Raw genomic sequence first — 57,671 nt, 5'->3', positions numbered from 1 at the left:
GACTGCAACATGTGTTCGCCCATCGAAATATCTTCACCATAAGCAACATGACCATTGTCTTCGAATTGCTGTTTAATAAACTGAATAATATCCATACTTTCTACCTCCACGTTTGGATAACCACATTCTAGGGAAGATATATTGCAGTTTTATGTGGTTAATATGTCGGTAAGATGAATCAGTGTCATTAAAATTAAACAATCGGATGTTAGGTTAATGCTGTATTCAGCTACTATAGAGCACTAACATGATAGTTATAGTTACAACAAATAACATTGAAACTACAGTCCCAGACTACCTTAATCCTGCCATAGCCGCCGATCTTGCTTTAGTCGATCTCCCCATTATTAAAGCCACGCCCGAAGCGCTAAAAGGTTATGGTTTTTTTGTTGATGACCCAGAGACATTTGATATCGAAATCACCCGCTGGCCAGCGCAAGGTTGGCGCAAAGTAGATGAAGATACCGGTGATGAGGGTGGTGTCACTGAAGGGACGTTTATTAGTACTTGGAAAGGTGATTATCTGTTTGGCCGTAATAACGCCGTTGATGGCCATTATATTATCGGTTATAACCAACGCCCTGAAATAGCGGTTGATACCCACACTAACAAACCAAATCAGCTGATTTTATGGCATGCTAATTATCACCCTGATGGCGGCCAGATGTTTTACCCTAAGTCAAACCAGCCATTTTTATTACCGCTGGCGTTACCGGGTGATGATGTGCAACCGGAAAACTTTGTGTGTTTTTATTTTAGCGGTGAGCAAGGTGCTTACATCCATGCAGATGTTTGGCATGAAGGCGTATTCGCTATTGCAGGAGAACAAGAATTTGTTGATAAAGAAGGCGCGGTACATGCACGCGTATCGGTTGATTTTGGTCAGGAATTTAATTGTTTATTACGGGTTGATTTAACCAAGTTACCGCTATAATCCAACTAAGTTATTACTATAACCCAACTAAGCTACCGCTGCGTTTAATGCTATCTTCAACGCTCCGGTACTTAGCATAGTGACTTGGCATCGCTACTGATATAACTACTTGATATAGTTACTTGGTATTTAGATCGCGTAAAGCGCATCTATTTCGCCATTTTTAATGCGCATATTTACACGTAGTAATGCTTTTTGGGTGATCGCCAACACATCTTTCAGGTTTGTATAACACGCTTGCTCATCTTCTCCATAGGCAAAGAAGTTTAACGTGACTTGGTAACCCATTCCGCCAGTATCCGGTTTATCACCTAATGCTAAATAACAGGTCGGTGATTTTGATAGGCCAATAGCACCGGCTTTAAAGCTTGGTTTCATCGACGAGGCCATTGACTGGATATTATTCATTAACCAATCAATACTTTTATCCTGACAATTTTCAGGAATTTCTCGGAATAAGATCATTAATCGCCCGCTGCATTTTTTCGCATACAGGTATTGCTGGTCGCTATTATCTTCAACAGCATTAAATACACAGTCATTACTTTCTAATAACGAGTTTGCACCATTCACCCATTCGATTAAACGATAAAACTGTTCAACAAATTCCCACTGTTGAAATGGTAACAAATCTTCTAGCGCACTGCGGATCAACTCTGGCTGTTGTTTAAAATCCATGTATATACTCGACTCATCGGATACCATGTTCGTCCATGGATGCGATCTTAACGCTGAGTTATCAATTTTTTGGGAAATAAACGTATCCACGGTATCTACCTTTGCTGGCTAAAGTTAACTATAAGGGCGGGATTTTAGCAGTTATACTGCAACATTAAAGGTTTTATCCGCTAACACTTTACCATCGAGTGATACTGTCATACGCCAGGCACCGCATTTATCCGCAATCGGCTCCCACACTGTATCGCCCAAATAAAAACTCCAGTCGCTATTCGTCACATGCACATCGCCAGTAAACGGCGCGCGTTTATTACCATCGGCGTCCAATATACCGGGATGAGCAATACAGAATTGCAATTTAGCACCACGGGCTTTTTTGATATTAACGATAAAACCAAACTCAATATCAATCTCAGCTGGAATATCTGTAGTGAACTTTTGAATACTCGGTAAGTCTTTTGATTTGCTCTGCCACTGGGAGTGAATACCGTAGGTTTGCATTTTAGTGACGGGTTTATACTTAGCCATAAGTTAGCCTTAAGATTGTCTGAAATTAGCGTTATCGTTCGATCACGACAGATCTCTTACATAATAACGCTGACTAAGCATTGTGGGAAGGTGTGTTCCCCTCACCACTCTGGCATATTAATCACGATTTTCTAAGCAACTTAAGAATATGGCGGTATTAAATGGCTTTTGCATAAAGTAAATATCTGGGTGACATTCACTGTGCAATATTTCATTTTTATCATTAGCCGATAAAATAAAATACTGCGTTTTGGCATCACCTTGAATTGATTTCATTTTGGTAATCAAGTCGATACCATTAATTTCATCTAACTGATAATCAACGATCACCAAATCTGGATTAGTATCAGTGAAATTAATCAATGCATCTTCAGAGTTATCCGCACAAACGGTATTAAACTGTTCGTCCTCTAACATGGCATTACATACTTCGAGGTTAAAGCTATTATCATCGACAATTAAAATGCGTTTATCAGCATAGTTACGCGGGTTTAACGGTTCCGATAACACATATGTCCCACATCGAAGCGGAAAATGTAGCATGATTTTAGTGCCTTCGTTTTCCACGCTGTGCAGTCTCAATTTACCACCAATCTGAGCCAGTAATTGATTACAGGTATAAAGTCCTAAGCCAATACCCGATACTTTTTTCAATTGTGATTCAGAATCAAAAACAAAAGGGTCGGTCAGTAATTCTTTGGTTGATTGCGACATGCCACGACCGGTATCCTGGATTAATACCCGTAAATACAATTCTCTATTTGACGACGTAGGATCATTAAATACACGGCGTAAACAAATATCAACATGACAACTCACCGCTTGGCCAGTGCTGTATTTCAAGGCGTTATTAATCATATTAGTGATAACTTGAAATAATTTAGAGCTATCAACACTGATTGTTTTAGGTAATTTATCACTGACATGAAAGTCCAGAGTTTTACCTTCAGGAAGACTCAATTTATTATAATAATCTTTAATATTATTAAAGTATTTCGGCGTATTAATTGGTGCGTTATTTAGCACTAAACCATCCGTCGCTGACTTACTGTAATTTAAGGTGTTCTCAGCCACTGAATACAACAAATTAGCCGACCACAGCATTTTATCAATCACCACACTGTGTTCATCACTAATTTTTGGCATATCCCTCAACATCTGACTATAACCAAGTAACGCATTAATCGGCGTTCTTATTTCATGATTAATGCTTGATACCATCGCGACATTAAGTTTATTCTCTCGCTCAATCCGATTAAACAAATGCTTATTCACCAGTCTAAAATACAGCAATACAAAAACCAATGCACAAGCAACCAAGATCGACAACACAATGAAGAAAAACTCCATCAGCCTTGATTCCGACACCTGTGATTTAATCGTAAGTATGTAATAGAAATTATAATTCGGAATACTAATATCCAGATCACTTTCATAACGAAACAGATCAAACAACATATTAGTCGACTTAAGCACACAATTTTTACTCTCTGCTGAGAGTTGTGATGAGGAGTACTTTAGGCAAGATCCCTTTAATTTATCGAGGCTGAACAGCACGTTTTTAATTGGTACCGCATAAAATAAATACGGCATATTGGGTTCATCAATCGCAAAGCCAATTAATTGATAGTGAGGTAATGTTCCCTTCACCATTCCATCTTTGTCGATATTAACTTCTAAGCCATTTAAATGTTCAGTCACGCTATCATCAGAAATATAGCCTAGGGTCAATTCAGGCGTTAAGGTGAAAAATATTGCTTCTCTCTTACCTAATAACTCTCGAGTGAAAATTCTAAACTCAGACTCTTTCACACCTTGTGATGCTTTAAAAAAAGACTTTGTCGCATTCATGATAAGCCTGTGCTGCAAATAGTTCTCTTCATTCAGCGCCATCAGCGTCGCGACATTTTTATCATGATTAGATTTAAATTTACTTAAACTATAACTACTAAATACAGCTACTATCGCCATAGTAACCAGCAGGCAAGCACAGACATAACTGCGCAGATTAAATTTAGAACTCATGTTCTATCGCTACAACTTGTTCGTAGATATTATCGACAGCACAATATAACTGTTCAGCAGTCTTGAACCCATCAATCTGGGTATCAAGATCAAGCACCAAATAACGGCAAACACCTTTAAATTGATGCTTCAGTGAGTTAATTTTATCTATACTTTCAGTTACTTTGCTTTGTGCGCGAATATTAGCTAATTCACGAATTAATGCTTGGTATAAAGCTAAGCGTCGCTGTTCACTATAGCGATTAAAAAACGTTTTTAAGTCAGTACCTAAGTTCATAAAATCAGTATTCATAAAGTCAGTATTAGCTATCATTAACATTAACTTCCTGGTGCTCGTAACGATTAACCCACGCTTGTAAATAACGTCCTTCCATTGGCGGACTATATAAATAGCCTTGCGCAGTATCACAACCTAGATCAGCTAAAATCTTAAGCACACTTTGCGTTTCAATGCCTTCGGCTACAACATTGACCAACATTTTTTTGGCTAGTGCGATCGTCGATTCGACAATAAGACGATGCTGTTCATTGGTATCTATATCGCACACAAAAGAGCGATCTATTTTAATTTCCTTAAAAGGAATGATATCTAAACGTTCATAGGTCGAATAACTTTTACCAAAGTCATCCAGTGATATACCGATATCATTAATAATCAGTCGAGCAATAGAATTTAATACACAGCCTTGATTAATAATTGCTTGTGACTCTGTCAGCTCTAAGATCAGCTTTATCTGCGTATGTGCTTGCTTGTGACGAATGATATAATCAATCAAATCTTCACTCATCAAGTCTTCAGCTGTCACGTTAATCGATAATGTATAATCCAGCAAATTGGTTTCATTTACCCAAAGCTTAAATGCTTTAGTGATAATGATTTTGGTAAACTCAACGTTTAACCCTGCGTTATAAATCAAAGGCAAAAATGTATCAGGGTAAATATAGCCATTTTCATCATACATTCTCGCTAATACTTCAAAACCATTGATTTTCTTACTCTTCATATCAACTTGAGGTTGAAAGCAAAGTAGTACTTGTTCATCTGCAAGCAACTGATTTATATCATATTCTGTAACATCGTCGGGCGTGGCCACGACTGGGATATTGCCACTCGCTTGTTGTAACCTTAGCGTTTCAGATAAGATCGCATCTACATTAATGGGTTTTTCAAACACCCCTACCACATTCAATTTCAAGCGACAGGCAATACTACTCACCAGCTCAAGAGTACGTTTATCAGATGAGCTAATAACAGCTAATGGTATGTGGGAATAAAGGCTGTGCGCCGACAAAAAGTTAATCACTTCCATGCCATCGCTATTATCCATTTTCAAATCTAAAATGAGTAAATCGATATTACCTTCCATCGCAACGATGACTTCGATACCTTCATTTGCATCACTCGCTTCAAAGCTCTGGAACGCCGAATTTAAAGTACTCTCTAAAGCATTCTCGATAAGATCTGATTTTATCGCTTCGCGAACAAACTCTTGGTCATCCACAATCAAAATATTCATCATTACTCCGCTATATCTCGATAGTTTTAGGTTGCATGCATTGTGTTGTTATAACAGAAAGCATCAGCATATTTCGATTAGCCATTACTTCTGACCTACTCATAATAAATGAATAGTTTTGTATCATTTTAGCTTGATGTTCAATCGGTTTAACTTTAAACATCGGGATCTTCATTTGCATTAATTTTTGTTTCAGTTTGCTATCACAAGTACTAAAGCTCAAATACTCAATCGTATCATCCATCGCTAACTGATTGAGATAGATGGACATCATATGATTATCAATTTGTGCTGAAACGCCAAATGAGGAAAACACCACCAGCACATTGACTCTATCTTGTTTTACAACATTTAATAAATCCAGAATACCTATCGTGTTATTCATAAACTCAAACAATGCTTTGCTATTCACTTTACAAAACAAGCAATGGCCAACCAATTGGCTTGCATTACAAAAAGCCGAAATTAAAGTCAGTTGCTTTAGCACTTCCGCAGATGAGGTTTGTTGATGAGTGGGAAGCAAGCGCGGGTTACCTTCGTACATTAAACAAAGTTTCAGGAATCGCTCAAAATTGACATGTTCAGTGTCAATACATTCAGTATGGTATTGTTCGTCTTGGTAATAAGGGTGCGTGGTTTTGTCATTTTTATCGCCGACAGAAAATTGAATTGAATGCATACACTCTGCAACAAAATCAGTATCTGAGCGGTAAATATTAAACAGGCTGTCACCAAAAATCTCTGCGATCTCAGCCTGTTTTGTTAATGAAGGGGTATTAATCCCACGCTCCCAGCGACTAATTGAGATCGTATCTAAACTATCAAAAGAATGGCTTTTATCATTTAATAAAGCCCTTAAACCTTCCTGTGAAAGATCATGCTCTGACCGTATTTTTCTTAGAAAACTAGAGAATACTTTCATTATTACTGCTTTTGGGTAAGCGTATTTTTTATATCCCATCTTCACTTCCATCTAGACCTAATACCGTCATAACAAACCTAATAATCGTCACAGTGCAATTACATTATAAGTCCAATGTGAAAACCACCAAACAATATATTCTGAAATATATGTTTATACATGCACTAATTCCACAGTAATAATTTTAATCTTAAATAAAAAAATGCCTATATCAGAAATCTATTTAGTAACAAGGCTCTAGGCACATTTTTACAAATAGAAATAATTATTACTCTAGTGGTAGAAATGACAGGTCGTTATCATATTTGTTCAATAATGAAGCATTAAAAAACGTAGCTGTAGCATATTTAACATTTATTCAACATGGAGTTTATTATATGAAAAAAATAGTTTTAGCATCATTCGGGGCCTTAACAGTAGCGGCACTGGCACCGACTTTAGCTATCGCGCACGGCTATGTCGCTGGCGAGTTCCCTTCGCGCGTTAATTTATGTCATCGAGATAACGGATTTAAAAATGATTGTGTGAATGCGTCATATGATAGACAAAGTTTAGAAGCGCCAAAAGGATTTCCTACAACAGGCCCTGTTGATAGCAAGATCGCATCTGCTCAAAAAGGCGGTGCATTTGATGTACTTGATCTGCAGTCATCAAACAGATGGTATAAAAACAAGATCCAAGCGGGAGTGAATGACTTCCACTGGTTTAGTACCGCTAACCATCTAACCACTGATTACGTTTATTACATAACAAAACCGGACTGGAACCAAAACGCACCATTAACCCGTGAGTCGTTTGATTTAGCCAATCCTTTCTGTGTTATTGATATGGGCGGGACACCGCCTCCGGCGAATTTAGGTAATGCGCATAGCTGTAATGTACCTGAACGCAGCGGCTATCAAGTTATCCTGTCAGTTTGGAGCGTTGATGATACCGCCAATGCTTTTTACAATGTTATCGACGTGGAATTTGAAGATGGTGTAACCCCACCACCTGTAAATGATGCATGGCAACAAAGTACCACCATTGTAGCAAAAGAAGATTTAGCCGCTGGTGATAAAGTAAAAGCCCGCTTCTTTAATTCATCCGCGGGTTCGTTTACCGCTGAAACGAGCATTAACATTAACTCGGTTGCTCATGGTCAACGTAATACTTGGTCTTACGATCTAGCGATGGCAATTAATGCTGAACAAACAGATGCAAAATCTGGCGTGAAAAGTAGCGATGATGTATTCACCCCAATTTATGGCAATAATGCTGTCTATCTAAAAGCGGATTCTAATCTTAGCTCTGTTGAAATTGATATTATTAAAGCTGACATACCTGTTGATGACAGCATTAGCGTTTTAGGCTTAGAAAATGAATATGTAATCAACAACAATGCTGTAGAGGTTACTTTTAATATTGAAGCTGTGGGTAACTTAAATGTCACCAATACCATTTTTGATGCCGCTAATAAAGCGATAGCATCGGTATCAGCCAATGTTAACGATACGGTGAAAAGCTTTACAATATCACTTGATGATGTAACAGCTGGCAACTTCAAATTGGTTTCAGTGGCTAACTCTAATGATGACAGCAACCTATCACTACAAGAATCAAATAGCTTTAATATCATTAATGCTGACGTTCCAGGTGATTGCCAAGATGTTCAAGCGATTGATATCAGCAAGCAATACAAACCAAGCAATAAAGTGTCTTATCAAGACAATATCTACCAAGCAGAACGCTGGACTGATACAGGTAGGACTCCTGATCAACCTTACTCTGGCTGGGTACTTGTTGGTCCATGCGCATAATCGTGGCTAATAGCAATTAAAAAAACCATCAAGATAATCTAAGTCAAACAGCGTAAATCATATTTACGCTGTTTTTTTATCTGCACGAATGTAGGAACGCATATGAATCAACTCACTCATCAATTTGATACAACCGCAAAATACCTTCATTGGATCTCAGCGCTGGTGATCTTATGGGCAAGTATCTCGGGGTTATACATCGCCTTTTTCGAACTGGAAAGCAATATTAAAAGTCATATTTTAAGTTTCAATGTATCGATAACAACGGTATTTATGCCACTGTTTTGTTGGCGTATTTACCACAGATTAAAACAAGGTGTACCAGCACCACACCCTGCGATGTCGATATTAGAAGCCAAGCTCGCACACATAGGACATACCTCACTCTATGTATTGGTTTCATTGGTGTTAGTCAGTGGTGTATTAATGATGGGTCATGACGTAACGGTATTTGGATTATTTACTATCCCGCAGCTGCTAGCAGATCAAAGCACGATTCATTTTTTTGAAAGCCTGCATTTGTATACTTGTCGATTATTAGCCCTGTTGATAGTCTGTCATTTAGCGGCATTAATAAAACATGAAATGTCGGGTAGGCGTATTTTGAAAAGAATGATTTAGTGCCAGACGATGATGTGAAGTCGTTCCGTATTAACATTAAGTTACGGAACGCATATCAATAATAGTGCGTTATTGATCAGACTCCGCAATATTGCGCGTCATTTCATCAATACAGCATTCATCTTGTAAAAAACCAATCACAGCTTGTAACTTGTCGTATTCAGCCACGCAATACAAAGTACGTCCTTCACGACGCTGTGAAAGTAAGCCTGCCGATGCCAAACTAGAAATATGGTGCGATAATGTAGAGCCCGGGATTGCTAGCTGTTCTTGTAAGCCACCCACCGCAATACCTTGATAGCCAGCACGAATGACACTTTTAAAAATAGTTAATCGTGTTGGATGACCCAGCTCTTTCAGTGCTTTCGCAATTACATCAATATCCATTTTTATATCTCCAAGTTAGCCGCTAACAACATATATTTCGATATTAGCAGAAATATACTCTAAGTACCAATAGATAACATTATAACCGCAGGCAGGCTCGTCAATCTAATGAATGGTATTGGTATTGGTATTGGTATTGGTATTGGTATTGGTATTGGTATTGATAGTTACTTTTAGAGCGAGCTTCTCGCCAAGTTCTTGCATTAATACATCAAGCCATTCATAACGTTTACGATACATTGCACGTTTACTACGTTTAATATCTTCCGGTAACTTTCTCACTTCAAGCAGATCGAGTTGATACAGGTGCTTGCTGTACTTCGTCGCCCCTAATGATTCCCAGTGGCAATTATAATTAGTTTTTATTTTGTCATCAGCATAACGTTTAGAGCTATAAATATGCCCTTCATTAGTAACTAATAAAAGCAGTTTAACATCCCAAACATTGGCAATAATGGTGAGTATTTTAACCATCAAATCTTTAGGTCTCTGGCCAAAGTGCTGCTTGGTAAAATATTTAATTTGCTCATTAATTTCAGGCGTACTTTTCGGCCCCTGCAGGCTACCGACAGTAATCGTACGTCCCTTAATCGGATCATCAAAAACGCTGAAGGTGATAGAATAAAAAATGTTTCCGTTTGGATCCAATAGCTTCATGCACAAATCACCTTCTTTATGATTTGAAGCAAAATAGCTCAGCGTCACACGGTATTCATCTTCGCCCACAGTAAATCGAGAGACTTCAATTCCCTGCGTTGTGTTGTAAATAGCAAGACCCGTTTGGGTAGGTAAACATTCGCTAATAAAGCGATAATGCCCAATGACTAACTTAGTTCGATTAGCAATACCATTACCAATGTGCAGGTAAGGACGAAACGTTTTTTCCAAAAAACGTGCATCTTGTTGTAATAACAATTGCAGGAAAGGAGCATTAATACCACGTTGAAATTGACGAAAATACGGGTAATGCATCATAGTTCTGAATACAAATTTAGACCGGTATTTTTTTTGTTTTTGCTGCATTTTCAAATTAGAACACTGATTTTCGTTCAAATCTGGATAGGCAAGCCAACTTAACTCTCGGATACTTTTGCTGTGCATTGTTGATACCTTAATTATGGACACTACTCACTCAATATTGCCGTCCCATCACACCAAATACGATTACTCGTCTAACGGAATGAATGACTGCAATACAACGAACTAGTGGTCATATATACACCCGAAATACCTGAGGGAAAACAAAAGAACTGTAAGAGAATGTCAGTAATCTATCGTTCGCAAAGGTATTTACGGTGTAAATTTAAGGTTATATTTTAATTATTTAGCTCAAATCCATTGAATAGCGTTTAAGTAATTCCATAGGCACGATCTCTAATGCTTTAATGTGTGTTCTTTGTAAATATACTCTCGGCGCCATATTATCTTCCAATGCTTGTAACCAGCGCGCCGCACACAAACACCAACGGTCACCCGCGCGTAAACCTGGAAAGCCAGATTCCGGTACAGCGGTTGATAAATCATTGCCTTTAAAGCGCGAGTATTCTAAAAACTCAGCAGACACTTCAATACACACTGTATGCGAACCCGCGTCTTGGCTGCAGGTATTACAGGCTCCGTCGCGATAAAAACCAGTGACAGGATCCTCGCCACATAACGCTAATTGCTCCCCAAATACATTAACTGAATCATACATTTCCATGTGTTATATCTCCACGTTACGTTGCTACAGGTCAAGCTCAAGTTAGTTCACACTAGCACTTATTATTTTCACCGTCTATGCAGCTAATATAATGAGATAATTAGGCTTCTATTCGCAATCACGTATAATGATTTTTAAACGCGTTACCTCACTTAGATACGATCCACAGCATAGGAAAATCATGGAACTCATTTATAACGGCCCTGTCGATGGCCCATTATTTGTATTTGCGCACGGCGCCGGTGCACCAGCTACTTCTGACGTGATGGAAACCATTGCCCAAGGGCTCGCACTGCAAGGTATTCGTGTGGCGCGTTTCAATTTTCCTTATATGCAGCAACGTGTTGATAACGGTACTCGCCGACCACCAGAACGCGCGCCGAAATTAATAGCTCAGTTTCAGCAATTGATTGCCCGTATTGACCAGCCTATGGTGATTGGCGGTAAATCTATGGGTGGGCGTATGGCAAGTTTAGTCGCATCCGACCCAACCACAGATGAATTAACCGTTAATGCCAAAGTGAAAGGCATCGCCTGTTTAGGTTTTCCTTTTCATCCAGCCAATAAACCGGAATCATTACGTACCGAACATTTTCCATTGATCCAGCAACCGGTATTTATTGCCCAAGGCGATCGGGATAAGTTAGGTACAAGAGAAGAAGTGCACAGTTATGGTTTACCGGAGGATATTGAATTCTTGTGGTTAGCAGACGGCGATCATGATTTAAAACCCAGAGTGAAAAGTGGTTTTACTCATCAAGCCCACCTTCAGAAAACCATTGATAGCATGGCGGCGTTTATTAAAAAGGTATTAGCGTAGCACCTGCTATTCGTCCACCTTGCTAATCAGGAATAACAGCGCAGGTATCATATTTGACTCGGTTCATTGATATCTGCGTTTTAAAGTTTTTCATATTCGCCTCACTATATAAATAACGTTGGCAGAAGGTTTCATAGTCAGGCATATTTGCGACTGTCACCAATAATACAAAATCAATTCCGCCTGTTACTTGATAACACTCTCTGACTTCAGGCGATAGACGAATACGTTTAATAAAACCATCATTCAAATCTAAACGGTCTCTTTCCATTTCGACACTCACAATCATGTGTAAACACGCACCCAGCTTATCTTGGTCAAGCAGCACTACTTGGCTGGCAATGACACCTTCACTTTTTAATTTTTTCACCCGCTTAAAACAAGCTGGCGGAGAAAGACCAACCAGTGAGGCTAATTGCAAATTACTCACTGAAGCATCTTGCTGTAACTGGCGTAATATGGCTTTATCAAGTCGATCGAGAAACATAATTAACTAACGCCTAGTAAATAAGAAATTTATATAAACATTTGTACGCCATTATTGAAATTATTTCTAGCGGCTTGAATATAATAGATCGCATCAAACAGCAATTATTTATCTATTACTTATCTAGCAGCTAGGAAGCAAACACATGTTCACAACCTTCAAATCATTATTACTCGATGTATGGCGAGTTTATCTGACACTACTCAAAGTAATGGTGCCCGCCCTTATTATCGTAAAAATATTAGACATGCTCGGCGGCACGCAATGGTTAGCGAAACTACTCGCCCCGTTAATGAGTCTGGTTGGCTTACCGGAAGAAATGGGCTTGGTTTGGGCAACGGCCATGCTCACCAATATCTATACCGGCATGGCAGTATATTTTGATTTAGCAGGTGATACTCCACTCACAGTCGCGCAAGTATCGGTGCTTGGCATCATGATGCTGCTGGCTCATGCCTTACCCGTAGAAGGCGCTGTGGCTAAATTATCTGGTGTATCTTGGCGAGTCACCCTACCTTTGCGTATTGGCGGTGGTTTTATCCTAGGCATGATCGCCAATCAGGTCTATCAATTAGGTAATTGGCAGCAACAGCCTGCGGTGATTGTTTGGCAGCCGACTCCCGCCTCTTCAAGTTTATTTGACTGGACGATGGCACAGCTAAGCATGCTATTTTCTATTTTCTTTATCATTGCCGCCTTAATGATATTAATGCGGTTATTGAAATGGTGTGGTATCGAAAAACTGATGCAAACCTTGTTATCACCGTTTTTAAAGGCCTTAACCATCGGCAAAGAAACCACTAATGTCTGTGTGATAGGTTTAGTGTTGGGCTTAAGTTTTGGTGCGGGCTTGTTAATTGATGAGGCACGTACAGGAAGAATAAGTAAGCGGGATATTTTCTTGGCGGTGTGCTTTTTAGGATTAGCCCACAGCGTGATTGAAGATACCATCTTAATTTTATTACTCGGCGCTGACTTGATGTCTATTTTGTGGGGGCGATTATTATTTGGCTTTATTGTTATCGCTATTTTGGCCCGTTGCATCAAGCAGGAATCAACGTCCTGCTCGAGTACTGAAACCAGTTAAATAAAAACGTAGTCCAGATTTTTATTTAATACAGGTTAACTTATCATTACGCTTAGATAAGTGTTTAAATGACGCCATCATGTTCGCTTTTGTGACGAACTGCTTGGGTGGCGTTATTACCTGTAAGCGATAGTCGGTGGATGTTTTGGCTCCCGTTGTTAGTTCACTATTTGCCGAACGAGTTACCGAATTAGTTACCGAATTAGTTACATCTACAGGCGTGACAATGACGACTTTCAATTCCGGCGCGCGAGCGAGAATACTAGCCGCGGTACCTAAGCCATTTTCGGTATGGAATTTACCGGCAATATGCAGCACTTGTTTATGCCGACTGCCTACGGATAATTTACTCAGATCATCCGTCAGCGGTGTATTTGAATTACCTGCTAGTAATGAATTTGAATGATCAGCTAAATAATTAACAATACTCTCTGCCATGGTTTCATCCCATGTCACTTGCGCAGCAAATTTATCTTCATTCTGGCTTTCATCACCATGATGCATAGATGCCATAAAATAGGTTTTGTACGCGGAGTTTTGGGTATTAATATTCGCCGCTAACCAAGTTCGTTGATCCGCGGGTAATTTGTCAACATAACTAATCCCTTCTTTACCGATACAACGAATGAGATGCTTCGGGGCATTGGCAGCAATTATATCAATATTGTTAGTCTTAGCTAATTCCACTAATGGGCGATAATCACTGCTGTAATTTGGCCACGCATTAGCTTGGGTTATTAATGTGCCTTCACCGATTTCACCTGCTAAGTAAGTATTTACTACAGCTTGTTTGTCACGGGTGAATTGCTCCATTGATAACGTAACATCATCACCTGCCGCAAGCATGGCTTGTAATAACTCGGTTTGAAAACGATGAATACCGGTATGTGTATGCCATTCCCCCACCAGCACCACATCAGCATCTTTAATCTCTTCGACAAAGCGCGATAAGCTAACATCCTGCCCAGAAGCTGACTGCAAGTTATAATCAAAGTAAGTAGTTACTTTCTGTGAAGCATCTACTTTCTCTGCATTTCCCAAGAAAGGGGAAGCAGCACAACCAGATAGTAATCCCGCCAAGGCGATACTCATGCAATGGCGCTGATAACGTCTTGGAAATGTTAAACGTTTTGAAAATGAAAATAATACTTGCGGATAATTAACCATAAAACGCCCTAGTAATGACATGTACATTAAATAAATAACAGCTAATAAATAGAAAAAATAAAGTGCATAACAAACTACACTAAGCAGGTTTTGGCGGCTGCAACAACAGTCTTAACGCGGCTAGGCATGAACTTATTTAAGTGCATGCCAAGATAAAGCGTTTCAGCCACAGGAATGGCAAGATGATGAACCTTCACTTTCTCTGGATGAGGGAAGTCAGCGACCGCATAAGCAGGCAATACCGTGAAACCCAGTCCCAAACTCACAGGCTCTAAAATCAGGCTTATTTGATTCGAGAAACCGGCCTTTTTAAACTGATTATAATGTTTGAATTCTGGATAATTAGCCCCGAATAACAGACTAGAATGGAATGCACCGTCAGGATGGTCGATAAAGCCTAATTTCATGAGTGCTTGCCAACTTGGCACTTCTACGTTGGCCGGTGTGACTAACAATAACGCTTCTTCCGCTATCGGTTTCAAACTCACTTCCGCTAGTGTCGATGAGCTGGTCATAAAACCAATATCCACACTGTGTTCAGCAATGGCTTTTTCTATCGTCGCGTTTGGCGCAAAGCGATAATCAATCACCAATTGCGGGTGCTCAGCTTGTAACGTCAGTAAATAGCGATACAGCTTCAAACCAATACTACCAGGAGACATAACTCTGACCAGGCCTTCAAAAGCAGGGTCTGTCGTCACCCGTTGTTCGAGTTCTGATAGTGAGTTGATTATCTGTTTACCCTCAGTATATAAGCGCTGCCCCGCGTCCGTCAGGGTAAACTGCTTACCTTCACGGATAAGTAGATCTTGGCCTAACTGCTCTTCTAATTTGCGGATATGCTGGCTAATACCCGACTGCGTCATATTCAGGCGTTCAGCACTGCGGGTAAAGTGGCCGATTTCCACCAGCGTACAAAAGCTACGGAGTAACACAGGATTAATCATTAATTTTTATTCTCAAATATGTTTTAGTTGATAAATATATTTAATGATTATAGGTAATGATTAGCTATTTGTATTCTGTTTGCACTTTAAACAGAATACAAATGATAAGAAATGTATACCCACGCAATTTATCTTACGTAGGCATTACAGTTGCGGATAGTTTATCTTCACTTATTTAAATAGCTATTATTTACATTCTCGTGACGCGTTAAACCATCGCAGCTTGCGCTGGAAGATTATTTCGTAATGTACCAGCCAGTTTAGTTGGCTGTGAACCCGGTAGCTTGATTGTCAGCGTAATAATAAGCGAGATAACTAATAGTCCTAACATAAGATAGAAAGTCGCTGCGAATCCGCCGAACACTGACGCAACGATAGAGCCAATAATACTACCGAGACCGAAACCAAGGTAAATTAAGCCGTAGTTTTTGGTCAAGTTGTTTAAGCCAAAGAAATCACTGATCAATGATGGATATACGGTGATCGTGCCACCGAAACTAAAGGCGATACATACCACGGCAAAGTAGAAACTGAACATGCTTTGCTCAGCAAAAAGTAATGCAGATACACCCGCTAAGCAGATAAATAATGCAATCGCGATCACTTTAATACAGCTAACGCGATCTGAAAGCACACCGAGTACTAAACGACCACTCAGATTGGCAACGGCGATAAGCGCAACCGAACTTGCAGCGATGGCCACAGGTAAATTCACATAACTCTCACCGATATCTTTGGCGACACCAATAACATACAAACCACTCATACAAACGGTTAAAAACACCAATGCTAACATCCAAAACTGTGAGCTTTTCACTGCTTCAGCTAAAGTGTAATCACGCACAGGCGTTGCTGCTGCAGTTTGTTGTGGTGCTTGCTTGGGTGCGTCTTTCATCATCAGACCACCAATAATAACCATCACCATGGCAATCAAACCCCAAGTACTAAAGGTATTTTCTAGGCCACTATTAGTGAGGAAATACATATTGATGTATTTAAAGCCAAGACTACCTAAACCATATGCACCAATAGCACACGCAGAGACCAAACCTTTACGTTCCGGAAAGAGTTTCACGCAGTTAGATAATGTCATCAAGTAGCCTGTACCATCAGCAAAACCGACTAACAAGCCCGCGAAGATATACAGTAAAATAAGGTTCGAAGCGTAAGCGGTTAGCGTTAAGCTGGCACCCAGTAATAAACCTGCGCAAATAGTCACTTTACGCACACCGAAACGTTCTTGCAGTTTGCCAGACAATGATGAAGCAATGGCTAGTGATAAACTTAAAATACCAAAAGAAAAAGCCACACGGCTAACTGGCACAGATAACTTATCTGCCAATTGTGAATTAAATAGACTCCACGTATACACCGACCCTAATGCAAATTGGGTGATGATAGTGCCAAGCAACGTTAATAGTCGGTCTCGGTTTGATATTTGAGTCGTCATAAAGTAAATCTCCAACGAATTTAAAAGCATGAAGGCGACGGTATCTGTCACCTTGTTAAGCCACTAAAATACGGGGTCCGCAGGAGATAACAATAGGCGGAAAACAATAAAAAATGAGATGCAATAAGTACGGTATGAAGTGCAATATAGCGGCATGAATTACAATTTCATTAATTCACGAAATGCTTTGATGTTGCTGCGACTCACTGGTATTTCACTGCCAATATCATGCACCTTGAGCTGATAAGTACAGTTCACCCAAGGGATGATCTCTTGAATTTTATCAATGTTGACACAGTAAGAGCGATGACTACGAAAAAAACGCTGTTCAGGTAAGCGATTAATTAATTCACTCATGGTGAAAGGCACAATAAAGGCATCGTCTTTGGTAAACACACTCGTCACTTTCTCATTCGCCATGGCATAATAAATGTCATCAATGGCGGTAACGAAAATGCGGTTATCCTTAATCAGATTTATGGTTTTAGCCCTGACTTCTTCTGGAGGGGTTACTTGGCATTCTTGGGTCGCTTCGAGTTTGGCTAATAGCCCGATAATACGTTTTTCATTCAGTGGTTTTAATAAGTAATCAAAGGCTTCGAGTTCAAAAGCATCCACCGCAAATTCTTTATACGCGGTGGTAAACACTATGTGCGGTTTTTCAGAAAACTGATGAATATTACGCGCCAGCAGCATCCCATCAATTGACGGCACATTAATGTCTAAAAAAGCGATATCGACCTTATGAGTTTGCAGATACTTAAAAGCTTCTAAGCCATCATCAAAGGTCGCGATTATCTCGATATTACTATGGCGTTCGATTAAATACGTCAGCTCTTCCCTTGCTAAATATTCATCTTCTACGATCAGGGCTTTCAACATGCTATTACCTTACCTTACCTTTCATTTCAATTCATTGACGTAAAATACGATTTCAGTGCCTTGCTCAAGACGTTTGATGTGCAAACCCTCACCATATAATAATAAGATCCGCTGATGCACATTCATCAAACCAATATGATGGTTTTCCATCGTGCCGTTATAGAGCTTATCAATGACATTTTGGCTAATGCCTATACCGGTATTTTGAATGGTAATTTTAAAACGTTGCCCATCGCGTTTTACCGAGATATTGACCTTACCAGGTTGGCGAGAAGGCTGAATACCATGCTGAATGGCATTTTCGACCAAGGGTTGAATCAATAAACAAGGAATAGTGGGATGCACATCATCGACATCGAACGCTACTTCAAGCTTGTCACCAAAGCGGGCTTGTTCGATAGCGACATAATCCCTTACTTGTTGTAATTCTTCTTGAATGTCGATCAAGTCATTATTACGCTCAAGATTATAGCGGAGAAAATCGGCTAAATTGGCAATCAATTGACGGGCTTTATCGGGGTTAATACGCACTAACGTGGAAATAGCATTCAAGGTATTGAATAAAAAGTGCGGGTTAATTTTACTTTGTAATGCAGACAGCTCTGCTTTACTGGTCATGGTTTTTAACTGTTCAAGACGTGAAATTTCCATCTGAGTGGAAATCAATTGTGATAAACCGATAGTCATTTCACGTAATGACGGTCTAATGCGGTGTCGCTGGCGATAGAATATTTTTAAGGTACCGCTAACCGCGCCGTTTTCCCACAATGGAATAATTAACAGTGAATGGAAGCCGTGTATATTCAAATTATTACTGATAATTTGCTCGCCAGTATTGACGGCTTGTTGGGTCATTGCACTGATTTGATGGTAAGTATCCAAATAGTTTTTTTGGCCGATACCAACGTAAGCTAATACGTCTTTTACATCGGTAATGGCGACAGCATCAGCGTGGGTTTCTTCGCGAATAATGCTACATACTTTGGTCAATGAATCGCGATGATTATTGCGAAAATAAGGTAAGGTTTTATTGGCGATATCGAGGGCCAATTTTGCTTGTTTGGCGGCGATCAGATCTTTTTCGTCATCTAAATCTTGCACCAATTTTATAATAAGGCCAATGCACACCGCGCCGCCTATCATCGGCATGCTAATGTGTTTAACAATGTTGTATGCGAGTTCCTTATCTTCAGATAGGATCACAATTAAAATCATGGTTAAAATTTCGCAAAACATACCGGCAATAATGCCCCATTTTGCATACGATTTTTTGTGACAGCGAAAATGGATCCAAGTTGCTAATAGTCCGGCAATGGTACTGGAAATTAAACAAGCTACCGATGTTGGCCCGTCCATGTCGATAATATAACGGTGTACACCTGAGATTATGCCCGCAGGAATTGCCACCCAAGGACCAAAAATGATGCCACCAGACAAGACCGCAATAATACGCACATTGATGAGTGACCCTTCGACATTGACACCCGTGTAGTTGCTAAAGAGTGCAAATAGAATGAACAGTACCGAGATGAGGGCGGTTTCAACGGGATGTCGTTGGGTTTTGATAACGATGTGCTGGAATAAATTGGTGCGCGTTAAGAAAAATAATGCCATTAGCATCAATGCTGCACGTTCAAATACCGCCAGCAGCATCATAAATTGTTCAGTGTACACAGAGAAAAGCCTTAATGTCGTCGTGTAGAAGATACTTACGCTTTTATTCTACGCCTGACATCGCTTTAACTCTATTAATTGTTTGATTTAAAACACTATATACTTAATTATATTAAAAATACCAACAGCTCAGTCAAAACCCTTACCTTTATCATCCCTGCGATAAAGCTTTAACTTACAGCTTTTTACTTACAGACCCGAAGTTCAGACATCAACTGGTAAACGAATTTACTTCATCAGCGGTTAAATAACGCCATTGCCCTACTTCTATATCTAGCTGTATTGCGCCAATTTTTTCACGATGTAAACTCACCACACGATTACTCACCGCTGAAAACATGCGCTTCACTTGATGGAACTTACCTTCGGTAATAGTCAGTAACACTTCTTTTGGTGTCACTACCTCTAATATTGCCGGACGCGTTAATTGTTGCTCACCCTGTAACTGCACGCCGAGCGCAAATTTAGCCGCGACATCATCGGTAATTGGACGCGATAAGCCAACCCGATAAACCTTTTGGCAATGTTGATTGGGGGTAATAATATTAAATGACCAACGGCCATCATCTGTCACCAATACCAGTCCGGTAGTATCAGCATCCAAACGCCCTGCAACATGTAATTCTGATGCATTATCAACATCAATATAATTAAACAATGACGGATAAGCTTCATCGATATTAGAGCAAATGGTATCAGCGGGTTTATGCATAAGGATGTAACGCGATGCTCTTGCGGTAAGTATCTCGCCATTTAAGCTGATGAGATTATCTTCATGTACCTGCGTGGCCACATCAACAATAACAACATGATTAACCACTATGTGGCCATCACAGATCATCGCCGTTGCTTGTGCTCGGCTTAGCGCTGTACTTTTGCAGACAAACTTATCTAGACGCATTTATAACTGACCAACTAATTTATAAGACACCACATATAACTGCTCAATGCCCGGGTAAATATCTTGGATCACCTGTTTAAGCACGGCTAATGTCATATTTTCTTGCTCAGCATGAAAATCTGACAATTCGGTAAATAAAATAGGCTCTACAGCGAGGATAGCTAATTGACAAAATTCACGACCCGTCTCCAGTATGGAAACTGTCACTACCGAACCTGGGACATAATACTTTTCAGCTTCATCACGAATGGTAATGGTTTTTTTACCGCTAAGAATATCAGTTTCAAAACGTGCGAAGAATGTCATTGTTGTTGGAGTTGGAGTTAAAGTCGGAACTGTCATGCGGGTTTCATCTATCAAATTAAGAGCTGACTATTATATCAAGATAAAACCCGATTGGAGCAATTTAAATATTTCTTACTGCGTTGTCATTGGTACTGGGAATATCTTGTCATACGCTAAGTTATAACCGTAAGCATAAAACAAATAGAACACCACCATACCGATATCAAGTACAAATGCATCCCACAAACTCAAGTCTAAGAACCAGGCCATAAACGGGATCGTCAGAAACAGTAAACCACCTTCAAAACCAAGGCTGTGGACAATACGGATAAAGGTTGTTTTGGTGACCGAACCCATTTTTTTCAACATATATTTATCAAAACCAAGGTTATAAACATAATTCCAACCCGTTGCGACAACCGAAAATAATACGCCCATGACGCCGACATGACCGAGCTCAAAACCAAGTTGGCTTAACACGCCCATGATTGCCACTAGGCCAATTATTTCAAATAAAATCGCGTGTCTAATACGGTCTAATCTTGTTCTCATTTTATTCTTCTCCACATCATTATGCTGTATGCCGTAATCATCGTAATTACCGTACACATACTGTTAAGCTTTATTATGACGGCCATTCTATCGCAAATTATTATAACTAAAAGTTAGCTTCCATCTGTTTATCGGATGGAATGAAAGTGCAGTTAGATTTGTTGACAGATGCATACACAAGCTTACCTACAAATGCAGTCAGCCTGTTTACAATATCCCTATACAAACAACTGACTATGAGTGCGACGAACACTAAATGATGTAACGTCAGCCACTCGCTCGCTAAATCAATGGGACATTCACAATGAAAAAATATTTGTTGCTTACCCCAATATTATTGCTCACGGCCTGTGCCCGAATGGATCATATCCAGGTCGGTGATATAGACCAGAGCCAAGGAAAGCTAAAGCCGATTTCAGTCAAGGTGTCTGAAAATACCGTCAATGTAGACGCTACTTTAGCGCTTACCGATGCCGTGTTAACCAATGGTTCAGGCAGTGATGAGGTCGAAGCACTGAGAACTATTTGGGCGCTTATGAATATGGGCCCGAGAACAGGTAATCCGGTATTTAATGATGCCTATGCTCAAAATGTACTAAACCAACTTCATGCCCAGTGCCAATCAGGCAAAATAACCGCCATTCGCAGCGTCCGAGAAGCCAACGATTATGCCATTGCTAGTGGTGAAATTGTTCGTATCGATGCTGATTGTATAATCTAAGGAATTAATCATGATCCGTAAATGTTGTTTACTATTTATCGCCCTAACACTCAGTGGCTGTGTTGGTTTAAACACAGTATCAATGACGCAAATACCAAAAGATAAAGGCCAGCTTGTCGAAGCCAATGCGCATGACTGGGTATTCCTCAATTTCACTACTCAAAATGACTTTGCCGACAGAGCTGTAGATAATTTAAAAGAACAGTGTGTTGGCGGTAAAATTAGTGGCGTATTTACCAAGCACCAAACCACCAGTTATTTTCTCGTATTTAAACGCGAAGTCATAGTCAGCGGGTATTGCAGCCTACCTAAGGACAGAATGTGATAAAAAGTGTGATAAAAAATGCATTTAGCAGCTTGGTGTTACTGTCTGCTGTGCTGTTATTAAATGGCTGCACCAGTAGTATCCACATGGTCAATACCGATGGTTTTGATCAAGTAATCCCAGCAGATCTTGATTATAAATACGTTGAAGCAATTACTAAACAGCACGTTATTTTAGGCTTTGCCGCGAATACTAACTATGTTGATGATGCCCGCCAATCACTCATCGCACAATGCGATGGCGAATTGACAGCAGTAAGCACGCAATATTCCACCGACCATAGTTTTTTAAGTTGGTATAACAAAATATTAATGAAGGGCATTTGCATCCAATAAGGCTACAGCCAATCGTATACTCTAAAATATTCCGCGATTGGCCCCCTCCAAAGTGACTTACAAATATTTACAAACACTTACTTAGTAAAACACCATTCTTAGTATAATTTGTTACATATGGATGTATAATCAGTTAATGCGACCATATAATTAATATAAATTCGACATATACTCTGTGTATATTTCTCGATAATGGCATTATCGCAACACGATACACCTCGAATAGAAACATATGCTTAAACTTAAACTTAAAATCATCCGCTATGGGTTGGTTTTACTAGGAACAAAAAATCGATGTCTACTACTAATCTCTCTGAACTCGCCGATCTGATTTACCCGAAAAGCAAAGGCCTAAAGAAAATTAAAAAGAAAGCGAGATTCTATTTTTGGGCAGCGACAAATAGTAAAGCCATCAATGCAATGACGACTTTGTTTGCGAATGATAATTTAAAGCCAATTTTAGCCAACAATCCCGAGATCCTAGAGAAACCATTAAAACCTTTTCTTTGCGTTAATTGGTCTAACTCAGAGCGCATTAAGCATATAACAGAACATTATCAATATATTGATGATACCTTTGGGGCAAATTCGAATGCCGTTATTTCCAGTAAGGGAATAAGCATTTTAGACTTTGAAAGCTTAAGCGGAGAAACATATCGTGTGCAGCTATATCGTGGTGCTAGCCGTGAAGGTGGCCTAGGTATTCGTTTAGTTAATGACAAAGACCAAAGTGTTTATGCTTTAGCCTGTAACATTTCAGGTACCACGACTAAAATAATGCATATTGGTATGCTACAAGGCCCGCGTGATTCAGTCGAAGATCGTCACGCACTGATTAAAGTATTAACCAAATCATTACACGGTTTACGCACTAAATCATTACTCGTTGAAATGGCATTAATGCTAGCGCGGGTTTTAGGCGTGAGTGAAGTAAAAGCGATTTCAAACAAAGGCCATATCTATCAAGCATTACGTTATATCGGCTCGAAACGTAGCTCTGTTACTTTCGATTATGATGGTCTGTGGGACGAGTTTGAAGCGACTAAAATAGACACTTACTTCTATGGTTTACCGGTATTTACACCCCGAAAAGATCCTCTCACACTGAAGAAAACCAAGCGTAAAATGTACACTAAACGCTACCAATGGTTGGATGATAGTGAAATTGCCATGGCAAACAATTTAACGCCATGGTTAATGAATCCACCAGCAATTAATTCAACGCATAGCGCTATAGATGATTCAGTTAATAGTTCCGTGGAAACTGCAATAGAAAGCTCACAAGCCGCTTAACTGTAATCAATAGCTGAATACCCTTAACTCATTAATCGAGTGAACTGGTATTCAGCTTATAAATCCGATCCGCATATAATACGTCACCGATACAATAGGCATCAGCGATCACCTCATGCAGCTTAAAACCACATTTCTTCAATACCTTTTCTGAATTATGATTACCTTCAGTAACAATACCTTGAAATATCGACATCAAATGCACCCGTATTGCCCAAGCGATAACACCCTGCAATGATTCAGTCGCATAACCCTGACTGAAATATTCTGGTAATAACAAGTAACCGACTTCTGCAGAACAACCATCATAATCAAAACCCGTGATGCCTACCGCCTGATTAGCCTCACTATCAATGATGACCAAACACAACCAAGCGCCAGACGTCACAGACCAGGGCGGTAAACGTGAAGCAAATTTAGCGCGAATATCATCAATACTGGGTTGATCAAAACATCTATCGATAACACGCGCTTCAGTATGCAAACGCAAAAATAACGGCCAATCAGACTCGCTGATTTGACGCATGGTTAAACGCGGCGTGGTAATAGATATACTCATGACATTCCTCTTTATTCATTTCTATTTATTAATGCCTATTTATTAATGCCTATTTATTAATGCTTAATTCGCGATTAACTAACAATTAACCATCAATGCCCGCCACTTGCGCCAAGGTAAACTCAACAAAGCGCCTATTCGCCAATGACAGATAACCATCTTTACGCCATGCCAGTGCCAGATCTAAATAGATAGGCGGATCAAACGGGATCCCCATGACATCCGCTTCTTGATCTGTGACTAACTCAAGCAATGCAGTAATAGCAAATTCATTCTTAACGATATTTAGGATCATAGTGATCAAATTGGTTTCAAAAGAATAATTCGCGATCATATTATTGGCTTCACACAAACCATCAATGATTTCACGATGAAAATAACCGGCTTTAAACATCACTAATTCATGGGTAAAAAAATCGGCATAAGTCACCGATTTGGCATCTGCTAAGGCATGGTTCTTACCCACTGCGGCGACCATTTGTGGGCGTACAAAACGTTGGACTTGTAAACTGCTCGGTACATGATCATCGACGATCACCCCCAAATCTAACTCACCCGAGAGTAACTTTTCTTTAATGGTTTGGGTGCCACCTTCCATGATACTTAATTTTAAATTTGGGTACTTAAACTTAAAGGCCATGAGTATCTCAGGAAAAAAATACGAACCCATCATGCCGGGAATACCTATGCTCACTTCGCCTTGCTCTAAACCACGTAAATCATTTAACGCCGTTTCTGCATCACTAATACGAGCAAGAATATCCTTACTGTGAACAAGCAGCACTTCCCCTTCTTTGGTCACGACCACACCTTTGCTGCTGCGGATCAATAACGGCATACCAATCTGCAGCTCAAACTTACGCATGGCAATACTCAGCGCCGATTGGGCGATACCCAGATGCTCGGCCGCTTTGGTATAACTGCCCTGGGCAGCAATCGTGGCGAAATAATGCAGGGTTTTGGAATTAAGCATAACTAAAATAGATGCCTTCTATGATATTTATATATTTTTCATATTAGCATTACTGCACTACTCTATAACCATTGTTAGTAGTGCATGAGCCGAATAAAGGTGATCATGCTATCAACTTCACTATTACCTTAGTTATTACCTTAGCATCAGCTGGATGGATAAATGATTGCACTGCATTCTCAAGATTATAAAAAAGTAACATTAGGCCTTGGACTCGGTTCATTTCTGGTGTTTTGCAATTTATATTATTTTCAGCCACTACTGCCGTATTTCATGGTTAAGTTTAACGCCACTGAGTTGCAAGTTAACTGGTTATTCTCTAGCACCACCTTAGCCGTCGCTTTATCGCTGCTGCCTTGGGCTATCCTATCTGAAGTCATTGGCCGCCGCCCCATCATGCGTTGCAGTTTAGTGCTTATTCCCTGTATTAATTTTCTAATGTTTATCAGTCCAGATTTACATACCTTAATTATATTGCGTGCGTTACTCGGTATCGCGCTGGCGGGATTCATTGCTGTCGCAGTGGCTTACATGGCAGAGGAATTGGCTCCAGCAGCACTGCTGATCGCGGTTGGTGGTTATATTAGTGCCAACACGCTGGGGGGAATTATTGGCCGGATATATGGCGGGGTAATGACTGATGCAATCGGACTACAGTGGACTATTTTAGCCATGTCGATACTCAGTGGCATCGCCCTACTGATCATCTTTCCGTTGATATTAAAACAACGTCATTTTGTCGCCCAACAAGGGCGGCTATCCCATCACGGCAAACAACTGCTTGAGCATATCAAAACCCCTACGCTGTTTTTTGCCATGTTAATTGGCGGGCTGAATTTCTCGGTATTCATTAATATTTTTTCAGTGATGGGGTTTAAATTATCTGCCGCGCCTATCTCCTTACCCGCCAGCTTATTATCCTTGGTGTTCTTGTGTTACCTCAGCGGCACATTATCAGCACGCTTAAGTGGTCGCTGGATGCATAACCATTCCTTATTCAGCGGCTTATTACTCGGCATCGGCATTAGCCTGCTTGGGCTGATGATCCTATCGCTGCAAACGATGCTAACCATCATTATTGGTTTATTGGTATTAAGCGCAGGGGCGTTCTTTATTCATGCACTGGCTTACAGCCATATTGGCCGCAGTGCCACGCAAGGTAAATCAACCGCAACCGCGCTATACCTAGTGATGTATTATTCAGGCGGTAGTGTCGGCGGATTTATTCTTATTTACTGCTGGCAAGTCGGTGGATGGTGGTCAGTATTAGGCGCAACAAGCATCATTCATAGCCTGATGGTGGCGTTGGTCTTTGCACTAAGGTGTGTGTCGCGCCGAGCGCGCAGTGAATCCGATAGTAAGCTAGTTGCTTGCAAGCCATAATATGCATGAGTGATAAGCCGCTACGATCACCATGTAAGTCGTTATGATCATGCAGATCCCCTCGCTACAATCACCTTTGCCTAAAAAGCAAAGGTAGTTTGCTTGTAGGGTTATTGTTGGTTGCTGAAACAAAACATAGAATAGCCCCATCTTGTTAAGCAAGTCCCAATAATTCTATCAAAAGGCAGCAACCATGAAAGCAATGATCATTAAAAAAATCGGTTCAAGCGACGTTTTTCAATTAGTAGAAAAAGCAAAACCAACATTAAAATCAGGTCACATGGTCGTTGAAGTAAAAGCAACCAGCGTAAACCCAATTGATACCATGCTACGCTCTGTAGAACTACCATGGTCTGCAAACTTACCTGAAGTATTACACGGTGATGTGGCAGGTATCGTTGTTGAAGTAAGTGCAGATGTTGCCAATTTCAATGTTGGTGACGAAGTTTACGGCATGGCTGGCGGCATTAATGGCGTTGACGGTGCACTTGCTGAGTTCATGTTAGTTGATGCACGTCTAATGGCTTTAAAACCTAAAACGCTAACAATGAAACAAGCGGCGGCATTACCACTGGTTGCTATCACATCATACGAAGCACTTGTACACAAGATGAATGTACAAGCCGGTGATAACGTGCTTATTCACGGTGCTACAGGTGGCGTTGGTCACATCGCAGTACAACTTGCAAAAGTACTTGGCGCAACAGTGACATCAACGCACTCACCAGCGAATGCTGAACTAGCGAAAACACTGGGTGCAGATAACTTAGTTGATTTCACGACAGCAACAGTAGCTGACTATGTACAAGCGCACACTGGCGGTACTGGTTTTGATAAGATCTTTGATACTGTCGCTGGCGACAACATTCAAAAATCATTTGAAGCAGCAAAATATAATGGTCACGTAGCGACTATTTTACCAATTGAAAACGTATTACAAGTGGCACTTAAAAGCTTGTCATTCCACAGTGTATTAATGTTGATCCCGTTATACCATGGCATTAACCACGAATCACACGGCCGTATCTTAACTGAAATTGCAGCACTGGTTGATGCAGGTAAGATCACACCAATCATTGATGATAGCAACTTCTCTATCTGGGAAGTAGCACAAGCACATGATCACCTAGGTTCAGGTAAAGCGGTAGGTAAAGTGACGTTAACAGCGTAATTATGCGCACTGCTTTGTATCTTGAGATGAGTACCTTGGTATTAATATCCTGAATACTTAAAAGCACCACAGCGACTGTCGATAACAGAAACTGTGGTGCTTTTTTATTTAGCTATTTTTAAACTCTTTCTTTAAACTCTAGAGATTAGTTTTAGCAGCCAGAACTACATCGCCACACGTGCTGCAACAGCCAGTAATACCACGCCCGTTACTTTATCAATCTTGTGTACATTGTTTCTTAGCTTATCTAACATCGTCGATTGTGATAACACCACGGCAATAATGCAATACCACAAGGTATCAATGCTAAATACCGTGCCTACCATGATCAGGTTTTGTAACCAACCCGCGTCTGCTTCGACAAATTGACCGAATAACGCTAAAAAGAAGATCGCTAATTTAGGATTGAGAAAGGCAATCATAAAGCCTTGTACTAGGCTGTCTTTTAAGGTCACGATTACCTGTTGTTGATCCATCTTATCTAACGCTGGTTTTGACGTTAACGCCTTATAAGCCAAGTGTAATAACATCGCTACACCGGCATATTTGATGACATTAAATAACCATGGCGTTTGTTGGATCACAAGCGCTAAACCAACCACAGTTAACGTGGCATACACACCGACACCAACACCGTGCGCAATACTCGCCGCAACACCGTTAACGCGACCACCAGAGATCGTATGCTTTAATACCACCGCCAGACTCGGACCCGGTGTCATCGCCCCCATGACACAAATCAATGCCAAAGACATCCATGCAGTTAATTCCATACTCATTTCCTACCTTGTTTTATATTTTCTTACATTGAATCAATGGCGTTAATCTTAATCGAGATGACTAATGAGTAAAAATTGCATTAACTACTTATTATCATGAAGTAATTTCATACCTAATATCTTGGTACGCTCAAAGTGATTTTTTAAGAAGGGAAAACACAATTCTCTAAACCAAGTATGTTCTGGATCTTGATGGTGTTTAGCGTGCCACAACAAGTAATACTGCTGCGGCGGCAGATCTATCGGCAGTATCATGATCCGCAGATCGTATGCTTGCGCAAAGTCCGCAGCGATATGTAATGGCGTCGTCAGCAAGGTATCTGTTGTTAATAGCAGTTCAATCGCCGCCTGAAAAAACGGTACCGAAGCAAACACCTGACGTTGTTCGCCCAGCGCTGTTAATGTCAGATCTACGGCACTATTTTTATCGCCACCACCACTGATCAACACATGTTTGGCCTTAATATAATCGTTCACCGATAGCGCATTACCCTGACACAGGGGATGCTGAGGGCGGCACACGACTACCAGCTGATCTTCTCCGATATTTTTACCGTGTAAGTTTTCCGGTACATTGTCGGTAATGGTACTCACCAGATCCAACGTCATGTCAGCTAATTCAGTTAAACTATCTTTATGCCAAAGCTGATAGTTAACACTCGCATTAGCCGCATTGACCGCCAGTTCACTGCATATCAACGGCAAGATCGCTTGCGCAACATAATCACTAGAAGCTAGAGTAAATTGGCGCTGACACTGACTCGGGTCCATCACACTCGGTAAATATAAATTATCCAAGGTCTGCATCAATAGCGGCAACTGCGTTTTTAACTCCTCACCCTTACGTGTTAATACAAATTGATTACCTTCGCGGATGACGATCTTGTCATGAAATGCCGCGCGAATTTGCGTTAGAGTTTTACTTATCGCTGACTGCGTGACGTTGAGTTGTCGTGCCGACTCGGTCAAATTACGGGTTTGTAATATTGAAATTAACGCCGGTAATAATTTGTAGTTATTCAAAAGGGCACTCGCCATACAAGATAATCAGTTAACCATCATAACGTAAATTTTCTTTCGCATTATTTTAAAAGTTAACTATCTGACCTTACTCATTTAATAATACGATAGCGATTTAACAAGCCAGTATGGGCTTTATGGTCTTTTTTCATGTGCTAAATTTATATCACAACTTAGGCAAATAGTATGAAGTAGGTGATCTATGAACAGACTCGATATTGCAGATTTAATTATAGATAAAATAACTGAGCAAGCTGAAACGATCAAAGCTATGTATGACGCCTCTGTGAGTAATATTGGTTACTTCTATATTGATAACTTCCTGCCCGTTGATTTAGCCACAAGAATATATGCTGTATTTCCCCACTATAACGACATGATGTTAGTGGGTGGTAAATATAACCTGCGAGAATACAAATACGTCACTGCGCAAATGAATGACCACGACCCCTTATTAGAGGAAACTATTTTTGCATTTCAAGATCACCGTATTCTTGCCCTAATTAAAAACATTTGTGCTATTGATAGCCTCTATGCCGATGAAAACCTATATGCAGGAGGGATCTCATTGATGCACCAAGGTCAATTCTTAAACCCGCATTTAGACAATTCACACGAAAAAGACCGTAAACAATGGCGCGTGCTCAACCTATTATATTATGTAACACCAGATTGGCAGCAGGCTAACGGCGGTAATTTGGAACTCTGGCCCGGCGGCATCGAAAATAAACAACTCACCATAGATAGTTTATTCAATCGACTTATTGTCATGGCGACACATGACGGATCATGGCACTCTGTTAGCCCTATCACTGCCGATAAAAATAGAACCTGCGTATCAAATTATTACTTTTCAGATAATGCGCTCAAACCCACAGATCAATTCCATGTCACTTCATTTCGCGGCAGACCGGATCAAGGCGTCAGAGATGTGGCTTTACAAGCCGACAATGCGTTGCGTCAAGGCGTACGAAAACTGTTTCCGCTTGGAGTCGTAAAAACCAAACAAATTTATAAAAAATAATCACATAACCCTAGCTATGAAGCTTTTTTATAGTCCATAATTAAATAGTTTAATAACTAACCTCATATTTATGTACGAGGCAGAGTTATTAATCGTCATACCGGACACGCTCATACAAGGAAGTATAATGGCTAGTAATACCGACAGTAAAACTGCTCAGAAAATAAATCATAAAGGCAAAAAAATCGGCCTCAGTGGCAGCTGCTATTGGTGCACAGAAGCGATTTTTTTATCGCTACGTGGTGTGACGAAAGTAGAGCAAGGCTGGCTATCTTCGTTTGCTGACGATGATTGGTTTTCCGAAGGAATTATTATCTCTTACATACCCGACGTGATCAGTTTGAAAAATATTATCGCCATTCATTTACATACTCACAGCAGTACTAAAGCCCATTCTATGCGGAATAAATACCGCAGCGCCGTCTATGCGATGGAACCTTATCAAATCACCGAAATAAAACACAACTTAGCTTTATTACAAGATGAGTTTGAGCAACCTCTGATTACCCGTGCGTATACACTTAACCAGTTCAAGCTGTCAGATGAGTCCATGCAAAACTATTATTACAGCGATCCACAACGGCCATTTTGTGAAAACATCATCACCCCGAAATTAAAAAAACTACTCGGTAGTCATGCTAATTTAATCAATAAATCCAAGCTGCCAGCAAAGCTAATGGCGGATATCGATAACGCGCTAATAACAACGTGATAAAGGCGTGATAAACATGTGATGAATCAAACTATTTATCGCGATATGATGAATACAATTTAAAGTTTTAAATAACGTTAATTAAGGAAAATAAACATGAAAAAGACACTGCTTTTATCACTGGCATTATTGTCATTTCAATCATTTGCCACAGAAAAATTTAATCTAACAACAGATTTTTCATCGATCAGTTTTGCCACCATCAAAAAACAATATGTCGTTGAGCCTGCAACCATGAGTGGCTTAACCGGTAGCCTAGATGAACAGGGTAGATTTGCGGTTATCGCGCCAGTAGCAAACATAGATACGGGTGTTTCAGTCCGTAATGAGCGACTTAATTCGTTGTTCTTTAATACGACTGAAAATCCAGTCATTATGGTGAGCGGACAGTTTGATTTAGCCTCGTTAACCCAGCCAATTTCAAAAATGATCGTGCCTGCAGAAGTATCTTTCTATGGCAATAAAAAAACATTTAACTTTCCGGTCATTATAACTAAAACAGCCAATGCTATTATCGTCAGTTCGTATGCACCGGTGATCATCACAGCCAGTGATTTTGCTATTCCAGCAGTGAACCTGACTAAGCTAGCTGCAACCGTTGGTGGTCTTGCGCTTTCAGATGCTGTGCCAGTTAACATCAATCTGGTTTTTAAAAAGTAATCCAAGAACAGATAAGACACTGTCATTTATTTGATATTTCCCGCTTGATTATCGTGTTGACGATTCAGGCGGGTTAGTATCAATTCATCCGCTTTTTTTGATCATTTGACTGGCATAAAATACAACGGGATCTTTAAGTATAGATCTGCCAACTGCGGCGAGATCTAACCAGTCATTTTCAATCGCGGTATCAATATAATCCCCCTCTTCAATACCGCCAACACCGATAATAGGCACGCCTAAATTGGCTTGTTTCATATACTGAGATTCATTAATTAAATACCCTTGCCCACGCCTATTCTTAGGTCGCGTCCAACCGCCAATACCAGATGAAATATTTAATATATCCACGCCAGCAGTAACCATAAGTTGTGCAGCTTGCACCATATCAGTTTGACTCAAGCCACCTGGATAGAGATCTTGCCCAGGGATCCGCACCATCAATTTTAATCTTGGCGCTTGCTGATTGATGTCGGTAATAATATCCGTGATCAAACGCGCTTGATTGCTTAACGAGCCACCGTGTAGATCTGTTCTTTGATTGGTGATCGGAGATAGAAATTGGTTTAGTCCATAACCGTGTGCACAATGTAACTCGACAAAATCAAACCCGGCCTGCTCGGCCCTGAGCGCGGCACGCACAAAATCTTGCTGCCAAGTAACAATGTCGGCCGCCGTCATCGCCCGCGGTAAAGGTAGTTCACGATCATAGGCAGGCACGGTAATGCCGGCAGGTCCCATTAAATCACCACTAATGCCATCACTATCTTTACCACCGCAGTGGGTAAGTTGTAATGCCGCTTTAGCACCCGCTTGATGAATGATATTGACTATTTCAGCAAGTCCCGTAATACAGCTATCATGATGCGCTCCTAATTGATTTGCTTCACTGCGCCCAGCAAGGGAGACAAAACTGTATTCGACCATGACTAAGCTCGCGCCTGATTTAGCCAAATTAGCATAATGGGTCAAGGTATCTAACGTAGCCAAACCTGCTTGGTCGGCAGTTTGCGATGCCATAGGCGGTACAACTAAGCGATTTTTTAATGTAAATGTTTCAGTAATCAGTGGGCTAAAACGTGGCATAGGATCTCCTAATCTATTGGCGGCTATGATACGCTGTTCACAAACACCTTTGGTAAACGATTTGTAGATAATTGTTTCCATATTGGAATCTATATGAGAATCGAAGATCTAAAACTATTTGTACAAATTGCTAGTCACTTGAGCCTGCGAGAAGCAGCGTTACATTTAAATATGCAACCAGGTACTTTATCGAAAGTAGTACGCCGGGTAGAAAGTTATTATCAGCAAGCATTGTTTGTGCGAATTGGTAAAGGCTGGCAGTTGTCGCCTGCGGGTAAAACCCTGTTAGCGCGCAGTAATGAATTATTAAATATCAACCATGATATCGAGTTGGAACTCGGTCAGCCACAGCGTACCCATATGCGTATTAGCGGTGCCGATGGTTTGTTAAATCATTATCTGCCAGCCTTAATTTCTCCGCTGCAACAATATGATCATGAACTCACGTTAGCGACGTTTAAGGATCCTGGGGTTGATAGCTTGCTGCGCTATCAGGTCGATCTCGCGTTGGTGGCAACGAATGGTGAGCCACCTCAAATTCAGGGTATTCAAACCAAGTTATTGGATCAGGTGAAATTTGTATTGGCCTGTAGCCCAAACCACCCCTTGGCTAAGCGAGAGTCAGCGATCCCAATTACCGAGATCCTTGAGTATGGGTTTATTGTGCCATCGAGTAATATTTATGGCGATACCGGCAGTTTATTGAGTAATGATGGCTGGCATGATGAAGCCTTTGCACGGCGAATTGTGGCGCGCGTCGATACCATTTCAGCATTAGCCAGTTTATTGAAAACCCAGCATTGGCTGGCTTATATTCCAGAATATTTACTGGCTGAAAGCCAGCTGAGCATGCTTAAAAGTCACGGCTGTCCTTATACCTGTAACCAGTTTATTTGGTTATGCTGCCAGCAGAAAATACAATATGGTTGGATAAACCGGTTATTTTAACCACTGTCATCGCGTCATGAGACTGCTTGACGCATATACTGTTTAGGTGGCTTACCTAAGGTCTTTTTAAAAAAAGTAATAAACGCACTTACTGACTCATAACCTAAATCTTCCGATACCCGTTGCACCGACTCATTTGATGACAGTTTTTGCAACGCCATTACCAGATGAAGTTGCCCACGCCAACGCCCAAATGTCATGCCGACTTCTTGTTTCACTAATCGAGAAAATGTTCTTTCACTCATGGCGTATAACGCTGCCCATTCCCCCACAGTTTTACGGTCGGCAGGATTAGCTAACAGCTGATTAGCTATCTGATTGAGTCTTGGCTCTGCAGGTATTGGAAAATCGAAGTGTTCTTTAGGCATGCAAATAAGTTCATCAATCAATACTTGCGCCAATCTCACGGTACTTGCATCTGCTGCGTAATGTTGATCTTTACTCGCCAAACTAATAATTAACTCGCGTAATAACGGTGAGATAGACAGGGTACAAATTTTATCTGGTATTCCCACCACTTCAGGATCGACAAATAACATGCATACATCATCACTGATAGAAATATGATTACTGTGCGGTACTTGGCTTGGGATCCAAACGGCACAGTTAGCCGGTACCATCCAGATAGCATCAGCAATTGAACAGCGAACAAAACCGGTGAGGGGCATCACTAACTGACATTTCACATGTTGATGGACTGGCATTTCATAAGCTCTTTCCAGACCCGATGTCCGCAGTGCATTGACACTTTCGGTATACCTGTCCGAATCGAAACCTATTTTATAGTGAGGTAGTTGCATAGTGGCCTAATTGCATAGAGACTTAATTGTATAGTGAGGTAGTTTCATAATGGCTGTTTTTAGCAACAAATTGTCAATATACATAAATTCAGATTGATTGGGAATGGGTAATATAAGACATCGCTTCAGAGGACAGACTCATGCCACAAGATAATAAACCCAATATTGCTCACCCTATATTGCTCATAGTTAGTATTTTACTCATCGCCAGTAACTTGCGCGGACCCATTACCGGTATAGGACCGATCTTAGATTTTATCTCTCACGACCTCAATTTATCGGCCACACAAGCCGGTATGCTCACCACATTACCACTGCTGGCATTTGCTATTTTCTCACCACTGTCCTCGGCATTAGCCCGCAGAATTGGCCTTGAACCATCATTGATGTTGGCACTCGTGGCAATCACCAGTGGTATAGTCCTACGTTCGGCAAGCTCAAGCCTCACCTTGTATTTAGGCACCTGTGTTATCGGCATCGGTATTGCTATCGGTAACGTACTTCTACCGAGTTTATTAAAGCGTGACTTCCCTAATCAAGGCCCGACGTTAACCGCGGTTTATGTGCTTACCATGGGCGTAGGTGCAACACTCAGTGCTAGCACCACAATCCCTATGCTGAACGTTGCTGATAGCCTAAATGTCACTTTTATCCCTAACTGGGCATTTGCACTGGCGGGTACTATTATCTTGCCAATTATCACCATGTTAATTTGGTTACCACAGTTAAGTAACCACACCAAACCAGCCGCTGATACACCGGATATTGATAGCCACAGTTATATGTGGCGCGACAAAGCAGCTTGGCACGTGTCAGGGTTCTTGGCGTTCAACTCATTTATTATGTATGCCTTCATTGCCTGGTTACCTAGCATCTTAGTCAGCTATGGTTATTCAGAGCACGACGCAGGCTACATTCACGGTGTTTTACAATTGGCATCAGCAGCACCAGCGCTGGTACTGATCCCATTAATGGCAAAAGTAAAAGACAAACGCACCCTAGGGTTAGCGATGACTATATTGGCTTTCATTGGCATCACAGGTTTACTGATGATGCATCAACACGCTGTCATTTGGGTGACATTACTCGGCTTCAGTTGTGGTGGTGGTTTTATTCTCGGATTATCTTTTGTCGGCTTACGCACGCATAACTCACACCAAGCCGCGTCATTATCTGGCATGGCGCAATGCATAGGGTATTTATTTGCCGCAACCAGTCCCATTATTTTTGGTTCTCTGCATGAAGCAACAAACAGCTGGGATATGCCATTAATACTCGCTGCTGGCATGAGCCTTATCTGGGTAGGTTTAGCAACTCTGGCAGGGAAATCAATGGTGATCAGTGCGCCTATTAATCAGCCCATCGAGACATGCAGCCCCAGTGCTTAATCAAGACTAGCTAATAATTCGCTCAATTAAGGCTGCAGTGGTTGGTGACGAAAGCAATCGGTAGTGTGATCGTTAACCATGCCGATTGCTTGCATAAACGCATAACAAATCGTTGGTCCGACAAAGTTAAACCCGCGCTTCTTCAAATCTTTACTCATGGCTTCTGAGATTGCAGTTTTAGCGGGGGTTTCAGCCAGTGAGGGTAAATCATTTTGTAGGGTAACGCCGTTAACAAAACGCCAAATATAACTATCGAACGAACCAAATTCGGCTTGGATATTTAAAAAACCTTGGGCATTTTTTATCACTGAACGGATCTTTAAAGTATTACGGACGATACCTGCATTCGCCAGTAAGCGCTTAACATCGTCTTCGCTGTAATTGGCAATAATCGTATAATCAAACTGGTGAAAGGCGTTACGGTAGTTTTCACGCTTTCTTAATATAGTGATCCAGCTGAGCCCCGCTTGCGCACCTTCTAAGATCAGGAATTCAAATAAGCGTTGTTCATCATGAACAGGTACGCCCCACTCTTCATCATGATAAGCAACATATAGCGGATCGTCGCCACACCAAGTACATCTATTATTCATTGCTTATCCTTTGCCTTTGCCTTTGCCTTTATCATTATTAACAACCATCAGTTTTTAGGCTAAACACTTGAGTTTCAATGGTATGCTGATATTCGGCATAACAGGTGTCATTGAGTAAATCTCCTGTTCCATAACCGATACGCGAGTAGATATTGTCTTCATAAACGGTAATTTCAGCATAGGTAGCGGTTCGAGTAGTATTATTTTGAATCACATCGACTGGCACACCTAATTCCAGAAAGGTTTCAATAAAATAAGCCGTTGGTGTTGTCGCTTCACTTCTCGTTTTCGGGTAACCACGAGAAAATTGATAATCACCATAGTCCGTTGCGATAGTGGCATCATCACCCAATATGTTGTCGATTTGAGACTTCATATGCAGTAATCGCACCGTTGACCTTAGGGTTCCGTGAAAGTTTTCCACCGTTTCTTTTTTTGCATCATCTTTTAAATCGATAAAACGTGGCACCGCAGTGGCAGAAAGCACGCCTAAAACAATAATCGTAATAACCAATTCTATGAGGGTAAAACCACTATTTCTTTTAGACCCCGTATTGCTTTTAGACCAAATTTTTATTTTAGACACAGTAAAGTCCATTTTCTCTCTCTGTTAAACATTTTTAATAGTATGCCTTATAAAATGCTTAGTACTATAAGCTTAATTGTAAATTAATTGATCCAAATTTAACTATTTTCCATGTAAATATTAATAGTAGTCTGATTTATTTCAACAAAAATAAAAAAGCGCCACACCGAGTTCGCGGTCACGCTTTAATCACTCTGACTAAAACACAATGAACAAACCATATTGCCAGCGATGTCAGTACTACTGTAAAGGTGATAGAGCTAAAACGGTAGATAATAGCGAAGAACGCATCTTGCTGCCCGGGCTGAAAGGCCGTGGTGAGTGGCACACTTAACGCGCTCATCGCCGAAAACCCAAGTCCACCTTTAACCCCACCTAAGGCCAATAACCAAGCAAAAAAACCAACCGCGATCGCAAATGCCATCAAGAATAACAGACCATTATTAGCCCAACTTGATAAACCTAATTGGATTGCCATACCAGCGACACACCCCAATAATGTGCCACTGATGCGAATTTTTGCTGCCGCCATTGAACCGATAAATGTCATTGGTGTGAGCACAATAAAAATAGACGCTTGCGCCGATACCGAATCACTCAAGTCGCCAAACTGAAAGATTAAAAAAGCCAACATTGAGATAGTCCAGCCCATGGCTGTTTGTCGTAATACGCCGATATGATCGTGCTGCACAGCCACATTAGTTTGCTGTGATTGCTCAAGTTTTGCTTCACGTTCAGGTTCGCTAAACAAGTAATACGCCAACCCGCAGATAGGGTAGATGGCCAAGGCACTTACCCACAATGTCAGCGTAAACTCTTCGCTATCAAAACCAGGATAACTCATAAAGTTCAGCGCAATAGAGCCCACCAGCAAACCGGTAAAACCAAACAGATAACCGCTTGGTTTGGTCATGGCGATGCATTTACTCATAAATAAAATAGCCACGGCGACAGTCATTAACCACGGATAAGGCTGCAAAAATCCGGAAATAAAATTAACTTCCAAACTAACCCAAACAATACCGAGCACCATTTGATTAATCAGGCTGACATTGAAATGATCGGCGCGGGCGATAATAAACGTCGGCAGCAATATCGCAAAAAATCCATACGACCAGCCAAATACCATACTTAACGCTAAGCCAAAAACACAAGCAAACCAAAGTCGCATTGTTTTCATCATGTTCTCCCGCTGTACTCAAACAGCGCTAATAAATGCGAATAAACTAAAACTGCGCTGATAAAGTTAATAAATATAATGCAGTAGACCAGCGAGCTTGATTTGTAGACTTGCTAATGTTTGCCACCACGCACTGTCGGCAGGATAAAGCACCACCGTCGCCCGCGAGCCCACAAACAGTTGCACAGGGAGCGCCTCTTCACTGACTAAGTTAACCCGAATACGCTGAGCATCACGTACCCAACGGTTACTCACTTCTACTGACGTTAACTGGCCACTGGCGGTTTGTTGTGCCGACGCCACACCAAAATCTCGACTGCCGACAGTGAAGTTAAACACTTGCCCCGGCAGCGCATCATAAGTGACATAAGCTGCGGATCTGTTACTAATCAGCGCTGTGGCTTTTTCACGAAAATCTGCCGCCACCCACAATGAATCATTGGAAATAAACGTCAGCATAGGTTGATTAGCCGATGCCATCGCACCCACCTCAAGCTGCAGATTGGTGATCACGCCCTTGTTAGGTGCAAATATTTGCGTGTGGGATAAACTCAGAGCCGCTTCATCGAGGTTATTTTTAGCCGCCATCACCAGCGAACTACCACCGACTTCATCGCCTAACTTGGCTTTGATTGCCAGTGTTTGTTGCTGATAGGCATGCAGTGTCGAACCCGCCGCTTGATACCTTGCATAAGCGCTGTCTTGCATCGACATCGAGACTAGATTCTTTTTTGCCAGCTTGCGTATACGCTTATATTCCGCCGCTGCATTGGTATAATTAGCCTTACTGCTGGCGGTATTAGCAATGGCCGCTTCAACCTGCGCATACAAGGATTTTTCTTGTTCATAAGCTTGCTGTAACGCCACTTTAGCCTTGTTAACCGCGATAGTGTATTTACTATCATTAATGGTAAACAACAGCTGGCCTTTTTCAACGCTTTGGTTATTGCGGATCGCAACGGCGGTGATCGGCCCAGATACTTCCGGTGCTAATTGCACCACATAACCATAAACTCGACTCTCGGTGGTTAACGGGGCGTATCTATCAGCTACGATGATGTAAGCCATAAAAACAACGAACAAGACAATAAGGCGGCGCATCCAACGATGAAAAGTGGACTGAGTATGAGACATTTAAACTTCCAATTACAAATAAAACAGTAAGGATTATAGAAGTTTTCCACTTGATTAAATACAATGATTAATATGGCACTTGCGTCTCATAAATAGGACGACTAATAATAGTGTAATTTATAATAGTGCGATTAATAATAGGACGAGCAATGAAAGCATCGATGGACGATCTGTACTTATTCATATTAACAGTAAGACATGGCGGTATTAGCGCCGCAGCACAAGCCCATGGATTACAGCGTTCCAAGGTCAGCCGACGACTCCAAGAATTAGAAAAAGCACTAGGTTGCCAACTACTTATCCGCACCACACGGCAGATAGAACTGACCGAACATGGTCGCTTGCTGTATAAACATATTAATCAGCCATTAAGCGATGTAAACCAAGCTATTTCATTACTAAAAAATCAACAACAAAGCCTGCAAGGCGTATTACGCATTGCCGTACCTGCGGCGTTTATAGCCTCAGCCATGTTTGCAGCATTATTAGATGACTATGCGCGACAGTTTCCAGATATCAGCTTAGAAGTTATTCATCGTCATCAAAGTGTCGATTTAAAACGTGAAAATATCGATCTGCAACTACTGCCCGATATCGTCGATATCATTAATGAAGATTACATCCAACAAGTGTTTTTCCCGTCTAAAAGAGGCCTGTTTTGTTCACCACATTACCTGACAAAAAATCCGATGCCGCAAGGTCTTAACGATCTATTTGAACATGCTATTTTAACCAGTCACTATGATTCCAGCACATTACCTGAAGGCTTGAATATACGATTAATTTCAGAGGATTTGGGGTTAGTCAGCCGAATGGCACAATCGGGGCATGGTATTGCTTTATTGCCGATAATTTTAGTACAACAACAAATAAAAACCGGTACATTAGTGCATGTTTTACCGGATATTTATCAATCCGAAATTGCCATGACCTTGGTGTATTCATCACGCCAATTCTTACCGCAAAAAACCCGAGTCATGATCAACTTACTGCGCGATAAATTTTTAAATCATCGCTGATATCGATGTTATCAATATAAATGTTAATTGTTCCGTGTAGTCACCACCATCCTTAGCAAAATCGCTATCCTCAACTATGATTTAGTTTAAATCTCAACGCTGGGTATCTTTGATGAACTACATAAAACAATTAATAATGGGCAACTATGGTTCACACGGCAATCCGATTAATTTTGTTCGCTCTAAATTTTACAACAAATATCCCTACATGTTCTTACAGTCTGCATTCCCTAGTGCGGTTGAGGTTGAACTGACCAACGATTGTAATTTTCGCTGCCCACATTGTCCACGAACACATAATATGACACGTCCTGTTGGCTACATGGATCTTAAATTAGTGCTTAGTATTATCAGTGAAATAGCCCAACATCCGCGAAGTATGTTAAGAATCGTAGGTCTAGGTGAGCCTGCAATGCACCCAGATCTGAAAGACATTCTAACCTTTGCCAAAAATAAAAACGTGGTAACCGAATTCACCACTAACGGAACCTTGTTAGAAGTATTAACTCCGGATGAAGTCATCAATTCAGGTATTGATTATTTAGGGGTTTCCATCGATGGATTTGATGCCGCGAGTTATGGTAAACGTCGTGTCGGCGGCGATTATGAAACCGTCAAACGTAACGTACAATTACTCCATGAAGAGAAAGAAAAAAAACACTCTAACACGCCAATCGTTGCGATCCGCAACGTGGCATTTCGCAATGACGATCCAGAAAAATTAAACACTTATAAGCTAAAATGGTTTAAATACGCTGAAGTGGTAAGTTTCAACACCTTCACGCCAAACAGGCCGATTGTTACTGACGGTCCATATAAACGCTGCCACTCTATCAAATTTGAGCTAAAAATAAATTGGAACGGTGATGTGCCACTTTGTAGATTCCAGTGCGCTTTTCGAGAAGAAGAAATTATTCAAAATGCCCATGACTCAACACTAAAAGACATTTGGATGAGCCCGAGGTTACAAGCGGCAAGAACAATTCATAGGAAGAAAGATTTAGACAAATTGAGTTACTGTAAATCATGCCCCAAAGTACAAATTTCGACACCAACCATACGTAAGTTTTGGAAATGACGCAGAATAATAGGGGAATAAAACCAATCCCCCTATCTCACTGTAACGGGTTTACTATTTAACTTGGAATTTATTCAACCAGCTGGCTAAATCAGCCGTTAATCTTACCAAGCTTTGCGAGCTTTCTGCGCCATCCGATACCGTTGTCGATAACTGGCAACTACTCTGTTCAATCATGTTCACCTGCATGGCAATATCTTCACCAACCACTTTTTGCTCTGCTGCTGCGGTGGCAATTTCATGACTCATTGACGAGATAGTTTCTAGCGCGGCAACAATTTGCGCTAAAGCTTCCGATGCATGTTGGGATTCCGTTACCGTACTCGCACTGGTCTCTGCACATATATCCATGGTTGAAATCGCATTACGAGAGCCTATTTGCAGGTTAGTGACCATTTGTTGAATTTCTTTAGTACAATTCTGTGTTCGCCCTGCAAGGTTACGCACTTCATCAGCAACTACCGCAAAACCACGACCTTGTTCACCAGCGCGCGCCGCTTCAATCGCCGCATTTAAGGCCAGCAAGTTGGTTTGCTCGGCAATATCACCAATCACATCTAAGATCTTGGTAATGTTATGCACATCGCCATCTAATGACGATACTGCTGAACTTGCCGTATGCAATTGGTCAGCAAGACCTTGGATATTATTAACCGTCGAATTAATTAAATTATGGGTATCAACACTTTGTTTATCGGCGTCCAGCGTATGTTGCGCCGTGGCTTGGGCAGAATCTGCAACACCATTGGCTGATTCTGCCATTTCTGTCATTGCAGTCGCAATCATCACTGTTGATTGTCGTTGTGTCTCAGTCAATTCACTCATCTGTTTAGCACGTGAATCCACATCGGTTAACTCTGAGCTTAGCGCATTCATCGCCTGGCCAAGATGCTTAACTAAATCACCCAAAGACATACTCATTGTTTGTACTGCACCATAAATACTATCTCTTGGTGCAGACTCGCTAAATGATGTGGTAATTTTACCATCGGCAACAGCCTGTATCGCTGCTAATACATCACTCGGCTCGCCACCAATGATCGCAATGATGCGTTTGATTGCCGTGATGAGCAATCCAAAGATTAAACTCGCCACCACAAAGCATAAACCGAACTGCCATTTAGCACTTGACCAAAAACGCGCATTGACTTCATTTTCGCCAATACCCGTACCCACAATCCAGCCCCAACGTGCAGTTCTTTCGGCAATCGAATGTTTTTCTTCAACTGAACCATCCGGTAAGCGCTGCGTCCAAATATAGTCTGCGATCTGATTAGGCTGGCGATTCACTGCATTCGTTAAGATCTGACCAACGCTTTGGCCTTTACTGTCTCTAAAATCATTAAAGCTAGTGCCATGCAGTTGTGGATCCAATGGTGCAGCAAGGAACATCAGGTTTTCATCTGCAACGTACACATACTCATTGTCTTTATAAATGTTATTTCTCAGTACCTGAATCACAATCTGCTTGGCTTTAGTTTCTTCTAGCTCACCAGACGCCACCATTTTTTCCATATTGCTAATGAAATTATAAGTCGTTTGAAACACTTCTGTTACGCGAGATTTATTATCCACGGTACTTGATGCTTTTAACGTCCAGAGCCCCACTACGGTGATCGCGACAAGCGCAGACAATATAATGCCAGCAAGCAAATAGGATTGTGTTTTTAAGTTCATTAGTAGCACTTCTATCAATAAATGGTGGGTATATGATTATATCGGCAAAACCGAATATAACTTTATGATGTTTCACCATTAAAACATATCGCAGATGAAAATTTTTTGTCGAGATCAACTTTAGCATACCAAAATAACTATTATTAGGTATTAAGTCTACGTAGATCACGGTTATCTCATTCTAGCCAGTGCTATCTAAGTACTATCGGAGTTTATTTTAATGCGATTTTAGTTCGATTTTGGACCAAAATATTTGAATAGTATTAAACACATCGGCAGCGTCCAGTACATCGATATGACCATAATTAAAACCATAGATAGTCTGCGCTTGTTGTTGCGCCAGTGGCGTCAATTGGCTGCTTAGAGCGATAGTGCCATCGCTGCTTGCCCCCATTTCAAAATTATCTTGTCGATAGGTGAACAATAATAAATGTGGTGGCAAACTATCCGAAACAGTTGGCGTAAACAGGTTTTTAATCGAAGGACTATTGGGGGCGATATCTCGCCACGCAGGCATGACTACAGGAGAACGTTCAACCCCACTTTCCGCTGAAGCAACCCCACCAAATGGCGATGCTATCGAGGTGAAAGAACGAATAAGACCACATCGAGCGCCAATATTACAGACATTAAGATAACGCTGAGTTAGTACGCCGCCCATACTGTGGGCAACAATATGCACAGGTTTATAATGATACTGATCCTGTAGCAGCGTCATCATCCCAGCAATCGACTGGGATAATAATGTCAGCGACAACGCCGAAGGGTAATTAACCACCCAAGCTTGGTACTTGTTGGTATCTAGCTGCGCAATCAGTTTCTGAAAATCCTTGCCGCTACCGCCCATGCCATGTACATACAGCACTGGAATTTTGTGTTTATCGTAAGGGGCTAAGAAAAATATGCCAACATAATCTTCTTGTATAAACTGCATAGGTTGCCACATGCCCATGGCTTTGGCGGCATCACTAAAGGCTGGATCATCCCAAGTCGTAATATTACCAACCAATTCCGGTTTTAATTTCAATTCAAGTAGTGGTAATACCGCCAGATCAGCAAGCTGCGCCAAACCCACAGTCGTCATATAGGCATCACTGATGGTGATGTGATTATTGATCACATTGTTTTTATCATACAGGTAACTTGGTTCGTTAATTTGGTAGGTAAAATCTAAATTTTCATCTTCAAACACAAATATATAATTAGTCAGCTTGAAAAAAGAAGGCAGCTTAATTTCAGAGCCCCTATCAATGGCATTAACCGTCAGGATACTGTCTGCGTCAAGTTCGCTCAGTTGTATGACGATATAACGTTTATCCTGGGTTGCCGGGGTATCTATGCTGACGGTAATTTCTTCATACAATTCATCAGCGAGTTTTAAATCTGATTTCAACGCCAATAATTGTCCACAGCCTAAAAGCATGAATGACAACCAACCGATCACAATTAAACGACTCATACTTTAACGCACTCCATATAATCACCCTGATCATAAAGAATAATAGTACTTATTTAGCATTGTCGATGTCATTATCTAAGGCTGTATTCCGATATTTAAACTTTGAAATACTTTAATTGGCCGTAAAGAACCTCTGAGGTCACAGCCAGTGATTGGCTCTCTTCTGCCAGCATTTGCGATGCTTGTTTCACTTCATTCGCAGCAAGATGAATGATACTCACATTTTGGGTCATTTCATTTGCGACCAAACCTTGTTGCTCTGATGCAGCGGCAATCTGCGCAACCATATCATTAGAGCGGATCAGCTCAGAAACCATAGTTGTAAGCTGCTGCTGGGTTGCAACTGAAACATCCACGCTCTCTTCCACCTTCAAATTACTACAGGCCATGGCTTTAACCGTTCGTTCAGTACGTTCAATCAGCGCATCAATGGTTTTCTGAACTGCACTTGTTGATTGCTTAGTTCGGTTGGCTAAATTTCTAACTTCATCAGCCACCACTGCAAAACCGCGACCTTGCTCACCTGCACGAGCGGCTTCAATGGCGGCATTTAGCGCCAGTAAATTGGTTTGTTCGGAAACCTCACTAATCACGTTCACAACGGCACTAATTTCATAGACACCCGCTTGTAACTCACGCACCAATTGATCCGCCGACGCAATGTCTTTTGAAACATCAGAGATAGTCGATGCAGTTTTCTGCATCGCGGTGCCGCTTTGCGTGGCATGATCGGTCACTAGCGAGGTGCTACAAGCGGTATTTTCCGCATTGCTGGCCACATCTTCAATCGTAGCGCTCATCTCGGTCATCGCCGAAGAAAGTAGCTCGAGCTGGATATGTTGACTGTTGACACTGACGGCTGCTTCTTCACTCGCTTGCGCAATACTTTGTGCCATGCTGGCAGACTGTTGAGCCGATTCATTAGCGGCTAACAACGTCATTTGTAACTTCTCCAGCATACGGTCAATTTCATTGCTCATTTCGCCCAATTCATCTTTACGACCAGCATGTAATCTTACCGTCAAATCTCCATCCGCAATGTTATGTGTACTGACGATCAATTTTTCCAATGGTTTAATGATATTACTGGCAATGACAAATCCCCAGCTAGCCAAGATGGCGATCAACACAACCGCGACAATGGCTTCTTTTAGACTGGCGGCAAGAAAGTCTTCTTGTATATCCGCAACCAAAATACCCGAACCGATAATCCATTGCCATTCAGGGTACAGCTGGACATAAGAAATTTTATCTTTCAATATATTCTGTGGGCTTACCCATTGATAATCAAGAAAACCCGCTTTATTCGTAGTGGCAATAACGCCCATTTCACGCCAATGATATTTGCCTGCACCATCTTTGAAGTCTCGGGCATTAACACCATTTAATGCTGGTTTTTTAGGATGAGAAATAACTTGCAGTTGCGGCGTTAGGATCCAAAAGTAGTTATCAGTATCGTAGCGCATACTGCTAATCGCCTTAATAGCACTTTGCTTTGCTACTTCAACACCTAATTCTTTACGTTGCTGATAATAATGGTCAAGCAAACTGACAGCCACTTCAACTTGCGCACTCAGTTTACTTTCACGCTCAATCAAAGAAGACTTTCTCTGCTCATTGAGATTGTAGATACAAGCTGCGATCAAAAGTAATGCAGAAAAGATAACGAGAGATAATAGTTTGTATTTAATTGATAAATCACTTAATTTCATATTTTATCACTTTCATAATGTTACCAGCCAACAGAACGCTAACAGCAATCCAACAAGGAAGTAACATTTTATCAAGAAACAGGTCTAAGCTTATGATCCACATCAATATTCAGTATGATAAGTCACGCTAAGCATATGAAATAAATACAATCTAATTAAATATTGTATGGCGATGCATGTTCTAGTTCAGTAGTCGATATTATTCCCACGGAGTAGATTTAAAATAATCACTGAAAACATTAATCAATGTGCGGCGGGTAGCGCAAGGTGTTTGCTCGCTGGGTAATAGAGCGATTATCCCAATAGCCTTTTATACCTACAGTAATAAACATCTTTTTACTGTAGTATATTTCAGGTCTTTCTTATACGAGCGCTTTATATGTCTAATACCGGTCAAGATCAGTCAACTGCCAACATTTCTCTCGCACAATTAACACTACCACTCGATGCAATGCACATTGCTCAATTAACTTCATTTGCTTATGGCCTACCGCCGCTGTACTTTTGCCGTGAATATTTAGCGCAAGACGAGCAAACAGCCATTGAGCATTGCTTACAACGCTTAGAAAATGGCGTGAATAATCAAGATTTCACATTAGACAAATTAACGCTGTTATTAGCAGAAAGAGATTACTACGACGACTATGAAGCGCGTCTACGTTTAGGGCCTGAATTAACATAACTCAGCACCCAACCATTAAGCTTTGTTGGGATTGTCTAATAACCTCAACATAGCTTAATTTGCTCCCCCCCCCCTTGTCCCGCATTACCATAGATAGTCTGTCTAGACTCCTCGACAAACCAATTATTTCAAATACACTACTTCAAAGCTAAACCACCAATACATTATCATCACGAAATCTCATCGCGATACAACCACAAGCGGGAAGTAACCCGTCAAGTCGAAATAAAAAGTATAATGAAAGAGATGATGATGCAAAATAGGTTATGACTTTACAGTACTCATTTTTATTTTAGTAATATAACCACAGTTGTCACATTTAAAAATACTGGTGTAAAACCATTTTTGAAACCATGTGCGGCGTATTTTTTCTGGTCGTCCATTATTACAACATTGCATGCTAATTTCCTCTCAATATTTTATATATAGAACTAAAGTAACAAAGCCTTAGACACTCGTTAAACGACTCAATGCCTGATACTTAACCCGTTCTCAATGGAATAATCATAGCGTTGTCTTCTTATATAAAATACGTGAATATAGGTGCTTCATTCACATCCATATTTTTATATGGCAGGTTTAATTAATCATTCATCTTTATAATTTCTTCTAGCGTTATTAATCCTGAGCATACCGGCAATGAAATAAACATATTTGAATAAAGACAACGTCTACCGCTATATAACTTGAGCGAATAAAACATTAATGGTAAATTAAGCGATTGAAATAAAAGAATTAAAGTGAATGAGAAATGGAAAGGAATTATCATAAGTTAGTATTAACAACACTACAGTCAAAAGTAAAAGATGTAGGTAATGATGAAGTTTTAGCCATGCTATCTCAGTTAAGTGAGAAAAAAGTAAATCAAAAAACATTTTTAAATAAATTAAATCCACAATATGAAACTCATAATCTCACGCTAAAAGAATTTCTTTTTATTATGGAAATTTTAAAAAAAGATAATAATGGTCGTCATATTCATGTATTTGAAGATTTATTAACAGCCTTCGATTTGAAGTGTGACCGATATTACGCAGACCCGAATACGAATGTAAGTTATCGGTCATTATTGAAGGCGATGATGAACTCGGACAAAGAGCATGGAGAGGTATCTCAAGTTATACATGCATCATTACAGGATAATAAAATTAGTAATAATGAAATTAAGAATATTAAAAGTGAAATAGATGATGAGATTAACGCCTTAATAAAACTAAGGGCTATTTTAATTGAAGCCAACCAAGATAATACTATAATAAAGTAATCGTTATCATTGTATTATTGATACTTAGCAGCCTTGCCGTCACTGAAATAAGCGCGATTTGGCTGCTGTTATCTAATTCGGTAATACAGAACTTATTAACCTATCGTACTCATCACCGCGGTTACACCGCTATCAGCATCATAACCAAGTCTCATCGCAATACCACTACAAGCGGGAAGTAGCCCACACTTTTACAGCCTTTGCGGCGGATATTGAAACTCCGCAACTTTCATCATGTATCATCAGCTGTAAATGAGTAACTTATTGTTACCGAGCGAGTCTATCTTAAGGTTGCTATAGAGCATGAATTATCCTCAACGTTTTCATCAATTGCTAAACTATATAGATTCTAACTTGGATGAAAATCTAACCATCGATAAGTTAAGTGATCTTGCCTGTTTATCCAAATATCATTTCCACAGGCAGTTTGCATCACTCTTTGGCATAACGGCATTCGCTTATATTAGGCAAGCTAGAATGAAGCGCGCTTCCTACCAATTAGCGTTTAAGAAAGAGATGCGAATAATTGATATTGCAGTTGCTAATGGTTATGAAAGTTCAGAAGCATTTTCTCGGGCTTTCAGTCAATCCATTGGCCAGAATCCATCCCAATTTAGAGAGCAGCCACAATGGATGCCGTGGTATCAAAAATATGAACAATCCAAGGCATTAAGGATCCAACGAATGAAATCAGATAAACGCTCGCATCGAGTTGAAATTGTAGATTTTAATGAAGTTAAAGTAGCCGCCTTAGTACACCTTGGTCCCCTCGAGTTACTTGGCAATACGATTAACTTATTTATTGATTGGCGTAGAAAAAACAATTTATCACCCAAAGTCAGCAGAACCTTTAACATTGTTTATGATGATCCCGCGGTAACTGAACCAGAGAAGTATCGCTGTGACATATGCGTATCAGTTAAATCTGATGTAACACAAAATGAGCATGGGGTCGTCACAAAAAGCATCGCAGCAGGACGTTGTGCGGTTATTCGACATGTGGGTTCTGACGATACAATTAGTGAAACTATCGCTTATTTATATTCCGACTGGCTCGCGCAAAGTGAAGCAGAATTACGTGATGCTCCGCTCTTTTTTGAAAGAGTCAGTTTTTTCCCTGATGTGCCAGAGGCGGAAGTAGTTACAGATATTTATCTCCCCTTGAAATAACCAGTCAAGTCGAAATGAAAAGCCTAATGAAAGGAATGATGATGAAAATAAGTTACGTGTTAGCCATGATGATGATGCTTTTTCCGTTAATCAAACAATCACATGCAAATCAATTGGCGCAACCGCTATCACTGGCGCCACAACAACAGAAATTCTTTTCACTGAAAGAATTAAAAAGTGCGGATAAAAAAGAGCTCATGCCTTTGGAATATGTGCAGGCGAGTGATAATACCGCATTGGCGTTTAGGGCTTATAGTCCATTACAACCTAAAGCAATTTTAATTTTTTACCATGGCGCTGGTGCCCACAGCGGGCTTTCTTATAACCATATTGGTGTGGGGTTACGAGATGAATTTGACATAGCCGTGTATACGCCAGATTTAAGAGGCCATGGGCGCTCAGGTGGTGACCGAGGTGATGCGCCCAGTGATGAACAAGTTTGGTTAGATATTAACACGCTGGTTAAGCATGCCCGTGTTCAGTATCCAAACCTGCCGCTCTTTTTAGGTGGCCATTCAGCAGGGGCGGGTCTTGCACTTAACTATTCCAGCTGGGAACAAAGAGCACCCATTGACGGTTATGTATTTATTGCGCCCTATTTTGGTTTTCGTTCAGAAACAAGTCACGATAAAGGTAGAAATGACGGCTACGAATTTTCTGAAGTGAACGTGGCAGATTTTGTGATAAACAGCATGAGTGGCGGACTTTTTTCTGGTCATGCAAAAGCGGTTAAATTCAATTTCCCCGCCAACGTTTTAGCAACGAATCCTGAAATAGTGGCATTTAATACTGTCAATATGTCGAATGCTGTCACGCCCTCTTCGCCGGATACACAATTATCAGCATTACCGCAGTTTGGGCTGTGGATTGGCGATAAAGACGAAGCGTTTGATCCTATAAAGGTCACGCAATTTGCACAACAAAATAGTAAAAACACCACCAACAAAGAAATAATAACCATTGCAGATAACAATCATTTTTCTATTATCATTACAGCATCAACATTCATTGGCCCTTGGATAACGGGCGTGATCAAGTAATTTCGAACATGAAATAAAGAGGCGAACAGTCGCAACAACATTACCCACAATAATTGCTACATGACATTAACCGTTCGCCGTCTACAGCAACCTGATTTTATGGTGTTAAAACAAGATATGACATCTAACTTGACTAGGCGGTGGTGAGCGTACTCATCACTTCCGTTACGCCACCAATTAGCATTTGCATACCAATCACAGCCAAAATTAGTCCCATCAGACGGGTAACAATACTCAGACCACTCTCTCCGATTGCCGATATAATCTTTGAAGAAAAAATAAAACACACAAAAGTAATAAGACATAACACCGCAAATGCTGCCACGGTAATGATAATTTCACTCCAGCCACCTGCAGATGAATAATTCATTGCAGTTGCTATTGTGCCAGGTCCGGCAAGCAGCGGGACGGCGAGCGGAGATACAGCAATGTCTGCGTCATCACTTTCTTCTGCGGTATGTAACTTCGAGCTTTTACCTTGCAGCATATGATAACCAACCAGAAATACCAAAATACCGCCAGTGATGCGTAATGCCGGCAAGGTAATGCCAAAGAGATGGAATATTGATTTACCCAAAATAGAAAACAGTACGATGACAATGAAGGTAATGGTGAGCGATTTAATCGCCACCTTCATTTGCTTCGCTTTACCCATAGACCCTGTTAAGCCAGCAAACACAGTGGTATTAGCAATTGGATTCATAATTGCAAAAAAGGCCATAAACACGGTCAAGGCATGTTCAAATAATTGACTCATTTATCTTATTCCTTGGTAAGTTAACGATATGGAACGCACGAATGCGGACATTCACTATACCAGAGCCAATTAACAGTGACGATGCAATAATAAACGAGATGACTTTTTATACTCCGATAAAAACCATCAACTTAACTCGCTAGATGGGCTTATTGATACATTATTTATCAGTGCTAGCGATTATGGCGTGACAACCCCCGAACCAGAGGTTGAATTTATCAAAGCCCTGACGTGTCATCTTGATGGTCAAATTGTTTGTGCGATATTACAAGTGTAGATTATACTTATAAGTTATTGAATTTAGTAAGTGTAGCCATTACCTCGGTATTAAAGGATTTAATCTTTCGGAGTAACATGACCATGATGAAAATGCTTATCGCGTCTGCAATGTTAATAGCAGCACCCTATTTAGCGCAAGCCGATACGGATGTAGATGTAGCTGCTGATGTCGTCAACAAGCAAGATAGCTTTAGTGGCGATGCCGAGTTAGGCGCAACCATCACCACAGGTAATACCGAAACAACCTCAGTAAAAGCACGTTTAGATATAGACCATGACTGGGGTAACTGGGAAAACCAATATTTGATTGAAGCTTTATACAAAAAAGATACTGGTGTAGTGACAGGTAAACGTTACCTTGGGCGAATGCAGGGCAACTATCAGTTATCCGAGGTTAATTATATCTTTGCCGCTGGCAACCATGAAGTCGATCCGTTTACCGGTTTTACCTCGACCTCAACAATCTCATCTGGTTACGGTCATAAATTTATTAATAATGATAAAACTGAGTTTAATATTGAAGCTGGTCCAGGTTATAAATTTAAACGCTTAGACGACGAAAGTGCCGCAGAAGCAGGTTATGATACTGACAATACATGGCTGGCTTACGGGGTGATGAACTTTGAGAGAAAAATATCGACAAGTTCTAAGTTCAAGCAAATGCTTATAGCCGAGTATGGCGAAGTCTTTGAAGGACGTTCGGAAACATCCATCACAGCCAGTATTATTGACGCATTAGCAATGAAATTTGCGGTGATAATACGTTATAACAACACGCCTCTCGATAATAAAGAAAGCACCGATACAGAAACCACTATGACGCTGTTATACGCTTTCTAGATTTCATACCGCAGGTAAAATACAGATAGTCCCAGTAAGCTTTTTCCTATGGCCATTCACTTCCAACGGTTCGCTAACCACTTTTAAACTTCATCGCACGCTTCTCCACAATCTCCACAACTATCTTTACCAATTATCGAAGACCAACTATCACCTACCCACGATTGTTATCCACTTTCTACGATTTGCGGCTATTTTTATTTTTTAAATTCATTTCCACTTTTATGGAAATAAATTTGACAGTGCTTTTTTACATCGGTATATTACAACTATTCCAGAAACATCGAAATGAAAGAAAAAGAATAGGTGCATATTATGATTAACATTACACAAGACATGGTGATGGACACGCTCGGCATGTTCGCATTCTTAGCGGTTGAATTAACAATTTTATTTTTACTGATCAGTTATTTGGTTGGGGTATTACAAGAATATATTCCACCTGCAAAAATCCAAAGTATTCTTAGTGGTAAGCATGGTAAGGGTTACATTGTGGCAGGTTTACTTGGTGCTATCACACCGTTCTGCTCATGCTCTACCATTCCTTTCCTGAAAGGACTATTAAGAGCCAAAGCCGGATTTGGTACCATGATGGTATTCTTGTTCGCCAGCCCACTGCTCAACCCGATCATCATAGGTTTGTTTGCCGTCACATTCGGGCTTAAAGTAACGGTATTCTACTTCGTCATCGCCATGGGTGTATCCGTTATTGCTGGTTACACATTAGAAAAACTGGGGTTTGAAAAATACGTTAAAGCTGAAGCTTACATGACGCCAGAGTCAAAAGGTTGTGCAACAGCCTGTGGCGGTAACAAAGCACCAGTAAGCAAATGGCTGCGTATTTGGAACACCACTTGGGTAGATTTCAAAAAAGTAGTGCCGTATTTAGTCGGTGGTATCGCCCTTGGTTCAATGATTTATGGCTTTATGCCAACCGAGTTTGTCGCCAGTGTAGCGAGTGCAGACAACCCATTCGCTATCCCAGTTGCTGCGGTTATCGGTATTCCACTCTACATCAGAGCTGAAGCAGTTATCCCGTTAAGTGCCGCATTAGCAGCAAAAGGCATGGGACTTGGCGCGGTAATGGCATTGATTATTGGTAGTGCTGGGGCAAGTTTAACGGAAGTGGTATTACTTAAATCTATCTTCAAAAACCAAATGATTGCTGCCTTCTTATTTGTAATCTTAGGTATGGCAATCGGCGCAGGCTTCTTATACGAATTCATTTTCTAAACTTAGCGAATGAACAGAAACTGAAGCAAAACATAAAAGGCTACTGAATCAGTAGCCTTTTTAATGACTTAATAATGCTTATCAAATTTAAATGGTGACATCATATTCCGTCTGCAACATGGACAATATATGCTCCAACACAGGGCCACTCTTCTGCCTTCTTGATACCAAACAGCCCACCGCCGTCATCCAGCCATTGGGTTCAAATACCACAGGTAATGCCACCAGCCTTTTATCGAATAAATAAGCCGCAGCCATACTCTCGGGAACCACTGCCCAACCGACACCACGAATTGCCAGATCCAACAGCATTTGATGGCTATTGGCATACCAAGAATGAGTACTGATGCCATAACTAAACCACAACTCTTTATATTCCGCACTACGGTATACAATTTGACGATGCGCTTGTAAATCCGCCTCGCTAACTTGAGGTAACGAATTTAAAGCGTGTTCAGGAGAAACAATCGTGATGAATTTATTGTGGCCGATAATATAATGGTCCATATCACTTTTCAGTAAACCATTAAAATAAAGTATGCCCACTTGTGCTCTGCCACTTCGCACCATGTCCTCAACATCAAACGTCGAGCCTAATAAAATTTCAATATGCGTTAGCGGAAATCGCTCTGCGCATGCACAAAGTAAATCGAGCAAAACCTGATTAACGGCACTTTCATCAATGGCGATCACCAATTCATGTTCATCGAGGCTGCTTAACGATTCAACTTTTTGATCGAAAAAATGCTGTTGATGCAAGATCGCGCGTGCAATCGGCAGTAATGCGTGCCCATTTTCGGTTAACACCGGGGTATTTTTATCGCGTGAAAACAGTTCTTGATTGACTGCAATTTCGAGATTAGAGATAGATTGACTGACTCCTGATTGCGCCCGTTTTAATTGCCGAGCTGCCGCTGAAAAAGAGCCACACTCGCACACACAGACAAATATTTTCAGTTGCTCAAAACTGTACATCCACTTTCCACCCGCATTGTCATTAATCAACCAAGCTATCACACTTTGTGATGGCTGTTAACTTTGCGCTACATCACTGCAATGCAATAATCCTCGCCATTACCACCAAACCTATTTTTAAATAAAATAAACCATCACATAAAAATAACGATCAACCATAGCTATAAACCGTAGTCCGTAACTATAAAACCTAGCTATAAACCATAAAGAGCACCGCCATGTCGACACTAGAACGTATTTTTCACGCCCTGCTATTTGAAGTATTAGCGGTTTCGCTTTCCATCCTCGGATTAATCATCTTTACCCATCATGATCCTCAGATCTTATCAGGTACCATGATAGTCATCGCCAGCATGGCCATGACGTGGAATTTTTTCTTTAATTGGCTATTCGATCTATTCTTCACTGGGGATAAAAACAAGCGGACCATGAAGCTACGATTATTTCATGTCATCATTTTTGAATTGGGACTGCTGATACTCACCGTACCTGTGATGGCTTATATTTTAACGATCAGTATTGTCGATGCATTTATGATGGATATTGTGGTGACGGTTTTCATTACTATTTATGCTTTTATCTTCAACTGGGTGTACGACAACGTAAGAGCCGTTATTATCCGCCGAAAAAGCATACCAGCAACAGTATCGATATAATAACAAGCATCTATTTTCTTCTCTTTTCATTTCATCTCACCTCATCTTTCCTCACCTAAATCTAAATTTACGGTGAGGAGAGGTAAGCTAAAGTAATGGTATTAATTTAACGCTTTGGCAATCACCATATCACGCTGAATAGCTATTTTTTCAGCATCTGTCGTCGCAACTTTTAAGTCATTTTCCAGCTGCGTAAGATAAACCTTTAACTCCGCTTTGTTTGCAAACAGCTGGCCTTTAACGTTAATCGATGCCACATTGCTATAACGACCGTCTTTACTGGCTGGTACATCAATTTCACCACTGTTAACCAAGGCTTTAACTACGTTGCGCTCTTTGTCGTAACCTTCCAGGCCAGTTAGCATCCAACGGTTCATCGGTTTACCTTGGTATTTACCGTGTTTCACTTCGTTTAAGTAACGGATGGTGAAGTTTCGGATCGTACCTTGCTCTTCACCAAATACTTCTTTGGTATCAAATAATACCGGGAAGCTGCGGCCTTCAAGTACCCCACCCGCTTTGGTTAAATGGCCCATACGGTAACTATTCATCCCCAAACGGATTGGCGTGATATCAGTGATCACTTTACCATCCGCAAATTGCAGGTCAGTAATGCGTTCACCCGCTGGTTTAGTTAAATCTATGCTGTAAGTTACGCCACCAAAAAAGTCATTAGTTGAGTATTTAGATGAACGACGTTCAAGATTAAAACTGTAAGTCACATCCCCTGCTTGCACACTATTAAAATAACCCGCAGACCATTCCATGTAAGTGGCGAGCTCTTTACCCGTCATCTCATAAACCGTAATTTCACCACCAGCGTACTGATAGTTATAGGCGATATCTTTGGCTTTAATTTGCCCGACATCTAGCTCAGCCAAATCGTTATCAATTTGCAGTGCAAGCACGTTAGCTAATGGCGCGTAATACATACTCGCTTCTTGATACAAGGCACTGATGCCAGTATCTTGAATATGAACTTGCGGAATACCTCTAATTTCGTTTTCTGGGACTAAGTCGACACCGGATAATTCAGCTACTACACGGTTAGCATTCTCACGTAAACGTTTATGGTAAGGCGCGTACAAGGCCTCCATTTTATCATCCGACTCAACACCTTTTATTTTATAGGTGAAGCTGTCTTTGTTCACTAGGGTAAACTGACCATCTTTCTCTGCAAATTGCAGATCAATGCGAGAAAGCGCACGGCCGTATTTATCAGGTTCAGTAATGATCACCCCATTCACGGTCGCTTTATCAATAAGCGTGTGCATATGACCTGCCACAATCGCGTCGATTTCAGGATTATCATTGGCAATATCACGTACACCCGTAGCAGCAATATTGTTCTCGTTATCAAGTCCCATATGAGCCACAAGAATGATCGCATCAACTTTACCATCAAGCTGTTTAATTACTTTTTTCACTTCTAATGATGGGTTGGTAAATGTCATGCCCTCAAGACGATTGGTGCCTTCAGCAAACACTTGTGTCATCGGCGTATCCATACCAATCACACCAATTTTAATACCTGCTTTTTCAATGATTTTAAATGCTGGTAGGAACGGGTTACCATCTTCACGTTTGATGTTGCCGCTAAGTGACGTACCTTCAAATTGGCTCAGTGAACGATTAAGTACATCTAAGCCAAAATCAAACTCGTGATTACCCAACACCCAAATATCGTAGTTCATTTCATTGAAACCCAACATCATCGGAGAAATAGGCTCGTCTTTAAACGTTTCTACAAAATTGCCTTGAATGGTGTCGCCGGCATCAACCAAAATAACGTTAT

General features: G+C 40.8%; 60 protein-coding genes (2 of these 60 only partly in view). 25 read left to right on the top strand and 35 right to left on the bottom strand.

What is annotated here, in order from left to right:
- Positions 1 to 95: the beginning of an HD domain-containing protein gene (locus CXF93_RS21790; protein WP_101064597.1), read on the bottom strand. It extends 448 nt beyond the left edge of the window; only the first 95 of its 543 coding nucleotides appear in the window; its start codon is at positions 93 to 95; the stop codon falls past the left edge of the window.
- Between the two features lie 152 nt (positions 96 to 247).
- Here CXF93_RS21790 and CXF93_RS21785 point away from each other — a divergent pair, with 152 nt between their 5' ends.
- Positions 248 to 934, top strand: coding sequence for an ureidoglycolate lyase (locus tag CXF93_RS21785; RefSeq protein WP_101064596.1), 687 nt, complete (start codon positions 248 to 250; stop codon positions 932 to 934).
- 129 nt (positions 935 to 1,063) lie between these two features.
- Here CXF93_RS21785 and CXF93_RS21780 read toward each other — a convergent pair whose 3' ends face one another.
- The 6 genes from CXF93_RS21780 to CXF93_RS21755 all read right to left on the bottom strand — a co-directional run bounded on the left by CXF93_RS21780 (position 1,064) and on the right by CXF93_RS21755 (position 6,643).
- The gene (locus CXF93_RS21780; protein WP_101064595.1) at positions 1,064 to 1,702 is read right to left on the bottom strand and encodes a hypothetical protein; all 639 of its coding nucleotides are present in this window, start codon (positions 1,700 to 1,702) and stop codon (positions 1,064 to 1,066) included.
- 51 nt (positions 1,703 to 1,753) lie between these two features.
- Positions 1,754 to 2,140: a DUF3859 domain-containing protein gene (locus CXF93_RS21775; protein WP_101064594.1), complete on the bottom strand. Its 387-nt coding sequence runs from the start codon at positions 2,138 to 2,140 to the stop codon at positions 1,754 to 1,756.
- A gap of 117 nt (positions 2,141 to 2,257) precedes the next feature.
- The gene (locus tag CXF93_RS21770) at positions 2,258 to 4,165 is read right to left on the bottom strand and encodes an ATP-binding protein (protein ID WP_101064593.1); all 1,908 of its coding nucleotides are present in this window, start codon (positions 4,163 to 4,165) and stop codon (positions 2,258 to 2,260) included.
- Positions 4,155 to 4,478, bottom strand: coding sequence for a hypothetical protein (locus CXF93_RS21765; protein WP_232784295.1), 324 nt, complete (start codon positions 4,476 to 4,478; stop codon positions 4,155 to 4,157). Before CXF93_RS21765 ends, CXF93_RS21770 begins: the two co-directional genes overlap by 11 nt.
- Positions 4,468 to 5,682 (bottom strand): EAL domain-containing protein, encoded by a 1,215-nt coding sequence (locus tag CXF93_RS21760; RefSeq protein ID WP_101064592.1) that lies wholly within the window; start codon positions 5,680 to 5,682, stop codon positions 4,468 to 4,470. Before CXF93_RS21760 ends, CXF93_RS21765 begins: the two co-directional genes overlap by 11 nt.
- A gap of 10 nt (positions 5,683 to 5,692) precedes the next feature.
- Entirely contained in the window at positions 5,693 to 6,643 is a 951-nt protein-coding gene (locus CXF93_RS21755; protein WP_101064591.1) for a helix-turn-helix domain-containing protein, read from the bottom strand.
- A gap of 338 nt (positions 6,644 to 6,981) precedes the next feature.
- Between CXF93_RS21755 and CXF93_RS21750 the strand changes: the two genes are divergently transcribed.
- Both CXF93_RS21750 and CXF93_RS21745 read left to right on the top strand, forming a co-directional pair.
- The gene (locus CXF93_RS21750) at positions 6,982 to 8,403 is read left to right on the top strand and encodes a lytic polysaccharide monooxygenase (protein ID WP_101064590.1); all 1,422 of its coding nucleotides are present in this window, start codon (positions 6,982 to 6,984) and stop codon (positions 8,401 to 8,403) included.
- A gap of 102 nt (positions 8,404 to 8,505) precedes the next feature.
- Positions 8,506 to 9,024: a cytochrome b gene (locus tag CXF93_RS21745; RefSeq protein WP_101064589.1), complete on the top strand. Its 519-nt coding sequence runs from the start codon at positions 8,506 to 8,508 to the stop codon at positions 9,022 to 9,024.
- A gap of 69 nt (positions 9,025 to 9,093) precedes the next feature.
- Here CXF93_RS21745 and CXF93_RS21740 read toward each other — a convergent pair whose 3' ends face one another.
- The 3 genes from CXF93_RS21740 to CXF93_RS21730 all read right to left on the bottom strand — a co-directional run bounded on the left by CXF93_RS21740 (position 9,094) and on the right by CXF93_RS21730 (position 11,113).
- Complete coding sequence (locus CXF93_RS21740; protein ID WP_101064588.1) at positions 9,094 to 9,411, bottom strand: helix-turn-helix transcriptional regulator; 318 nt, start codon at positions 9,409 to 9,411, stop codon at positions 9,094 to 9,096.
- A 105-nt stretch (positions 9,412 to 9,516) separates the two neighbouring features.
- Positions 9,517 to 10,512, bottom strand: a complete 996-nt coding sequence (locus tag CXF93_RS21735) for a DUF535 family protein (RefSeq protein WP_101064587.1) — start codon at positions 10,510 to 10,512, stop codon at positions 9,517 to 9,519.
- A gap of 223 nt (positions 10,513 to 10,735) precedes the next feature.
- Positions 10,736 to 11,113: a DUF2237 family protein gene (locus CXF93_RS21730; RefSeq protein WP_101064586.1), complete on the bottom strand. Its 378-nt coding sequence runs from the start codon at positions 11,111 to 11,113 to the stop codon at positions 10,736 to 10,738.
- Between the two features lie 181 nt (positions 11,114 to 11,294).
- Here CXF93_RS21730 and CXF93_RS21725 point away from each other — a divergent pair, with 181 nt between their 5' ends.
- Positions 11,295 to 11,933, top strand: a complete 639-nt coding sequence (locus CXF93_RS21725; protein ID WP_101064585.1) for an alpha/beta family hydrolase — start codon at positions 11,295 to 11,297, stop codon at positions 11,931 to 11,933.
- Between the two features lie 22 nt (positions 11,934 to 11,955).
- Here the strand turns inward: CXF93_RS21725 and CXF93_RS21720 are convergent, their stop codons facing one another.
- Positions 11,956 to 12,420, bottom strand: coding sequence for an Lrp/AsnC family transcriptional regulator (locus CXF93_RS21720; RefSeq protein WP_101064584.1), 465 nt, complete (start codon positions 12,418 to 12,420; stop codon positions 11,956 to 11,958).
- A gap of 145 nt (positions 12,421 to 12,565) precedes the next feature.
- Between CXF93_RS21720 and CXF93_RS21715 the strand changes: the two genes are divergently transcribed.
- Positions 12,566 to 13,507: a nucleoside recognition domain-containing protein gene (locus CXF93_RS21715; RefSeq protein ID WP_101064583.1), complete on the top strand. Its 942-nt coding sequence runs from the start codon at positions 12,566 to 12,568 to the stop codon at positions 13,505 to 13,507.
- Positions 13,508 to 13,528: 21 nt separating this feature from the next.
- On the opposite strand, the gene CXF93_RS21710 is transcribed toward CXF93_RS21715, so the two are convergent.
- The 8 genes from CXF93_RS21710 to CXF93_RS21675 all read right to left on the bottom strand — a co-directional run bounded on the left by CXF93_RS21710 (position 13,529) and on the right by CXF93_RS21675 (position 21,365).
- Positions 13,529 to 14,674 (bottom strand): ChaN family lipoprotein, encoded by a 1,146-nt coding sequence (locus tag CXF93_RS21710; RefSeq protein ID WP_101064582.1) that lies wholly within the window; start codon positions 14,672 to 14,674, stop codon positions 13,529 to 13,531.
- A 74-nt stretch (positions 14,675 to 14,748) separates the two neighbouring features.
- The gene (locus CXF93_RS21705; protein WP_198551730.1) at positions 14,749 to 15,621 is read right to left on the bottom strand and encodes a LysR family transcriptional regulator; all 873 of its coding nucleotides are present in this window, start codon (positions 15,619 to 15,621) and stop codon (positions 14,749 to 14,751) included.
- Positions 15,622 to 15,829: 208 nt separating this feature from the next.
- The gene (locus tag CXF93_RS21700; protein WP_101064581.1) at positions 15,830 to 17,071 is read right to left on the bottom strand and encodes an OFA family MFS transporter; all 1,242 of its coding nucleotides are present in this window, start codon (positions 17,069 to 17,071) and stop codon (positions 15,830 to 15,832) included.
- A 159-nt stretch (positions 17,072 to 17,230) separates the two neighbouring features.
- Positions 17,231 to 17,953: a LytTR family DNA-binding domain-containing protein gene (locus CXF93_RS21695; RefSeq protein ID WP_101064580.1), complete on the bottom strand. Its 723-nt coding sequence runs from the start codon at positions 17,951 to 17,953 to the stop codon at positions 17,231 to 17,233.
- 21 nt (positions 17,954 to 17,974) lie between these two features.
- Positions 17,975 to 19,606, bottom strand: a complete 1,632-nt coding sequence (locus CXF93_RS21690; RefSeq protein WP_369832251.1) for a LytS/YhcK type 5TM receptor domain-containing protein — start codon at positions 19,604 to 19,606, stop codon at positions 17,975 to 17,977.
- Between the two features lie 232 nt (positions 19,607 to 19,838).
- Positions 19,839 to 20,528, bottom strand: a complete 690-nt coding sequence (locus tag CXF93_RS21685) for a pseudouridine synthase (RefSeq protein ID WP_101064578.1) — start codon at positions 20,526 to 20,528, stop codon at positions 19,839 to 19,841.
- Entirely contained in the window at positions 20,529 to 20,870 is a 342-nt protein-coding gene (yqfB, locus tag CXF93_RS21680; RefSeq protein ID WP_101064577.1) for a N(4)-acetylcytidine aminohydrolase, read from the bottom strand.
- Positions 20,871 to 20,945: 75 nt separating this feature from the next.
- Complete coding sequence (locus CXF93_RS21675; protein ID WP_101064576.1) at positions 20,946 to 21,365, bottom strand: PACE efflux transporter; 420 nt, start codon at positions 21,363 to 21,365, stop codon at positions 20,946 to 20,948.
- A 304-nt stretch (positions 21,366 to 21,669) separates the two neighbouring features.
- Here CXF93_RS21675 and CXF93_RS21670 point away from each other — a divergent pair, with 304 nt between their 5' ends.
- From CXF93_RS21670 to CXF93_RS21655, 4 genes are all read left to right on the top strand, one after another.
- On the top strand, positions 21,670 to 22,086 hold the full coding sequence (locus CXF93_RS21670; protein ID WP_101064575.1) for a hypothetical protein: 417 nt from the start codon (positions 21,670 to 21,672) through the stop codon (positions 22,084 to 22,086).
- 10 nt (positions 22,087 to 22,096) lie between these two features.
- Entirely contained in the window at positions 22,097 to 22,411 is a 315-nt protein-coding gene (locus tag CXF93_RS21665; protein WP_101064574.1) for a hypothetical protein, read from the top strand.
- Positions 22,408 to 22,746, top strand: a complete 339-nt coding sequence (locus CXF93_RS21660; RefSeq protein WP_101064573.1) for a hypothetical protein — start codon at positions 22,408 to 22,410, stop codon at positions 22,744 to 22,746. The genes CXF93_RS21665 and CXF93_RS21660 overlap by 4 nt, the downstream gene beginning before the upstream one ends.
- A gap of 294 nt (positions 22,747 to 23,040) precedes the next feature.
- Entirely contained in the window at positions 23,041 to 24,039 is a 999-nt protein-coding gene (locus CXF93_RS21655) for a VirK/YbjX family protein (RefSeq protein ID WP_101064572.1), read from the top strand.
- 31 nt (positions 24,040 to 24,070) lie between these two features.
- Here CXF93_RS21655 and CXF93_RS21650 read toward each other — a convergent pair whose 3' ends face one another.
- Together CXF93_RS21650 and CXF93_RS21645 are read right to left on the bottom strand one after the other, a co-directional pair.
- On the bottom strand, positions 24,071 to 24,598 hold the full coding sequence (locus CXF93_RS21650) for a GNAT family N-acetyltransferase (protein WP_232784293.1): 528 nt from the start codon (positions 24,596 to 24,598) through the stop codon (positions 24,071 to 24,073).
- Between the two features lie 85 nt (positions 24,599 to 24,683).
- The gene (locus CXF93_RS21645) at positions 24,684 to 25,571 is read right to left on the bottom strand and encodes a LysR family transcriptional regulator (protein WP_101064571.1); all 888 of its coding nucleotides are present in this window, start codon (positions 25,569 to 25,571) and stop codon (positions 24,684 to 24,686) included.
- Positions 25,572 to 25,733: 162 nt separating this feature from the next.
- On the opposite strand from CXF93_RS21645, the gene CXF93_RS21640 reads away from it, so the two are divergent.
- Together CXF93_RS21640 and CXF93_RS21635 are read left to right on the top strand one after the other, a co-directional pair.
- Positions 25,734 to 26,954 carry an MFS transporter gene (locus CXF93_RS21640; protein ID WP_101064570.1) on the top strand — a complete coding sequence of 407 codons (1,221 nt, stop codon included), beginning with the start codon at positions 25,734 to 25,736 and terminating at the stop codon, positions 26,952 to 26,954.
- Positions 26,955 to 27,147: 193 nt separating this feature from the next.
- Positions 27,148 to 28,125, top strand: coding sequence for a zinc-dependent alcohol dehydrogenase family protein (locus tag CXF93_RS21635; RefSeq protein ID WP_101064569.1), 978 nt, complete (start codon positions 27,148 to 27,150; stop codon positions 28,123 to 28,125).
- A gap of 164 nt (positions 28,126 to 28,289) precedes the next feature.
- Here CXF93_RS21635 and CXF93_RS21630 read toward each other — a convergent pair whose 3' ends face one another.
- Both CXF93_RS21630 and CXF93_RS21625 read right to left on the bottom strand, forming a co-directional pair.
- Positions 28,290 to 28,898: a LysE family translocator gene (locus tag CXF93_RS21630; RefSeq protein WP_101064568.1), complete on the bottom strand. Its 609-nt coding sequence runs from the start codon at positions 28,896 to 28,898 to the stop codon at positions 28,290 to 28,292.
- 90 nt (positions 28,899 to 28,988) lie between these two features.
- Complete coding sequence (locus CXF93_RS21625; protein ID WP_232784292.1) at positions 28,989 to 29,927, bottom strand: LysR family transcriptional regulator; 939 nt, start codon at positions 29,925 to 29,927, stop codon at positions 28,989 to 28,991.
- A 199-nt stretch (positions 29,928 to 30,126) separates the two neighbouring features.
- Between CXF93_RS21625 and CXF93_RS21620 the strand changes: the two genes are divergently transcribed.
- From CXF93_RS21620 to CXF93_RS21610, 3 genes are all read left to right on the top strand, one after another.
- Positions 30,127 to 30,948, top strand: a complete 822-nt coding sequence (locus tag CXF93_RS21620; protein WP_101064566.1) for a 2OG-Fe(II) oxygenase — start codon at positions 30,127 to 30,129, stop codon at positions 30,946 to 30,948.
- A gap of 127 nt (positions 30,949 to 31,075) precedes the next feature.
- Positions 31,076 to 31,660 carry a peptide-methionine (S)-S-oxide reductase gene (locus CXF93_RS21615; protein WP_101064565.1) on the top strand — a complete coding sequence of 195 codons (585 nt, stop codon included), beginning with the start codon at positions 31,076 to 31,078 and terminating at the stop codon, positions 31,658 to 31,660.
- 96 nt (positions 31,661 to 31,756) lie between these two features.
- A complete protein-coding gene (locus CXF93_RS21610; protein WP_101064564.1) occupies positions 31,757 to 32,320 on the top strand; it encodes a YceI family protein in 564 nt (187 codons plus the stop codon).
- Between the two features lie 84 nt (positions 32,321 to 32,404).
- Here CXF93_RS21610 and CXF93_RS21605 read toward each other — a convergent pair whose 3' ends face one another.
- On the bottom strand, positions 32,405 to 33,487 hold the full coding sequence (locus tag CXF93_RS21605) for an NADH:flavin oxidoreductase (protein ID WP_232784291.1): 1,083 nt from the start codon (positions 33,485 to 33,487) through the stop codon (positions 32,405 to 32,407).
- A 12-nt stretch (positions 33,488 to 33,499) separates the two neighbouring features.
- On the opposite strand from CXF93_RS21605, the gene CXF93_RS21600 reads away from it, so the two are divergent.
- Positions 33,500 to 34,354 (top strand): LysR family transcriptional regulator, encoded by an 855-nt coding sequence (locus CXF93_RS21600; RefSeq protein ID WP_101064562.1) that lies wholly within the window; start codon positions 33,500 to 33,502, stop codon positions 34,352 to 34,354.
- Positions 34,355 to 34,368: 14 nt separating this feature from the next.
- On the opposite strand, the gene CXF93_RS21595 is transcribed toward CXF93_RS21600, so the two are convergent.
- Positions 34,369 to 35,058, bottom strand: a complete 690-nt coding sequence (locus CXF93_RS21595; RefSeq protein WP_101064561.1) for a helix-turn-helix domain-containing protein — start codon at positions 35,056 to 35,058, stop codon at positions 34,369 to 34,371.
- 236 nt (positions 35,059 to 35,294) lie between these two features.
- Between CXF93_RS21595 and CXF93_RS21590 the strand changes: the two genes are divergently transcribed.
- Positions 35,295 to 36,542, top strand: coding sequence for a CynX/NimT family MFS transporter (locus CXF93_RS21590; protein WP_101064560.1), 1,248 nt, complete (start codon positions 35,295 to 35,297; stop codon positions 36,540 to 36,542).
- Between the two features lie 26 nt (positions 36,543 to 36,568).
- Here the strand turns inward: CXF93_RS21590 and CXF93_RS21585 are convergent, their stop codons facing one another.
- From CXF93_RS21585 to CXF93_RS21570, 4 genes are all read right to left on the bottom strand, one after another.
- Positions 36,569 to 37,135, bottom strand: coding sequence for a DNA-3-methyladenine glycosylase I (locus CXF93_RS21585; protein WP_101064559.1), 567 nt, complete (start codon positions 37,133 to 37,135; stop codon positions 36,569 to 36,571).
- Between the two features lie 37 nt (positions 37,136 to 37,172).
- A complete protein-coding gene (locus CXF93_RS21580) occupies positions 37,173 to 37,733 on the bottom strand; it encodes a type II secretion system protein (RefSeq protein WP_101064558.1) in 561 nt (186 codons plus the stop codon).
- Between the two features lie 166 nt (positions 37,734 to 37,899).
- Positions 37,900 to 38,904, bottom strand: a complete 1,005-nt coding sequence (locus CXF93_RS21575) for a DUF2955 domain-containing protein (protein ID WP_198551729.1) — start codon at positions 38,902 to 38,904, stop codon at positions 37,900 to 37,902.
- Positions 38,905 to 38,967: 63 nt separating this feature from the next.
- Positions 38,968 to 40,035, bottom strand: coding sequence for an HlyD family secretion protein (locus tag CXF93_RS21570; protein WP_232784290.1), 1,068 nt, complete (start codon positions 40,033 to 40,035; stop codon positions 38,968 to 38,970).
- Positions 40,036 to 40,184: 149 nt separating this feature from the next.
- Between CXF93_RS21570 and CXF93_RS21565 the strand changes: the two genes are divergently transcribed.
- Positions 40,185 to 41,054, top strand: coding sequence for a LysR family transcriptional regulator (locus CXF93_RS21565; protein ID WP_101064557.1), 870 nt, complete (start codon positions 40,185 to 40,187; stop codon positions 41,052 to 41,054).
- A 112-nt stretch (positions 41,055 to 41,166) separates the two neighbouring features.
- A complete protein-coding gene (locus CXF93_RS21560; RefSeq protein ID WP_101064556.1) occupies positions 41,167 to 42,132 on the top strand; it encodes a radical SAM protein in 966 nt (321 codons plus the stop codon).
- Positions 42,133 to 42,186: 54 nt separating this feature from the next.
- Here the strand turns inward: CXF93_RS21560 and CXF93_RS21555 are convergent, their stop codons facing one another.
- The 3 genes from CXF93_RS21555 to CXF93_RS21545 all read right to left on the bottom strand — a co-directional run bounded on the left by CXF93_RS21555 (position 42,187) and on the right by CXF93_RS21545 (position 46,980).
- A complete protein-coding gene (locus tag CXF93_RS21555; RefSeq protein ID WP_101064555.1) occupies positions 42,187 to 43,809 on the bottom strand; it encodes a methyl-accepting chemotaxis protein in 1,623 nt (540 codons plus the stop codon).
- Positions 43,810 to 44,026: 217 nt separating this feature from the next.
- Positions 44,027 to 45,268 (bottom strand): alpha/beta fold hydrolase, encoded by a 1,242-nt coding sequence (locus CXF93_RS21550; RefSeq protein ID WP_101064554.1) that lies wholly within the window; start codon positions 45,266 to 45,268, stop codon positions 44,027 to 44,029.
- 95 nt (positions 45,269 to 45,363) lie between these two features.
- Complete coding sequence (locus CXF93_RS21545; RefSeq protein ID WP_101064553.1) at positions 45,364 to 46,980, bottom strand: methyl-accepting chemotaxis protein; 1,617 nt, start codon at positions 46,978 to 46,980, stop codon at positions 45,364 to 45,366.
- 379 nt (positions 46,981 to 47,359) lie between these two features.
- Between CXF93_RS21545 and CXF93_RS21540 the strand changes: the two genes are divergently transcribed.
- The 4 genes from CXF93_RS21540 (at position 47,360) to CXF93_RS21525 (ending at position 51,136) form a co-directional block, all read left to right on the top strand.
- The gene (locus tag CXF93_RS21540) at positions 47,360 to 47,662 is read left to right on the top strand and encodes a hypothetical protein (protein ID WP_101064552.1); all 303 of its coding nucleotides are present in this window, start codon (positions 47,360 to 47,362) and stop codon (positions 47,660 to 47,662) included.
- A gap of 751 nt (positions 47,663 to 48,413) precedes the next feature.
- The gene (locus CXF93_RS21535; protein WP_101064551.1) at positions 48,414 to 48,926 is read left to right on the top strand and encodes a phage regulatory CII family protein; all 513 of its coding nucleotides are present in this window, start codon (positions 48,414 to 48,416) and stop codon (positions 48,924 to 48,926) included.
- Positions 48,927 to 49,229: 303 nt separating this feature from the next.
- Positions 49,230 to 50,096, top strand: a complete 867-nt coding sequence (locus tag CXF93_RS21530; RefSeq protein WP_101064550.1) for a GyrI-like domain-containing protein — start codon at positions 49,230 to 49,232, stop codon at positions 50,094 to 50,096.
- Between the two features lie 35 nt (positions 50,097 to 50,131).
- Complete coding sequence (locus CXF93_RS21525; protein ID WP_232784289.1) at positions 50,132 to 51,136, top strand: alpha/beta hydrolase; 1,005 nt, start codon at positions 50,132 to 50,134, stop codon at positions 51,134 to 51,136.
- 133 nt (positions 51,137 to 51,269) lie between these two features.
- Here CXF93_RS21525 and CXF93_RS21520 read toward each other — a convergent pair whose 3' ends face one another.
- Positions 51,270 to 51,893, bottom strand: a complete 624-nt coding sequence (locus CXF93_RS21520) for a MarC family protein (RefSeq protein ID WP_101064548.1) — start codon at positions 51,891 to 51,893, stop codon at positions 51,270 to 51,272.
- A 360-nt stretch (positions 51,894 to 52,253) separates the two neighbouring features.
- Here CXF93_RS21520 and CXF93_RS21515 point away from each other — a divergent pair, with 360 nt between their 5' ends.
- Positions 52,254 to 53,012: a YdiY family protein gene (locus tag CXF93_RS21515; RefSeq protein WP_101064638.1), complete on the top strand. Its 759-nt coding sequence runs from the start codon at positions 52,254 to 52,256 to the stop codon at positions 53,010 to 53,012.
- Positions 53,013 to 53,327: 315 nt separating this feature from the next.
- Positions 53,328 to 54,245, top strand: a complete 918-nt coding sequence (locus tag CXF93_RS21510) for a permease (RefSeq protein WP_101064547.1) — start codon at positions 53,328 to 53,330, stop codon at positions 54,243 to 54,245.
- A gap of 87 nt (positions 54,246 to 54,332) precedes the next feature.
- Here the strand turns inward: CXF93_RS21510 and CXF93_RS21505 are convergent, their stop codons facing one another.
- Positions 54,333 to 55,220, bottom strand: a complete 888-nt coding sequence (locus CXF93_RS21505; protein ID WP_101064546.1) for a LysR family transcriptional regulator — start codon at positions 55,218 to 55,220, stop codon at positions 54,333 to 54,335.
- Positions 55,221 to 55,438: 218 nt separating this feature from the next.
- Here CXF93_RS21505 and CXF93_RS21500 point away from each other — a divergent pair, with 218 nt between their 5' ends.
- A complete protein-coding gene (locus tag CXF93_RS21500) occupies positions 55,439 to 55,876 on the top strand; it encodes a PACE efflux transporter (protein WP_101064545.1) in 438 nt (145 codons plus the stop codon).
- A gap of 101 nt (positions 55,877 to 55,977) precedes the next feature.
- On the opposite strand, the gene CXF93_RS21495 is transcribed toward CXF93_RS21500, so the two are convergent.
- Positions 55,978 to 57,671, bottom strand: partial view of a bifunctional UDP-sugar hydrolase/5'-nucleotidase gene (locus CXF93_RS21495; protein ID WP_101064544.1) — the 3' portion only. 211 nt of this gene lie beyond the right edge of the window; only the last 1,694 of its 1,905 coding nucleotides appear in the window; its start codon lies beyond the right edge, outside the window; its stop codon occupies positions 55,978 to 55,980.

The sequence above is a fragment of the Moritella sp. Urea-trap-13 genome, from assembly GCF_002836355.1.
Classification (GTDB): domain Bacteria; phylum Pseudomonadota; class Gammaproteobacteria; order Enterobacterales; family Moritellaceae; genus Moritella.
This window is presented reverse-complemented; position numbering and strand designations above follow the sequence as displayed.

Bases quoted from the DNA above. Each gene is read 5' to 3' on its own strand.
- CXF93_RS21695 (WP_101064580.1), bottom strand. From the start codon at position 17,953: ATGTTGAAAGCCCTGATCGTAGAAGATGAATATTTAGCAAGGGAAGAG.
- CXF93_RS21775 (WP_101064594.1), bottom strand. From the start codon at position 2,140: ATGGCTAAGTATAAACCCGTCACTAAAATGCAAACCTACGGTATTCAC.
- CXF93_RS21720 (WP_101064584.1), bottom strand. From the start codon at position 12,420: ATGTTTCTCGATCGACTTGATAAAGCCATATTACGCCAGTTACAGCAA.
- CXF93_RS21635 (WP_101064569.1), top strand. From the start codon at position 27,148: ATGAAAGCAATGATCATTAAAAAAATCGGTTCAAGCGACGTTTTTCAA.
- CXF93_RS21690 (WP_369832251.1), bottom strand. From the start codon at position 19,606: ATGCTGCTGGCGGTATTTGAACGTGCAGCATTGATGCTAATGGCATTA.
- CXF93_RS21705 (WP_198551730.1), bottom strand. From the start codon at position 15,621: ATGATTAATCCTGTGTTACTCCGTAGCTTTTGTACGCTGGTGGAAATC.
- CXF93_RS21615 (WP_101064565.1), top strand. From the start codon at position 31,076: ATGGCTAGTAATACCGACAGTAAAACTGCTCAGAAAATAAATCATAAA.
- CXF93_RS21700 (WP_101064581.1), bottom strand. From the start codon at position 17,071: ATGACGACTCAAATATCAAACCGAGACCGACTATTAACGTTGCTTGGC.
- CXF93_RS21565 (WP_101064557.1), top strand. From the start codon at position 40,185: ATGAAAGCATCGATGGACGATCTGTACTTATTCATATTAACAGTAAGA.
- CXF93_RS21745 (WP_101064589.1), top strand. From the start codon at position 8,506: ATGAATCAACTCACTCATCAATTTGATACAACCGCAAAATACCTTCAT.
- CXF93_RS21630 (WP_101064568.1), bottom strand. From the start codon at position 28,898: ATGGAATTAACTGCATGGATGTCTTTGGCATTGATTTGTGTCATGGGG.
- CXF93_RS21530 (WP_101064550.1), top strand. From the start codon at position 49,230: ATGAATTATCCTCAACGTTTTCATCAATTGCTAAACTATATAGATTCT.
- yqfB (WP_101064577.1), bottom strand. From the start codon at position 20,870: ATGACAGTTCCGACTTTAACTCCAACTCCAACAACAATGACATTCTTC.
- CXF93_RS21650 (WP_232784293.1), bottom strand. From the start codon at position 24,598: ATGAGTATATCTATTACCACGCCGCGTTTAACCATGCGTCAAATCAGC.
- CXF93_RS21545 (WP_101064553.1), bottom strand. From the start codon at position 46,980: ATGAAATTAAGTGATTTATCAATTAAATACAAACTATTATCTCTCGTT.
- CXF93_RS21610 (WP_101064564.1), top strand. From the start codon at position 31,757: ATGAAAAAGACACTGCTTTTATCACTGGCATTATTGTCATTTCAATCA.
- CXF93_RS21740 (WP_101064588.1), bottom strand. From the start codon at position 9,411: ATGGATATTGATGTAATTGCGAAAGCACTGAAAGAGCTGGGTCATCCA.
- CXF93_RS21510 (WP_101064547.1), top strand. From the start codon at position 53,328: ATGATTAACATTACACAAGACATGGTGATGGACACGCTCGGCATGTTC.
- CXF93_RS21725 (WP_101064585.1), top strand. From the start codon at position 11,295: ATGGAACTCATTTATAACGGCCCTGTCGATGGCCCATTATTTGTATTT.
- CXF93_RS21555 (WP_101064555.1), bottom strand. From the start codon at position 43,809: ATGAACTTAAAAACACAATCCTATTTGCTTGCTGGCATTATATTGTCT.
- CXF93_RS21520 (WP_101064548.1), bottom strand. From the start codon at position 51,893: ATGAGTCAATTATTTGAACATGCCTTGACCGTGTTTATGGCCTTTTTT.
- CXF93_RS21515 (WP_101064638.1), top strand. From the start codon at position 52,254: ATGATGAAAATGCTTATCGCGTCTGCAATGTTAATAGCAGCACCCTAT.
- CXF93_RS21550 (WP_101064554.1), bottom strand. From the start codon at position 45,268: ATGAGTCGTTTAATTGTGATCGGTTGGTTGTCATTCATGCTTTTAGGC.
- CXF93_RS21595 (WP_101064561.1), bottom strand. From the start codon at position 35,058: ATGCCAGTCCATCAACATGTGAAATGTCAGTTAGTGATGCCCCTCACC.
- CXF93_RS21580 (WP_101064558.1), bottom strand. From the start codon at position 37,733: ATGGACTTTACTGTGTCTAAAATAAAAATTTGGTCTAAAAGCAATACG.
- CXF93_RS21715 (WP_101064583.1), top strand. From the start codon at position 12,566: ATGTTCACAACCTTCAAATCATTATTACTCGATGTATGGCGAGTTTAT.
- CXF93_RS21500 (WP_101064545.1), top strand. From the start codon at position 55,439: ATGTCGACACTAGAACGTATTTTTCACGCCCTGCTATTTGAAGTATTA.
- CXF93_RS21735 (WP_101064587.1), bottom strand. From the start codon at position 10,512: ATGCACAGCAAAAGTATCCGAGAGTTAAGTTGGCTTGCCTATCCAGAT.
- CXF93_RS21585 (WP_101064559.1), bottom strand. From the start codon at position 37,135: ATGAATAATAGATGTACTTGGTGTGGCGACGATCCGCTATATGTTGCT.
- CXF93_RS21710 (WP_101064582.1), bottom strand. From the start codon at position 14,674: ATGGTTAATTATCCGCAAGTATTATTTTCATTTTCAAAACGTTTAACA.
- CXF93_RS21600 (WP_101064562.1), top strand. From the start codon at position 33,500: ATGAGAATCGAAGATCTAAAACTATTTGTACAAATTGCTAGTCACTTG.
- CXF93_RS21560 (WP_101064556.1), top strand. From the start codon at position 41,167: ATGAACTACATAAAACAATTAATAATGGGCAACTATGGTTCACACGGC.
- CXF93_RS21525 (WP_232784289.1), top strand. From the start codon at position 50,132: ATGATGATGAAAATAAGTTACGTGTTAGCCATGATGATGATGCTTTTT.
- CXF93_RS21685 (WP_101064578.1), bottom strand. From the start codon at position 20,528: ATGCGTCTAGATAAGTTTGTCTGCAAAAGTACAGCGCTAAGCCGAGCA.
- CXF93_RS21505 (WP_101064546.1), bottom strand. From the start codon at position 55,220: ATGTACAGTTTTGAGCAACTGAAAATATTTGTCTGTGTGTGCGAGTGT.
- CXF93_RS21770 (WP_101064593.1), bottom strand. From the start codon at position 4,165: ATGAGTTCTAAATTTAATCTGCGCAGTTATGTCTGTGCTTGCCTGCTG.
- CXF93_RS21760 (WP_101064592.1), bottom strand. From the start codon at position 5,682: ATGAATATTTTGATTGTGGATGACCAAGAGTTTGTTCGCGAAGCGATA.
- CXF93_RS21655 (WP_101064572.1), top strand. From the start codon at position 23,041: ATGTCTACTACTAATCTCTCTGAACTCGCCGATCTGATTTACCCGAAA.
- CXF93_RS21590 (WP_101064560.1), top strand. From the start codon at position 35,295: ATGCCACAAGATAATAAACCCAATATTGCTCACCCTATATTGCTCATA.
- CXF93_RS21605 (WP_232784291.1), bottom strand. From the start codon at position 33,487: ATGGAAACAATTATCTACAAATCGTTTACCAAAGGTGTTTGTGAACAG.
- CXF93_RS21665 (WP_101064574.1), top strand. From the start codon at position 22,097: ATGATCCGTAAATGTTGTTTACTATTTATCGCCCTAACACTCAGTGGC.
- CXF93_RS21540 (WP_101064552.1), top strand. From the start codon at position 47,360: ATGTCTAATACCGGTCAAGATCAGTCAACTGCCAACATTTCTCTCGCA.
- CXF93_RS21750 (WP_101064590.1), top strand. From the start codon at position 6,982: ATGAAAAAAATAGTTTTAGCATCATTCGGGGCCTTAACAGTAGCGGCA.
- CXF93_RS21670 (WP_101064575.1), top strand. From the start codon at position 21,670: ATGAAAAAATATTTGTTGCTTACCCCAATATTATTGCTCACGGCCTGT.
- CXF93_RS21620 (WP_101064566.1), top strand. From the start codon at position 30,127: ATGAACAGACTCGATATTGCAGATTTAATTATAGATAAAATAACTGAG.
- CXF93_RS21535 (WP_101064551.1), top strand. From the start codon at position 48,414: ATGGAAAGGAATTATCATAAGTTAGTATTAACAACACTACAGTCAAAA.
- CXF93_RS21785 (WP_101064596.1), top strand. From the start codon at position 248: ATGATAGTTATAGTTACAACAAATAACATTGAAACTACAGTCCCAGAC.
- CXF93_RS21640 (WP_101064570.1), top strand. From the start codon at position 25,734: ATGATTGCACTGCATTCTCAAGATTATAAAAAAGTAACATTAGGCCTT.
- CXF93_RS21570 (WP_232784290.1), bottom strand. From the start codon at position 40,035: ATGTCTCATACTCAGTCCACTTTTCATCGTTGGATGCGCCGCCTTATT.
- CXF93_RS21755 (WP_101064591.1), bottom strand. From the start codon at position 6,643: ATGGGATATAAAAAATACGCTTACCCAAAAGCAGTAATAATGAAAGTA.
- CXF93_RS21675 (WP_101064576.1), bottom strand. From the start codon at position 21,365: ATGAGAACAAGATTAGACCGTATTAGACACGCGATTTTATTTGAAATA.
- CXF93_RS21645 (WP_101064571.1), bottom strand. From the start codon at position 25,571: ATGCTTAATTCCAAAACCCTGCATTATTTCGCCACGATTGCTGCCCAG.
- CXF93_RS21730 (WP_101064586.1), bottom strand. From the start codon at position 11,113: ATGGAAATGTATGATTCAGTTAATGTATTTGGGGAGCAATTAGCGTTA.
- CXF93_RS21765 (WP_232784295.1), bottom strand. From the start codon at position 4,478: ATGATAGCTAATACTGACTTTATGAATACTGATTTTATGAACTTAGGT.
- CXF93_RS21575 (WP_198551729.1), bottom strand. From the start codon at position 38,904: ATGATGAAAACAATGCGACTTTGGTTTGCTTGTGTTTTTGGCTTAGCG.